The 57,671-nt window shown below is 35.1% G+C and carries 45 protein-coding genes and 1 tRNA gene (1 of these 46 running past the window's edge); 36 read left to right on the forward strand and 10 right to left on the reverse strand.

Annotation, left to right across the window (positions count from 1 at the left end; all coding sequences use genetic code 11):
* Window positions 1–83: IS3 family transposase (locus ACNQGD_RS03150; RefSeq protein ID WP_417965007.1), on the forward strand; the 83-nt coding region annotated here is incomplete at its 5' end.
* A gap of 77 nt (window positions 84–160) precedes the next feature.
* Here the strand turns inward: ACNQGD_RS03150 and ACNQGD_RS03155 are convergent.
* From ACNQGD_RS03155 to ACNQGD_RS03170, 4 genes are all read right to left on the reverse strand, one after another.
* Window positions 161–3,049 carry an alpha-amylase family glycosyl hydrolase gene (locus ACNQGD_RS03155; protein ID WP_417998271.1) on the reverse strand — a complete coding sequence of 963 codons (2,889 nt, stop codon included), beginning with the start codon at window positions 3,047–3,049 and terminating at the stop codon, window positions 161–163.
* Window positions 3,050–3,122: 73 nt separating this feature from the next.
* Window positions 3,123–4,214: a SusE domain-containing protein gene (locus ACNQGD_RS03160; protein WP_417996496.1), complete on the reverse strand. Its 1,092-nt coding sequence runs from the start codon at window positions 4,212–4,214 to the stop codon at window positions 3,123–3,125.
* 23 nt (window positions 4,215–4,237) lie between these two features.
* Window positions 4,238–5,836 (reverse strand): RagB/SusD family nutrient uptake outer membrane protein, encoded by a 1,599-nt coding sequence (locus tag ACNQGD_RS03165; protein WP_417998272.1) that lies wholly within the window; start codon window positions 5,834–5,836, stop codon window positions 4,238–4,240.
* A 17-nt stretch (window positions 5,837–5,853) separates the two neighbouring features.
* On the reverse strand, window positions 5,854–8,793 hold the full coding sequence (locus tag ACNQGD_RS03170; RefSeq protein ID WP_417998273.1) for a SusC/RagA family TonB-linked outer membrane protein: 2,940 nt from the start codon (window positions 8,791–8,793) through the stop codon (window positions 5,854–5,856).
* 235 nt (window positions 8,794–9,028) lie between these two features.
* Here ACNQGD_RS03170 and ACNQGD_RS03175 point away from each other — a divergent pair, with 235 nt between their 5' ends.
* The 9 genes from ACNQGD_RS03175 (at window position 9,029) to ACNQGD_RS03215 (ending at window position 21,233) form a co-directional block, all read left to right on the forward strand.
* On the forward strand, window positions 9,029–10,051 hold the full coding sequence (locus tag ACNQGD_RS03175) for a LacI family DNA-binding transcriptional regulator (protein ID WP_417998274.1): 1,023 nt from the start codon (window positions 9,029–9,031) through the stop codon (window positions 10,049–10,051).
* Window positions 10,052–10,231: 180 nt separating this feature from the next.
* Complete coding sequence (locus ACNQGD_RS03180) at window positions 10,232–11,752, forward strand: MFS transporter (protein ID WP_417998275.1); 1,521 nt, start codon at window positions 10,232–10,234, stop codon at window positions 11,750–11,752.
* On the forward strand, window positions 11,745–12,404 hold the full coding sequence (pgmB, locus tag ACNQGD_RS03185) for a beta-phosphoglucomutase (protein ID WP_417998276.1): 660 nt from the start codon (window positions 11,745–11,747) through the stop codon (window positions 12,402–12,404). The genes ACNQGD_RS03180 and pgmB overlap by 8 nt, the downstream gene beginning before the upstream one ends.
* Window positions 12,405–12,516: 112 nt before the next feature.
* Window positions 12,517–14,820, forward strand: coding sequence for a glycoside hydrolase family 65 protein (locus ACNQGD_RS03190; RefSeq protein ID WP_417998277.1), 2,304 nt, complete (start codon window positions 12,517–12,519; stop codon window positions 14,818–14,820).
* Window positions 14,821–15,097: 277 nt separating this feature from the next.
* The gene (locus tag ACNQGD_RS03195) at window positions 15,098–16,903 is read left to right on the forward strand and encodes a glycoside hydrolase family 13 protein (protein ID WP_417998278.1); all 1,806 of its coding nucleotides are present in this window, start codon (window positions 15,098–15,100) and stop codon (window positions 16,901–16,903) included.
* A 79-nt stretch (window positions 16,904–16,982) separates the two neighbouring features.
* A complete protein-coding gene (locus ACNQGD_RS03200) occupies window positions 16,983–18,641 on the forward strand; it encodes an alpha-amylase family glycosyl hydrolase (RefSeq protein ID WP_417998279.1) in 1,659 nt (552 codons plus the stop codon).
* A 158-nt stretch (window positions 18,642–18,799) separates the two neighbouring features.
* On the forward strand, window positions 18,800–19,477 hold the full coding sequence (locus tag ACNQGD_RS03205) for a glycerophosphodiester phosphodiesterase (protein ID WP_417998280.1): 678 nt from the start codon (window positions 18,800–18,802) through the stop codon (window positions 19,475–19,477).
* Between the two features lie 107 nt (window positions 19,478–19,584).
* Window positions 19,585–19,992 (forward strand): GxxExxY protein, encoded by a 408-nt coding sequence (locus ACNQGD_RS03210; RefSeq protein WP_417998281.1) that lies wholly within the window; start codon window positions 19,585–19,587, stop codon window positions 19,990–19,992.
* A gap of 32 nt (window positions 19,993–20,024) precedes the next feature.
* Window positions 20,025–21,233, forward strand: a complete 1,209-nt coding sequence (locus tag ACNQGD_RS03215; protein WP_417998282.1) for a BaiN/RdsA family NAD(P)/FAD-dependent oxidoreductase — start codon at window positions 20,025–20,027, stop codon at window positions 21,231–21,233.
* A 44-nt stretch (window positions 21,234–21,277) separates the two neighbouring features.
* On the opposite strand, the gene ACNQGD_RS03220 is transcribed toward ACNQGD_RS03215, so the two are convergent.
* The gene (locus ACNQGD_RS03220; protein ID WP_417998283.1) at window positions 21,278–21,754 is read right to left on the reverse strand and encodes a TspO/MBR family protein; all 477 of its coding nucleotides are present in this window, start codon (window positions 21,752–21,754) and stop codon (window positions 21,278–21,280) included.
* Window positions 21,755–21,866: 112 nt separating this feature from the next.
* On the opposite strand from ACNQGD_RS03220, the gene ACNQGD_RS03225 reads away from it, so the two are divergent.
* The 6 genes from ACNQGD_RS03225 (at window position 21,867) to ACNQGD_RS03250 (ending at window position 26,847) form a co-directional block, all read left to right on the forward strand.
* Window positions 21,867–22,970 (forward strand): diphosphomevalonate decarboxylase, encoded by a 1,104-nt coding sequence (locus ACNQGD_RS03225; protein WP_417998284.1) that lies wholly within the window; start codon window positions 21,867–21,869, stop codon window positions 22,968–22,970.
* A gap of 41 nt (window positions 22,971–23,011) precedes the next feature.
* Complete coding sequence (locus ACNQGD_RS03230; protein WP_282713198.1) at window positions 23,012–23,206, forward strand: hypothetical protein; 195 nt, start codon at window positions 23,012–23,014, stop codon at window positions 23,204–23,206.
* Between the two features lie 30 nt (window positions 23,207–23,236).
* On the forward strand, window positions 23,237–24,175 hold the full coding sequence (locus ACNQGD_RS03235) for a mevalonate kinase family protein (protein WP_417996483.1): 939 nt from the start codon (window positions 23,237–23,239) through the stop codon (window positions 24,173–24,175).
* A gap of 91 nt (window positions 24,176–24,266) precedes the next feature.
* A complete protein-coding gene (locus tag ACNQGD_RS03240) occupies window positions 24,267–25,220 on the forward strand; it encodes a geranylgeranylglycerol-phosphate geranylgeranyltransferase (protein ID WP_417998285.1) in 954 nt (317 codons plus the stop codon).
* Between the two features lie 271 nt (window positions 25,221–25,491).
* A complete protein-coding gene (locus ACNQGD_RS03245) occupies window positions 25,492–26,400 on the forward strand; it encodes a pseudouridine synthase (protein WP_417994298.1) in 909 nt (302 codons plus the stop codon).
* 84 nt (window positions 26,401–26,484) lie between these two features.
* Window positions 26,485–26,847 (forward strand): nuclear transport factor 2 family protein, encoded by a 363-nt coding sequence (locus tag ACNQGD_RS03250; RefSeq protein ID WP_417996481.1) that lies wholly within the window; start codon window positions 26,485–26,487, stop codon window positions 26,845–26,847.
* A gap of 78 nt (window positions 26,848–26,925) precedes the next feature.
* Here ACNQGD_RS03250 and ACNQGD_RS03255 read toward each other — a convergent pair whose 3' ends face one another.
* Window positions 26,926–29,073, reverse strand: coding sequence for a M3 family metallopeptidase (locus ACNQGD_RS03255; protein ID WP_417998286.1), 2,148 nt, complete (start codon window positions 29,071–29,073; stop codon window positions 26,926–26,928).
* Window positions 29,074–29,254: 181 nt separating this feature from the next.
* Between ACNQGD_RS03255 and ACNQGD_RS03260 the strand changes: the two genes are divergently transcribed.
* The 10 genes from ACNQGD_RS03260 (at window position 29,255) to ACNQGD_RS03305 (ending at window position 38,499) form a co-directional block, all read left to right on the forward strand.
* Window positions 29,255–31,018 carry a DUF885 domain-containing protein gene (locus tag ACNQGD_RS03260; RefSeq protein ID WP_417998287.1) on the forward strand — a complete coding sequence of 588 codons (1,764 nt, stop codon included), beginning with the start codon at window positions 29,255–29,257 and terminating at the stop codon, window positions 31,016–31,018.
* Window positions 31,019–31,338: 320 nt separating this feature from the next.
* Window positions 31,339–32,781 carry a phage integrase SAM-like domain-containing protein gene (locus ACNQGD_RS03265; RefSeq protein ID WP_417998288.1) on the forward strand — a complete coding sequence of 481 codons (1,443 nt, stop codon included), beginning with the start codon at window positions 31,339–31,341 and terminating at the stop codon, window positions 32,779–32,781.
* A 458-nt stretch (window positions 32,782–33,239) separates the two neighbouring features.
* On the forward strand, window positions 33,240–33,935 hold the full coding sequence (locus ACNQGD_RS03270; protein ID WP_417998289.1) for an RteC domain-containing protein: 696 nt from the start codon (window positions 33,240–33,242) through the stop codon (window positions 33,933–33,935).
* A gap of 83 nt (window positions 33,936–34,018) precedes the next feature.
* Window positions 34,019–34,297 (forward strand): helix-turn-helix domain-containing protein, encoded by a 279-nt coding sequence (locus ACNQGD_RS03275; protein WP_417998290.1) that lies wholly within the window; start codon window positions 34,019–34,021, stop codon window positions 34,295–34,297.
* Between the two features lie 4 nt (window positions 34,298–34,301).
* Entirely contained in the window at window positions 34,302–34,697 is a 396-nt protein-coding gene (locus ACNQGD_RS03280) for a hypothetical protein (RefSeq protein ID WP_417998291.1), read from the forward strand.
* A 337-nt stretch (window positions 34,698–35,034) separates the two neighbouring features.
* Window positions 35,035–35,934 (forward strand): hypothetical protein, encoded by a 900-nt coding sequence (locus tag ACNQGD_RS03285; protein ID WP_417998292.1) that lies wholly within the window; start codon window positions 35,035–35,037, stop codon window positions 35,932–35,934.
* Between the two features lie 143 nt (window positions 35,935–36,077).
* Window positions 36,078–36,275: a hypothetical protein gene (locus tag ACNQGD_RS03290; RefSeq protein WP_417998293.1), complete on the forward strand. Its 198-nt coding sequence runs from the start codon at window positions 36,078–36,080 to the stop codon at window positions 36,273–36,275.
* 318 nt (window positions 36,276–36,593) lie between these two features.
* Window positions 36,594–36,833, forward strand: coding sequence for a hypothetical protein (locus tag ACNQGD_RS03295; RefSeq protein WP_417998294.1), 240 nt, complete (start codon window positions 36,594–36,596; stop codon window positions 36,831–36,833).
* A gap of 6 nt (window positions 36,834–36,839) precedes the next feature.
* Window positions 36,840–37,421: a DUF2335 domain-containing protein gene (locus tag ACNQGD_RS03300; protein ID WP_417998295.1), complete on the forward strand. Its 582-nt coding sequence runs from the start codon at window positions 36,840–36,842 to the stop codon at window positions 37,419–37,421.
* A gap of 343 nt (window positions 37,422–37,764) precedes the next feature.
* Entirely contained in the window at window positions 37,765–38,499 is a 735-nt protein-coding gene (locus ACNQGD_RS03305) for a hypothetical protein (protein ID WP_417998296.1), read from the forward strand.
* Window positions 38,500–38,850: 351 nt separating this feature from the next.
* On the opposite strand, the gene ACNQGD_RS03310 is transcribed toward ACNQGD_RS03305, so the two are convergent.
* Window positions 38,851–38,932 (reverse strand) — tRNA-Leu (locus ACNQGD_RS03310).
* A 108-nt stretch (window positions 38,933–39,040) separates the two neighbouring features.
* Here ACNQGD_RS03310 and ACNQGD_RS03315 point away from each other — a divergent pair.
* On the forward strand, window positions 39,041–40,429 hold the full coding sequence (locus ACNQGD_RS03315; protein WP_417996478.1) for a dipeptidase: 1,389 nt from the start codon (window positions 39,041–39,043) through the stop codon (window positions 40,427–40,429).
* A gap of 154 nt (window positions 40,430–40,583) precedes the next feature.
* Entirely contained in the window at window positions 40,584–43,082 is a 2,499-nt protein-coding gene (locus ACNQGD_RS03320) for a DUF5686 family protein (RefSeq protein WP_417998297.1), read from the forward strand.
* On the opposite strand, the gene ACNQGD_RS03325 is transcribed toward ACNQGD_RS03320, so the two are convergent.
* Window positions 43,079–43,408 carry a DMT family transporter gene (locus ACNQGD_RS03325; RefSeq protein WP_417994304.1) on the reverse strand — a complete coding sequence of 110 codons (330 nt, stop codon included), beginning with the start codon at window positions 43,406–43,408 and terminating at the stop codon, window positions 43,079–43,081. The genes ACNQGD_RS03320 and ACNQGD_RS03325 overlap by 4 nt on opposite strands.
* 4 nt (window positions 43,409–43,412) lie before the next feature.
* Window positions 43,413–45,683 carry a cation:proton antiporter gene (locus ACNQGD_RS03330; RefSeq protein ID WP_417998298.1) on the reverse strand — a complete coding sequence of 757 codons (2,271 nt, stop codon included), beginning with the start codon at window positions 45,681–45,683 and terminating at the stop codon, window positions 43,413–43,415.
* Window positions 45,684–45,880: 197 nt separating this feature from the next.
* Here ACNQGD_RS03330 and ACNQGD_RS03335 point away from each other — a divergent pair, with 197 nt between their 5' ends.
* From ACNQGD_RS03335 to ACNQGD_RS03350, 4 genes are all read left to right on the forward strand, one after another.
* Window positions 45,881–48,295, forward strand: coding sequence for an efflux RND transporter permease subunit (locus ACNQGD_RS03335; RefSeq protein WP_417998299.1), 2,415 nt, complete (start codon window positions 45,881–45,883; stop codon window positions 48,293–48,295).
* A 435-nt stretch (window positions 48,296–48,730) separates the two neighbouring features.
* Window positions 48,731–50,167, forward strand: coding sequence for an asparagine--tRNA ligase (gene asnS, locus ACNQGD_RS03340; protein ID WP_417994307.1), 1,437 nt, complete (start codon window positions 48,731–48,733; stop codon window positions 50,165–50,167).
* 80 nt (window positions 50,168–50,247) lie between these two features.
* The gene (gene rpoN, locus ACNQGD_RS03345; RefSeq protein ID WP_417996473.1) at window positions 50,248–51,714 is read left to right on the forward strand and encodes an RNA polymerase factor sigma-54; all 1,467 of its coding nucleotides are present in this window, start codon (window positions 50,248–50,250) and stop codon (window positions 51,712–51,714) included.
* A gap of 210 nt (window positions 51,715–51,924) precedes the next feature.
* Complete coding sequence (locus ACNQGD_RS03350; RefSeq protein ID WP_417998300.1) at window positions 51,925–52,833, forward strand: hypothetical protein; 909 nt, start codon at window positions 51,925–51,927, stop codon at window positions 52,831–52,833.
* An 85-nt stretch (window positions 52,834–52,918) separates the two neighbouring features.
* On the opposite strand, the gene ACNQGD_RS03355 is transcribed toward ACNQGD_RS03350, so the two are convergent.
* On the reverse strand, window positions 52,919–53,509 hold the full coding sequence (locus tag ACNQGD_RS03355; protein ID WP_417998301.1) for a thymidine kinase: 591 nt from the start codon (window positions 53,507–53,509) through the stop codon (window positions 52,919–52,921).
* A 248-nt stretch (window positions 53,510–53,757) separates the two neighbouring features.
* Here ACNQGD_RS03355 and ACNQGD_RS03360 point away from each other — a divergent pair, with 248 nt between their 5' ends.
* The 4 genes from ACNQGD_RS03360 to recJ all read left to right on the forward strand — a co-directional run.
* Window positions 53,758–54,738, forward strand: coding sequence for a hypothetical protein (locus tag ACNQGD_RS03360; RefSeq protein ID WP_417998302.1), 981 nt, complete (start codon window positions 53,758–53,760; stop codon window positions 54,736–54,738).
* A 76-nt stretch (window positions 54,739–54,814) separates the two neighbouring features.
* Window positions 54,815–55,528 (forward strand): 16S rRNA (cytidine(1402)-2'-O)-methyltransferase, encoded by a 714-nt coding sequence (rsmI, locus tag ACNQGD_RS03365; protein WP_417998303.1) that lies wholly within the window; start codon window positions 54,815–54,817, stop codon window positions 55,526–55,528.
* Window positions 55,529–55,542: 14 nt separating this feature from the next.
* On the forward strand, window positions 55,543–55,887 hold the full coding sequence (locus ACNQGD_RS03370; RefSeq protein ID WP_417998304.1) for a HopJ type III effector protein: 345 nt from the start codon (window positions 55,543–55,545) through the stop codon (window positions 55,885–55,887).
* A 106-nt stretch (window positions 55,888–55,993) separates the two neighbouring features.
* Window positions 55,994–57,671, forward strand: partial view of a single-stranded-DNA-specific exonuclease RecJ gene (recJ, locus tag ACNQGD_RS03375; protein WP_417998305.1) — the 5' portion only. 14 nt of this gene lie beyond the right edge of the window; 1,678 of the gene's 1,692 nt are visible here — the first part of the coding sequence; the start codon lies at window positions 55,994–55,996; the stop codon falls past the right edge of the window.

Consider the following 57,671-nt stretch of genomic DNA (forward strand, 5'->3'; position numbering starts at 1 on the left):
AATATTACAATAATGAAAGAATAAAACTGAATTTAAACGGAATGAGCCCGACACAATATCGGGCTCATTATTATCAAAATTAATTATAAATTTGTCTAAACTTTTGGGTGCAGTCTAGGTAAAGACAGCCTTTTAAACATTTAAAACAAAACAAACTGTATTATTCCTTAATAAACTTCAATACCTCAACGCCATTATTCTCATCATACGCTTTTACAACATAAAGACCTTGATTCAAATCACTAACTATAAATTGATGCCCTTCAGATTGATTTGCATCAAACGATTTTACCAATTGTCCTGTTATAGAAAAAATCTGAACTTTAGAAGTCGCTGCATTTAAAGTAAAATAACTGGAAGCCGGATTTGGATACAACAAAACAGTTGGTATTTTCTCATAATCAACTATTGCCAAAGAGGCCGTTTTGTTTCCATAGATTCGATATTCACCAGCCGGAATTGTTATTAGATCATTTACATTAGCCACCATAATTGTTGTATTATCCATCAAATTGTACCATTCGCCGGTGTAAGGAAATCCAGTTGCTACATTTTGTGTGGTTACATTAAAATTAGCCAAGATTAAAACATCTTTAAGTTGGCTTGACGCCAAAGCACTATTGGTGATTTTGATATTTGGATATAACGAACTGGTATTCGACATGGTTGCAGTTCCTGAAAAAACAGGTTCTACCGTTTTCATCGTAATCATTTTAGACCAATCGTTATAAATTTTACTTCTATTGGTATCTCCAAGCCAATTATTAACCCATTGTGGTTGCTGTTTGGTATCTAATTTACAATCCCCAGATGTTGCATCTGAAGGAGAATTTACACTCCCATTATTGCAAGCAAAAATAGAAGATTCCCATCCTAATTCTCCAAATTGCCAAATCATCTTTGGTCCTGGAACCAATAAAGAAACGGCTCCAATTGCTGACATTCTGGACAAAGCTATATTTAATGTTTTTACATTATGGGCAGCATTTGTGCTATTCCCAAATTGTAGATTTTTATACATTAATCGTTCTTCATCATGACTTTCGGCATAACCCATCAATCTATTTGTGGCAAAACCATGGCTCGTACTGTTCATACGAGAAATATTTCCTGCATAGCCCATAGACAGTTCATTGTACTGACTGGTCATTATGCCCCACATCATAATACCTTTGTTAGGTGTTTCATTAATCCTATAATTTGCCCAAAGCTGTTCTTCATCATCATTACCCAAGTGCTCAAAAATAGTATAATGAGTTGGATCTAAACTCCAAGAATAATCAGCATATTTTCGCAATACATCTACTCGATCTTGTTGTTTAACACCGGTACAAGCTTCTTGACCACCAGCAACATTAGCAGGGCAGTTCTGAGTAAATCCTTTGGTTAAATCCCAACGGAAACCATCAATTTTATATTCTTCTACCCATTGTTTAATGACGCGCTGCACGTAGTTTTGTGTTCTGGGTTGTTGATGATTGAAATCCTCACCCACACTATAACTGTGCATTGCCGTTGTATTAAAATATGGGTTTTCAGTGGAGGGAGAACCCCAACCGTCGCCATCAGGGTCATTCATCCACATACGAAGCATTGGATTTCTTCCAAAAGCATGGTTCAATGCCACATCAAGAATAACGGCAATTCCGTTTTGATGGCATAAATCAATAAACTCTTTTAACTTATCAGAAGTACCGTAGAATTTATCCAAAGCCATGTGAAAAGAGGTATTGTATCCCCAACTTTCATTACCTTCAAACTCCATTACAGGCATCAATTCAATCGCATTAATTTTTAAATTTTTAAAATAATCGATTTTATTAATCAAGTCCTGATAACTTCTGTTAGCATCAAAATCACGCACGAGCAATTCATAAACTACCAGTTTTTCTTTAGCCGGTTTAATAAAATTTGTGGTGGCAGTACTCCAAGGAAAAGCAACTTTTCCTGTTTGTAATACCGTTACTTCACGTTCCTGACCTGCAGGATAAATTGGGAGATTTGGATAATTTAGAGGTGAAATTCCCGGATCATCAAAAGGAGACAAAACCAAAGTGGAATACGGATCGGCAGTTTTTACTAAAGAAGGCGTACCTGCAATAGGCGATGCATCAACTACCCAATACTGATACGTGTAATTAGTTCCCGAAACCAATCCATTTAATTCTAACCAAAACTTGCCCGAAGCAAGATCCTTTTTCATCGCAAAAGAACCTGTAGGTTGATAGTTGTTGAAACTCCCTGCTACATACACAAAATCTTTAAATGGCGCATCCAGCACTAGAGTCGCTTTTGTCGCATCAGCTGTATTGTAATTGATTCCGTCCAATAATCCAGTCGGCATGGTCTCACTAACTACGTTCGGATTAACTAGAGCACTGAATTTTTTAGTAATTACGGTTGTTCCTTGAGTGATCTGCAATTCATAATTTTGATTTCCTGTAATATTCGTATGATTGTAAGAATAACTGGAAGTCCCTGGATTTGTATTTAAAGTGGTACCATTTGCCTTTAATACATAACTGGCATTTCCACCGGTATTAGTCCCTGAAATACTCAAACTCCCACCTGAAGCAATAATGGTCGCACTATTTTCGGCCGGAGCAGTTAGTGTAACTTGGTAGGCGCCAACTTCAACAAAATTATCTTGCGATTTTTTATCTCCTGTCCCATCCTTAGCTTTAACGAGGAAACCTATTTTACCTATTCCGTTTCTATTGTAAAAGGTATTTGGAGTGACTGTTTTAGTATAGGTATCAGAAGCTGAATTGTAGGTAAACCTATTTGCTTCGTTAGACGCAGTCCAAGAACCATTAGTAGGACAATCAAGACTGTTCAAATCATTGATATCAAAAGACCAGGTCCACATGTATAATGCGTTTCCGGTAACTCCCCAAGTTGCTTCATTTACACTATTCCCATTTATAGTAATGGTAATAGCAGTTGTCTCCTCAAAAGTAGCTGGACTAACATTATAACTAATGGTTTGTTGTTGAGCTGAAGCGACAATTGAAAGGAAAAAAAATAAAAAAAGTATAGTTTTTTTCATGGTTTAGTGTTAATTAAATTAGAAAACAAAAAAAGGGCTATCCTAAAGACAGCCCTTTTTTTATAGGAATAAATTATTCTTGATTAGGAATCATTAAATAACTACCATCTAAATCGTTGAAATAGATTTTGTATTTTGATTTTGTTACAGGAATATTATCTCCTGTTCCTCCTCCTGAGAAAGCTGTTTTACCTCCCCAACTAACATCCCATTTATCATTTGCTCTGAATTTAGCTTCACCATCAACAAGTCCTAAAATATCTAAAGACCAAACATGTGCGTTAAATGTTGATTGAGTTAATGCAGTAGAAGCGTCCCAACTATTAGGAGTACTACTTCCAATAATACCAACAGTAGAAAATGTAGGCGCTGCAGCAGCATTATAAGCTACTAATGTGTAAGTCAGTGCAGTAGTGTCAAAAACAAATTTGTAATACCCAGCAGTGGCGATTATAAATTCACCTGCATTACCGTTAAGTTCAATGGCTGTTGCGCTTGCTCTCCCTAATTGAGAATCCCAGCTTCCTTTTTTAGAAATTAACTTGAAATTCCCTGCCCCGAAGTATCCTGTAAAAGAATATTTGCTAGCATCTGTACCGTTTCTAAACATTGGTTGGTGATTCGTATCTACTTTATTATCCCAGCCTCCTTGAACTGCTGCACCAATTAGGTACCAATCAGTAAACTCATAAGGAATCAATCCTGTGTACGCATTAATTAAAATAGTTAATGGAGTTTTAGACATCATTTTTTCAATTCCTGCTAAACTAGAAACTACTTTGATATCATAAGACCCTAATTGATCAGGTTTACCACCTAATTCAATTACTGCTTGATTTAATATTTTTACTGTAACTTCGATTTGAGTGGCACCAGAAGTACCTCCTAATTCGATTGCTTTAGTAAAATCGCCACCTTTAACATCCATTAAAAGTTTGTATCCTATTTCAACATCACCATTATACGTTGCTTTAGTCCATACGAAACGTTCTGCAACATCGTCAGCATTTTCTTCAAGTAACACGTATAATTTATCGTTTTCTGGTGCTACTAATTCCGGAGTATCAATTCCTTGAATTACTGGTCTGTCTTCAACATCTTCAACGCTACAAGACAAGGCAAGTACCGCAAATAAAGCAATTACTGATTTAGTTATATTTTTCATTTTTCTATTTATTTTTAATATTATTAATATCCAGGGTTTTGTTGTAATTTACTGTTTGATGCTAATGCTGTAGCAGGAATAGGAAATAAGTTTCTAAACGCTTGAGTTGGCGCTCCACCAGCTACATTTCCTTTCCAAGGCCATAAATAACCTCCGCCTGAAAATTTACCAAAACGAATTAAATCCGTTCTTCTGTGACCTTCCCAGTGTAGTTCTTTTGCTCTTTCGTCAAGAACTAAGTTTGCACCTATAGCATCAGCAGTAAGAGAAGCTATCGTTGAAGCATTTGCTCTGGTTCTCAAAGCATTTACATATCCTCTAGCAGTTCCAAGATCACCCACTTTACCAACTACCGCACATTCAGCATACATTAAATATGCATCCGCTAAACGGAAAATTGGAAAATCAGAATCCGAGAAATCTCCTGATTTATCAGAACCTTGGACTCCATTTACAGTTACATTCCTGAATTTTTGAATAGCGTATCCATCCGTAAATGAGCTAATGTCAACAATTTCTTTCGTTTGTCCATCCGTGTAGAATTTCCCTCTTGCATCAGTCGTAATCGCACTAAACTTATTTACAAATGCCGATGTTGTTCTGATACCAGCCCAACCACCATTGATTCCAAATTCGGAAGCTTTCATAGTACCACCTACTGGCGCATGCGTCAAGAAAGTAGTCCCTCCATACGTTTGAGTTCTAAGACCATCAAAAGCAATAGCAAAAATAAATTCGTTTTGAGCTCCATTTCTATCATTGTCAGCTAAAAATAATTGATTGTAGTTCGTATGTAAAGAATAACTTGTTCCAATTACTTTCGTAATCAATGGTAATGCACCCGCATAGTTATCAGTACCAATGTATACTTTGGCATTCATATACAATTTAGCGTGTAACATCCAAGCAGCAGCTTGGTCTGCACGATATGCTTCATTGGTTTTCGGTGCTTTCAATTCAGGAGTAATCGCAGTTAATTCGGCATCAACAAACTTGTATAGTTCTGCTCTTGTAGCATATTCTGGGTAAAAGAATGTACTTGGAGAATTTTCTGTAACTAAAGATCCACCACCAAACATATCGATTAAGTGCCAATACGTCAATGCTCTTAAGAAACGTGCTTCGGCTCTGTACGTTTTAATTTCGGCTATTAAAGCAGCATCAAGACCTCTGGAAGCTAATTTCTCATCTGTAGTTTGTCTTAAAAACTCATTACAGTTTACAATTTGAAAAGAGAAACGGGCAAATGTAGCTGTGATAAAACGGTCTAAAGAAGTCCATGTCTGATTGTGAAGATCTTTTATTGTTCCATCATTCCATCCAATAACCGCTTCGTCTGTAGTTAATTCCTGCAGCAACCAAAACCCTCTGACATACTGACTTTCTCCTTCATCAATTCCAGAGATATCAGGAGAACCAGCCGCAGTTTGACCTGAAGTAGCAAATCCTGCGTATAACTTAGCCAGATTTTGTTTGTACGACTCTGGCGTGCTAAAAAATTCATCCCCGGGAACAGCAACATTGCCTTCAGGAGATTGGTTTAAATCATCTGTACACGATGGGAATAATAGCACCAACAGTAACAAAGAAATACCCAATAATTTTATTTGTATCTTTTTCATTTTTCTTGTTATTTGTATTAGAAATTAACGTTTAAACCTAACGTGAAAGTAATTGGTCGTGGGTATAAATTTCCATCAATACCTCCAGAAATTTCCGGATCTAATCCTTCATATTTGGTAATTACCAAAACATTTTGAGCTGACAATGTCAATTTAACTAATGAATTAGAATTCTCTTTTTGATTGAAAGTATAGCCAACACTTACGTTGTCCAATCTAATAAAAGAAGCATCCTGAATGTAGTAATCGGATTCGAAACGTTTGGTGTCATTTGATCTGAAACCGGTTTCCAAAATATTTTCAACACCGTTTGATAAATCTGTATTTCTGATCAAAATATTATTGAAAGAACCTTTACTAGAATCTACGTTGTTGTAATTATAATTACCCCAAGATCCTCTCCAGTTCATTCCCATATCAAAGTTTTTGTAGGTTACGCTTGTATTGAAACCATAGAAAACATCAGCTGCCGGTTTATGAAAACGGTATTTGTCTTGTTGTGTAATCAATCCATCTTTATTTCTGTCGACATACACTCCATCTAATGGTTTTCCGTCCACACCATACGCTTGCTCATATACATAAAAGGAACTTGGCGCAAATCCCACTTGGTGATTTTGAATCGTATTTCCTGTAGCTCCTTCATACCCACCGATATTAATACCCGGAGTATTCGGTTGTGTAGTCGTCAATTTTGTGATTTTAGAATCTTGGAATGTTATGTTTCCGCCAATTCTCCATTCAAAATTATCATTGCGAACAGGAATAACTTCTGCAGCAATTTCAATTCCCTTATTTTCGATTGTTCCTACGTTGTAATTATCAAAATTTGAAAATCCAAAGAAAGAAGGGTTTTGTGTGTACAATAATAAATCTTCAGTAGTCCTTTTATATAAATCAACACTACCGGTGATTCTATTGTTCACAAATCCAAAATCTAAACCTGCATTAACAGTAGTGGTTTGTTCCCATTTCAAATTACTGTTGTACGGCTGTGGTCTGTAGGTCGTGTAAAAATCACTTCCAAACTGGTATTGAGCAGCTGTATTAGATGCTAAATACAATGGAATAGAAGGATAACTAACTCCAATATCCTGTTGTCCGGTAATACCCCAACCTCCACGGATTTTTAATGTAGAAATACTAGATACCTCTTTCAAAAAATTTTCTTCATTCAATTTCCAAGCTAATGCAACAGCAGGGAAATTTGCCCAACGATTCGTTTCTGTGAATCTTGAAGTTCCATCACGTCTGTAAGACAATGTCACTAAATATTTATCTGCAATACTTATGTTTGTTCGTGCAAAAAAAGATTGCAAGTTAATACGCGTAGGAAAATTAGGATCTACAGTAGTGTTATTACTTTGGAAATTAAAGTTTGAAGAATTATAAGACTCTCTAAAATCTTGATACGAATATCCTGCCGTTACATCAAAAACAGTATTAATAGACGCTACTTCTTTATTGTAATTTAAAAATAAATCCATCAACTTATTAAACCGTGATTGCGTTCTTTCATAACTGTTATTAAATCCAGAACCAGAAAGACCATTCAAAAAATTAGCTCCCGTATTACCAAATGAACGTCCTGTTAATTGATCGTAACCAAGGTTAGCCACTGCTTTCAGTTCCGGTAAAAAATGCATTTTATATTCTGTCTGGATGTTTCCAATACTTCTGTATGACGTTCCATAACTGTTTTGTTGTTCAATCATAGACAATGGATTTCTTCCAGCCAATTGGTTGATTTCAGTAGGAGACGTGTACCATTGAAAAAAGGTTCCGTCAGGATTTCGTACTGCTTGCGTTGGGTCAAAACGAATAGCGGAGCCAATAGCACCACGATTACTATAATTACTGTTTATAACCGAAGTATTATTATTCAATTCAATTTTTAAATGCTTATCTAAAAAGTTACCCGTTACACCAATACCTAATGTGGTTCTCTCCATGTTATCTCTTTTCAAAATACCATTTAGATTAGCATACCCCACAGAAGCTCTATAAACCACATCGTCAGAACCTCCACTTAAGGAAATATTATGGTCTGTTCCAATAGCTGTTCGGTATATCTCCTGTTGCCAATCTGTATCAGCAGCACCTACTAAAGCTTGTTGTGCCGCATTCCCATGAGCAGTTATAAAATCTCTGAATTGCGTACTTGATAAAGCATCCACTTTGTTCGTGATTTCAGATACCTGAAAATTTCCGTTGTAATTTACTTGTAAATCGCCTGCTTTTCCTTTTTTGGTGGTAATGATAATTACACCATTCGAGGCACGAGAACCATAAATAGCCGTTGCCGAAGCATCTTTCAATACTGAAATCGATTCGATGTTGTTTTGGTTGATTGTAGACAATGGATTTCTACTTCCTTCTACTCCACCAGCCGCAACTGGCACACCATCAATTACATATAAAGGATCGTTGTTAGCAGATAAAGAAGATCCACTTCTAATTCTAATGGTTGCGCCTTCTCCAGGAGAACCGCCACCGTTAATAATTTGCAAACCAGCAACTTTACCTTGAATCATCTGATCCGCAGAAGTTACAGGCCCTTTATTAAAATCTTTTGTAGTCAAAACCGTTACAGCTCCGGTCGCATCTTTCTTCTTAACAGTACCGTAACCCACTTGAATTACAACTTCTTTTAATTGATTCGCATCTTCTTCTAAAGAAACGTTCAATGCTTTTTGGGCAACATAATCCACAACCGTATTTTTATATCCGATGTAAGAAAACACGATTTTATCGCCTTTCTTAACGTTAGATAACTGATATTTACCATCAAAATCAGTAGAAGCACCATTAGCGGCACCTTGTACATTTACATTTACCCCCGGAATTGGCTGTCCTGACACCTTATCAAGAACAGTTCCGCCAACAGTATTCTGAGCCAGAATACTAAAAGGGAGTAGTAGTACTAAAATTAACAACTTTTTATAAATTGTTTTCATACTTTTTGTTTAAATTAATTTAATTTTTTGTTGAGTTTTTAACCTTAACTATTACTTCGAATGTTAAATTTATGTAAATTTTATCATGCCCGACGAGACCTCTTTTTATTTAACTTACGAAAACGTAATAGTGTTGAAAACTTTCTGATTTACATAAATTTTTATCAGTTTAATTACCATTTATAAAATTTAATTTTATCTTTATTAAGAAATAATTTTTTACCAGATCTTCACCATGAAAAGGAAAATTACGCTTAAACAAATTGCAAAAGAATTAGATGTATCCATTTCTACCGTTTCAAAATCCTTGAGAAACAGCCTCGAAATAGGTGAAGAAACCAGATTAAAAGTGCAGGCTTTCGCTAAATTCTACAACTACAAACCCAATAATATAGCCCTTAGCCTAAAAAATCGAAAAACTAAAACTATTGGAATCATTATCCCCGAAATTGTTCACCATTTCTTTTCAACAGTCATCAACGGAATCGAACAAGTAGCTAACGAAAATGGATATAGTGTTATCATATGCCTTTCAGACGATTCATTTGACAAAGAAGTCTTAAATATGGAGATGCTTGCTAATGGCAGCATTGATGGTTTCATCATGTCGCTTTCAAAAGAAACTCAATTTAGAGGTGATTTTCATCACATTACAGAAGTTATCAATCAAGGAATGCCTGTGGTCATGTTTGACAGAGTCACTAATGATATCCTTTGCGACAAAGTAATTATAGATGACAAATATGCCGCTTATGAAGCTGTTCAAAGCTTGATTGATAAAGGCCGAAAAAAAATAGCCTTAGTTACTACCGTTGATTATGTGAGCGTTGGAAAACTACGGACTGATGGTTATACCAAAGCACTTCTTGATAACGGAATACCTTTTAATGAAAACCTAATCATCAAAATCGAAGACATCGATACCTGCGAAATCACCATTGGAAAATTATTGGAAGACAAAGCCATTGATGCCGTTTTTGCAGTAAATGAACTTTTTGCAGTCACTATAATCAAAACAGCAAATAAAATAGGACTGAATGTCCCTAATGACCTAGCGGTTATTGCTTTTACAGATGGTATAATTTCCAAATATTCGACACCTACTATCACTACTGTAAGTCAGAATGGAATAAAAATGGGAAATAAAGCCGCAAAAATGCTGATTGAAAGACTCGAATCTGAAGAAGATGAAGAAGACGAAAATTATAAAACCGAAGTAATTGAAACCCATTTGATCGAAAGAGAGTCAACAATTTAGTTATTTAATTCAGTACTACAACCTTGTAGTTAAAAATCTTTCCTTTTATTTCTTTCTGCGAAACAAAAGTTTGAAATATATTTTTATATTTACCCGTTCAAAGCTTCAACTTTTACTTCGAAAATAAGATAAGTTTTGATAAGCATAGCGCTTATCGTATTAATTTTTTAAATTACGATAATGGAAAAGCGTAAATTAAGTTTCTGGCAAATTTGGAACATGAGTTTCGGTTTTCTAGGAATACAATTTGGTTTTGCACTGCAAAACGCAAACACTTCAAGAATTTTTGAAACATTAGGTGCAAAAGTTGATGAAATCCCTATTTTATGGATTGCAGCTCCTGTAACAGGTTTAGTTATTCAACCCATAATTGGTTATTTTAGCGATAGAACTTGGACCAGATTAGGCCGACGCAGACCTTATTTTCTGGTGGGTGCTATTTTATCATCGATAGCTTTGTTCATAATGCCCAATTCCCCTACGTTGTGGATTGCCGCTGGAACATTATGGATGATGGATGCCTCAATCAACATTTCGATGGAACCTTTCCGTGCCTTTGTAGGGGATAATCTACCAGAAAAACAACGTACCTTAGGTTTTGCCATGCAAAGTTTTTTCATTGGATTAGGTGCTGTTGTTGGTTCCTTACTCCCTTACATTTTTACCAATGTTTTTGGCGTAAGCAATACCGCAGCTGAAGGAATCATTCCAGATTCTGTAAAATGGTCCTTCTATATAGGAGGAGTTGTTTTTCTATTGGCTGTGCTGTGGACTATTTTTAAATCTACGGAGTATTCTCCAGCAGAGTTAGAAGCTTTTGAACAAAAAGATAAAGAAACTAAAGAAATCACTCCAATTGAAACTGAGTTTGAGGCTAAAGCGAATATCAAAAGACAATTCAATTTAGGACTTATAATGACTTTGTTAGGAAGCGTCATTTCCTTTATTATTTACGAAAACCAACTTACTAAAGAACTCTATATTTTATTTGTCGGCTTAATTGTGATTGGAATTTTATTCATGGTTACCGCCAGACTTAGAGTTATCCAAATAAAAAATGGTTTCACCATAATCATGACGGATTTATTGAACATGCCCACCACAATGAAAAAATTGGCTTGGGTTCAATTCTTTTCTTGGTTTGCACTTTTCTCCATGTGGATTTACACGACTCAAGCTGTTACACAACATATTTTTAGAACAACAGATACGACTTCAAAAGTGTATAATGATGCTGCCGACTGGGTCTCAGTACTTTTCACTGTTTACAATGGAGTAGCTGCTGCAGTTGCTTTTTTACTGCCTGTAATAGCAAAAAAAGTAGGGGTTCGATCCACACATTTACTGGCATTGTGCTCCGGTGGTGTAGGATTACTTTCTATTTATTTTATTGGAGACAAATATTTATTATTAATTCCAATGCTAGGAGTTGGTATTGCATGGGCAAGTATTTTATCAATGCCTTATGCGATGCTATCAGGTGCTTTACCAGCCGCAAAAATGGGCTATTACATGGGCGTTTTCAACTTTTTTGTAGTTATTCCTCAAATTGTTGCTGCAACGATCTTGGGTTTTATTGTCAAACAATTTTTTCAAAACGAACCTATTTACGCATTATTAATTGGCGGAGTATCAATGATATTTGCCGGTTTACTTACCCTTAGAGTAAACAACAGAACAAAAATTGAAATTCATGAATAATAGAAAAGCATTCATATTTGACCTCGACGGAGTAATTGTTGACACCGCAAAATATCATTATTTAGCGTGGCAAAAAATCGCCAATGAATTAAATATTGAATTTACACTGGAACACAATGAATTATTAAAAGGAGTCAGCCGCGTGCGCTCTTTGGATATTATATTGGAATTAGGAAAAGTGGAAGCTTCGCAAGAAGATAAAGACCGATGGTTATTTCAAAAAAATGAGGAGTATTTATCCTATTTAGTTGATATGGATGAAAGCGAAATTCTTCCGGGAGTCTTTCCTATTTTAAAATTTCTAAAAGAAAAAGGCCAACCAATCGCATTGGGTTCTGCTAGTAAAAATGCCAGACCCATTCTTGAAAAGACCGGATTACTCTCCTACTTTGATGCTATTGTCGATGGGAATGATGTGACCAACGCAAAACCTGATCCGGAAGTTTTCCTGATAGCTTCAAAATTATTACTTATCGAACCAGAGAACGCAATTGTTTTTGAAGATTCAGTGGCGGGAGTTCAAGCGGCTAATATTGGAAACATGACCAGTGTAGGAATCGGTGACTCTGGTATTTTACATGAAGCAAAATACATCTTCAACGATTTCACCGCAATTGACACCAACTTCATAGAAGATTTAATTAAAGAATAGAGTCAAAAAGAATTAAGAAACAAGATTCAAAAAAGTAAAAAAGAACAAGATTGGATCCGAATCACAACAATCTTTAAATTTTTAAATAATTGAATTTTTAAATTAGAAAAAAATGAATCAAGATTATATAAAACCAGATAATTGGTCCATCATAGAAGAAGGATTTGATGTAGAGAGTGTGAAATCATCTGAAAGCTTGTTCAGCATTGGGAACGGTGCCATGGGACAACGTGCTAATTTTGAAGAAAATTATACTGGAGAAACATTCCAAGGAAGTTACATCGCCGGAATATATTACCCAGACAAAACTAAAGTGGGCTGGTGGAAAAACGGGTATCCGGAATATTTTGCGAAAGTTTTAAATGCTCCAAACTGGATTGGAATAGATATCGAAATCAACGGAGAAAAACTGGATTTGAATGCCTGTACCGAAGTCAAAAACTTTCGTCGTGAGCTGAACATGAAAGAAGGTTGGTACAATCGTTCTTTTGAAGCGACTTTAAAAAACGGAACCGAGATCGCAGTTACTATTCGACGTTTTCTTTCTATCGTTTTGGATGAAGTTGGCGTTATTAATTACGAAATAACTCCTTTGAACAAAGATTCAAAAATAGTTTACAAGCCCTATATCGACGCTGGTGTAACCAATGAAGATGCCAACTGGGAAGAGAAATTCTGGGAACCACTGGACGTCAAAAAATCAGGAAATGAAGCTTTTGTAACGGCTCAAACGTTCAAAACACATTTCAAAGTAACTACTTTCATGCAGAATAGCATTTTGGCTAATGGCGAAAAAACAGCTATTTCTCCTTCCAATATTGATGCAACTTCCGATAAAATTCAATTTAGTTACGATGTAATTGTGGCGCAAGGCCAAAAATCATCTATTCAAAAAATTGGTGGTTACACGATTTCTTTAAACCACGAAAACACCGTTACTGCTGCGGAGAAAGTGATTCAATCCGCATTAGTATTAGGATACGAAAACATGTTACAGGACCAGATTGATGCTTGGGCAAAAATTTGGGAAATGTCAGATATTACAATTGATGGCGATGTAAAAGCCCAACAAGGAATTCGTTTCAATATTTTTCAGTTGAACCAAACTTATTTAGGAAAGGATTCTCGTTTGAATATTGGACCAAAAGGTTTCACTGGTGAGAAATACGGCGGATCAACTTACTGGGATACCGAAGCGTATTGCATTCCGTTTTACATGGCGACCAAAGATCAGGAAGTGGCTCGAAATTTATTGACCTACCGCTACAATCAATTGGACAAAGCCATTGAAAACGCTGCCAAATTAGGATTTACTAACGGAGCTGCTTTATATCCAATGGTAACGATGAACGGTGAAGAATGCCATAACGAATGGGAAATTACTTTTGAAGAAATTCATAGAAATGGAGCCATCGCATTTGCCATTTATAACTTTTACAGATACACTGGCGACTACAGTTATATCCCCGAAAAAGGACTGGAAGTATTAATAGGAATCGCTCGTTTTTGGCATCAAAGAGCCAACTTTTCCACTAAATTAAACCAGTACGTAATTCTTGGTGTTACCGGTCCAAACGAATATGAGAACAATGTAAACAATAATTTCTACACCAATTATATTGCAAAATGGTGTCTGGAATATACGTACGAGCAAATTCAAAAAGTGTCTCTGGAATACCCTTCGGATCACAAAAGAATTTCTGAGAAAGTAAAAATCTCGGATTCCGAATTGCAATCTTGGAAAAAAGTTTCGGATAATATGTATTTCCCATTTTCGGAAGAACATAATGTGTACTTGCAACAAGATGGCTTCTTGGACAAAGATTTAGTTCGCGTAGCTGATTTGGATAAAAGTCAAAGACCAATCAACCAGAAATGGTCTTGGGACCGAATTTTGCGTTCGCCATATATCAAACAAGCCGATGTTTTACAGTGTTTCTATTTCTTCGAAGATCATTTTTCGAAAGAAGAACTGAAAAATAATTTTGAATTTTACGAATCATTTACCGTTCATGAAAGTTCACTTTCGCCATGCGTACACTCGATTCAAGCCGCTTTATTAGACAAAATGGATATGGCGTATACGTTCTATTTGAGAACTTCACGTTTGGATTTAGACGATTACAATAAAGAAGTGGAAGAAGGCTGTCACATTACATCGATGGCAGGAACTTGGATGAGTATCGTGGAAGGTTTTGGCGGAATGAGAATTAAAGAAGATATGCTTCATTTTTCTCCAAAAATTCCAAAAGAATGGGAAGGGTATTCGTTTAAAATTAATTTCAGAAATCAAATTTTGAAAGTAGCGATCAATCATAAGGAGATAACTTTTTCAATTGATGGCGATAAAGAATTGAAAATCATAGTAAATGGTCAGCCAATAGTCGTTAAGTCTGAGAATTTAGTTACGGTATAATAAACAATTGCTAGAACTTGTAGTTAATTCTATCATTTGATCCCAAGCCTAGCTGGGCTTACTAACAATCCCAATAAACATTGGGATTGTTTACTTGGTTACACTACGTAGCAGTATTTTTGTATTGTTCCAAACAATAATTCCTTGAAAAGCACATCGTCTTTATTTTAATATTGTTTAAAAATTTAATAAAATGTATTTCACAATGAATAAAATTATTCCTTTACCGTTCCTAAATAAGAGCTTTCTAAAAAAAACAACCTTATTCCTTTTTTTTATGTCTTTCACTATAAACGCTCAAATAGATAAAATTGAACCGCCATTTTGGTATGCAGGAATGCAAAATCCAGAACTGCAAATTTTATTTTATGGCAAAGACATAGCGCAATATCAAGTGACTGTTTCCAATGGAATAAAAATAACCAACGTTAAAAGAACAGAAAATCCAAACTATATTTTTGTTACCATTGACACCAAAAAAGTGGCTGCATCCGATTTCGTTTTTACTTTTAAAAACAACAACAAAGAAACATTTACACAAAAATACAGCTTGCGCCAAAGAAGAGAAAACTCCGCGCAACGCAAAAGCTTTAACTCTTCGGATATGATGTATTTATTGATGCCGGATCGCTTTGCTAATGGAAACAGAAATAATGACAGTGGAGAGGCTACCAAAGAAAAATACAATAGAGAATTACCCGGCGGAAGACACGGTGGTGATATTGAAGGAATTATAAAAAATTTGGATTACATTTCTTCACTTGGCGCAACGACCATTTGGAGCACACCGCTTTGTGAGGACAACGACGCTGCTTTTTCGTATCACACCTACGGTCAATCTGATGTGTATAAAATAGATCCGCGTTATGGAACCAATGCTGATTATGTACGATTGGCTTCCGAAATGCACAAAAGAGACATGAAACTGGTGATGGATTATGTGACGAACCACTGGGGAATTGAACATTGGATGATGAAAGATTTACCTACAAAAGAATGGATCAATCAATTTGACACGTATACACAAACCAATCACAAAAGAACGGTTATTCATGACACTAATGCTTCAGAAATTGATAAAAAAATCGCTATAGACGGCTGGTTTGTTCCATCGATGCCCGATTTAAATTTAAAGAATCCTTTGACTTTAAAGTACCTGATTCAAAATGCGATCTGGTGGATTGAATACGCTGATTTGGATGGTTTTAGAGTAGATACCTATAATTATTCAGACCCAAAAGGAATTGCAAAATGGACCAAATCGGTAACAGATGAATACCCAAATTTTAATATTGTAGGAGAGGTATGGATGCAAAGTCAAGCGCAAATGGCCTATTGGCAAAAAGACAGTAAAATAGCTCAAATTCAAAATTACAACTCGTATTTACCAAGTGTAATGGATTTTTCATTATATGAGGCGACCACTAAAGTTTTCAATGAAGATGAAGGTACATGGGACAAAGGAATGGCGAAATTGTATGACAATTTTACGAACGATTTTCTGTATCCAAACATCAATAACATCTTGATTTTTGTCGAAAATCACGATACCAACAGGATCAATCAAACCTACGGAAACGACATTAGAAAATACAAAATGGCAATGACTTTGATGGCTACCCTCCGTGGCATTCCACAATTGTATTACGGAAGCGAAATAGGTATGGCCGGTGATAAAAACAAAGGCGACGCTGCTATTCGTCAAGATTTCCCTGGCGGTTGGGAAGGCGATCAAAATAATGCGTTTATCAAAGAAGGAAGAACTCCGGGACAAAATGAGTATTTTGATTTTACTTCTAAATTATTTAATTGGAGAAAAACTAAAGCGGCGATTCATTTTGGAAAAATGACACATTACATTCCAGAGAATAATACCTACGTTTATTTTAGATACAACACACATGAAACAATTATGGTTTTAATGAACAACAGCAACGAAACCAAAACTATAAACACGCACCGTTTCAAGGAAAACATCAAAGATTTTAAAACAGGAAAAGATGTTATTTCTGAACTTACATTTGACGTTACAAACGAAATTATAATAGAACCTAAGTCGGTTTTAATTTTAGAGTTACAGTAATTTGAACCTTGTAAGGCATTTAAGCGATTTGATAATTCCTTATATGTTTCAAAAAAAATAATGATTTAATGCTAAAAAAATGAAAAAATATTCAATCTCACTTTTACTATTAACCATGACAATAATAAGCAGTTGCTCCAGTACACAAACGGTTGCCGAGAGTACCAAAACGCCTTTCGTTTGGGAAGGAGCGAATGTTTATTTTCTAATGACGGACCGTTTTAATAATGGGGATACTTCCAATGATATAAACTTCAACAGGACCAAAACAACCGGAAAACTCCGTGGTTTTGAAGGTGGCGATATCAAAGGTATTTCTCAAAAAATTGACGAAGGCTATTTTGATAAATTAGGAATAAATGCCATTTGGTTTACACCAGTAGTGGAACAAATTCACGATGCCGTTGATGAAGGAACGGGTTTGAGTTATGCTTTTCATGGCTATTGGGCAAGAGATTGGACTAACTTAGATCCTAACTTTGGAACAAAAGAAGATTTGGCTGCATTAGTTCAAAAAGCACACGCGCATGGAATTCGAATCATTCTTGATGGCGTCATCAATCATACCGGTCCCGTAACTCCCGAAGATACCGTTTGGCCAAATGATTGGGTGCGAACAGGACCAAATTGCGATTACAAATCGTTTGAAAACACCATTGCTTGTACGCTAGTTTCTAATCTTCCGGATATAAAAACAGAAAGCAATCAAGCGGTAGCGTTACCACCTTTTTTAATCGAAAAATGGAAAAAAGAAGGGCGTTACGAACAAGAAATGAAAGAATTGGATGCGTTTTTTGCCCGTACTGGATACCCTAGAGCGCCAAAATATTACATCATCAAATGGCTGACAGATTATATTGTAGATTACGGAATTGACGGTTACCGGGGTGACACCGTAAAACACACGGATGAAACCGTTTGGGCTGATTTTAAAACCCAGTGTGATTATGCTTTTGAAACTTGGAAGAAAAACAATCCAACAAAAGTTTTAGACAATAATACTTTTTACACGATTGCCGAAGTGTACAATTATGGCATCAGCGGCGGACAAGATTTTGATTTTGGAGACAAAAAAATAAACTATTTTCAAAATGGCTTCAACAACATGATCAATTTCGAATTCAAATGGGATGCGCAAAAAGACTATGAATTTATATTTTCCAAATATTCTGATAAGCTAAACAATGACTTAAAAGGATATAGTGTTTTGAACTATTTGTCTTCACACGATGACGGCGGACCATTTGATGGGAATCGTACCAAAACTATAGAAAGCGGTACAAAATTATTACTGAGCCCCGGACTTTCTCAAGTATATTATGGTGATGAAAGTGCTCGTTCTTTAGTTATCGAAGGAACAAAAGGCGATGCTACATTACGTTCGTTTATGAATTGGGACGCTATCAAATCAAATCCTGAAACACAAAAAACACTGTTGCATTGGCAAAAATTAGGTCAGTTCAGAAGAAATCATCCTTCAATAGGTGCAGGAATTCACAAGCAAATTTCGGATCAACCGTATACTTTTTCCAGAACTTTCTCTAAAGGAGACTATTCGGATGCAGTTGTGGTTGGATTGGATTTAGCGATTGGCACCAAAGAGCTTTCTGTAGGTTCTATTTTCGCAGACGGAACATCATTAAAAGATACGTATTCTGGAAAAGAAGCAATAGTTTCCAATGGAAAAGTGACAATCGATACTGAATTTGATATTGTTTTATTAGAATTGAAAAAATAAAAGTCCTATCCCCTCCCGAAATTTCGGGACTCTCCAAAGGAAAGGGAAACCAAATCGAAAAAACAAAATTAAATATAAAAATTTACTATTTAAATCTGAACGTCTTTAGAAATGAAGGCGTTTTTTTATGTTTACCTTTACCCAAAAAACAAGAGGCAATGCTCAAAATTGGACATCGTGGCGCAAAAGGATATGAACCCGAAAATACCTTTGTTTCGTTCCAAAAAGCATTAGACATGCAAGTGGACGGCATTGAACTTGACGTGCATTTGAGTGTTGATGGCGAAATAATCGTTATCCATGACGAATCTATTGACAGAACAACCAATGGAAAAGGATTTGTAAATGCATTATCTTTGCGAGAATTGAAAGCTTTCCGAATAGATGGAAAGCATGAAATCCCAACGCTAAAGGAGGTTTTTGATTTGGTAAATCAAGATTGTTTTATCAATATTGAGCTCAAAACTTATGAAGCAACCGATAAAGTAGTTTCACTCATTGAAAAATACGTCACCAAAAAAGGATGGAAATACGACCGTTTTTTAGTTTCCAGTTTTGATTGGAATGCGCTACAACAAGTGGCGTTTTTAAATGATAAAATTCTTATTGGCGTGTTAACGGAAACCGATTTAGACTTGGCTTTGGCTTTCGCCAAATTCATTCAGGCAAAATCCATTCATCCGCATTTTCATTTATTGACAAAAGAAAACACGGCAAAAATACAGGAAAAAGGATTACAAGTTTTTCCTTGGACCATCAATGAAATAGAAGACATTCAAAAAATAAAAACCTTCAACGTAAACGGAATCATCACCGATTTCCCAAATAGAATATGAACCAGAATTTTGATATAATAATAGTAGGCGTTGTTCCAAATAAGATTATATTTTTAAACCATTAAGTGATTTAAGTCAATTAAGAAACTAGGTAAATAGTTCAGTTTATGACAAAAAAAGAAATAACGCAATTATCCTATGAAATTATTGGTTATGCCATAAAAGTTCACAAAAAACTAGGACCCGGTTTATTAGAAAAAATTTATGAAGAATGCTTAAAATATGAGCTAGAAAAAAATGGGTACAATGTTAAGCAACAATTTAATGTAGTAATCGATTACTATGATTTAGAACTAGCGCATCCATTACGATTGGATTTGTTAGTAAATGATTGTATTATTGTTGAGTTGAAAACAGTTGAAAAATTTCATCCGATTGATGAAGCAAAACTATTAACTTACATGAAACTACTTAGTATTCCTCAAGGATTGCTTATTAATTTTAACACTACCAACATAACAAAATCATGCAAACCTTTAATTAACGAATATTTTTCAAGGCTTGCTGATGACTAAACTTAAAAATCTTAACTTTCTTAATGGTTAAAATGAATCAGAATTTCGATATAATAATAGTAGGCGGTGGCGCAGCAGGTTTTTTTACAGCGATTAATATCGTAGAGAAAAATCCAAAACTGAAAGTTGCAATTTTGGAACGCGGTGCTGAAGTATTGCAAAAAGTCAGAATTTCCGGTGGCGGAAGATGCAACGTAACGCACGCTTGTTTTGAACCAAATGAATTGGTGAAATTTTATCCGCGTGGCGAAAAAGAATTACGCGGTCCTTTTCATCAGTTTTGTTCTGGTGATACGATTGAATGGTTTGAGAAACACGGCGTAGCATTAAAAATTGAAGCCGACGGACGCATGTTCCCCGTTTCGAATTCCTCACAAACGATTATTGATTGTTTCCTCAAAGCCACACAAAAACTGGGAATTGCGGTACTTACGGGACAAAGTGTACAATCTCTTTTCAAGAAAGAGAATGAATGGAAAATCGAAACCCAAACTGAAAATTATCTTGCCGAAAAGCTAATTTTAGCCACAGGCAGTAATCCTAAAGTATGGGAAATGCTGCATAATTTTGGACACGCGGTTATTAGCCCAGTTCCTTCCCTATTCACGTTCAACATTAAAGATGCAAGAATAAAAGAATTACCCGGAATTGCGGCACAAGTTACCGTAAAAGTAAAAGACACCAAACTTACTTCAACGGGACCATTATTGATCACCCATTGGGGAATGAGCGGACCTGCGATTTTGAAACTTTCCGCTTGGGGTGCCCGAATCTTGCATGACAAAAATTATCAGTTTACTATTTTTGTAAATTGGTTGAATGATACAGACATTGCCGATGTCGAGAAAAAGCTAAAAGACTTAAAACAAGAACACGCTAAAAAATCAGTTTCAAAGAAATCGCCTTTCGAATTAACCAATCGATTATGGGAAAGTTTGGTGCTCGCTTCCGGAATTGAAGTCGAGACGAAATGGGCTGATTTATCAAAAATACAATTACAAAATCTAGCCAATCAATTGACGAATGGGACTTTTCAAGTGAATGGAAAAAGCACGTTTAAAGAAGAATTTGTGACGGCAGGCGGAATTGATTTAAAACAAATTAACTTCAAAACAATGGAAAGTAAACTACACGAAAATCTTTATTTTGCTGGAGAAATCGTGAATATTGATGCCATTACGGGCGGATTCAATTTTCAGAATGCGTGGACAAGCGGATTTATTGTAGCAAATGCCGTTTAGCACACCGTTTTCAGTCTCAAATGGACTGAAACTATAAACAAAAACTATCGATTCAACCACCAAATACTTCCATTTAAAACGGCGGCAAAACTTACCCAAGCCAAATATGGAATAAACAAATAACCTGCAATTTTATTGATTTTGGCAAATTGAATGTACGTTTCAAAAATCATCAACCACAATACAATAATCTCTAGACCGGCTAACATTGGGTTGTGTAAACCAAAGAATAAATACGACCACAAAGCATTTAGTGCCAATTGTATGGCAAAGAAAACCAACGCTTTTTTTACGACTTCTTTTTCTGATTCTATTCGGTCCCAAACTAATCCAGCAGCCACCCCCATCATCACATACAGCATACTCCAAACTGGTGCAAAAATCCAATTAGGTGGATTAAAACTTGGTTTTATTAAGGTGGGATACCAAGTGGTAATGGCAGAACGGGTAACAATTCCAGAGAAATAACCAATCGCAAGACACGTGACAACAACAGCTAATATTCGGGTAATTTTATTCATTTTTATATTTTTCTAATGTGAGCAAATTTACTCAAATCTTTGTAACGATTAACCAACTAAACGAATAAACAAATAACCCAAAAAAAGTATCTTTGCGTAAATTTTTAAATCCATGGTTTCAGCAAACGATTTTATTCCATCAAAATATACGCATTCTGTTGAGGAAGGCAATTTTCAATGGAGCACGCCCAGCAATATTGCTCTTGTAAAATATTGGGGAAAAAAGGACAATCAAATTCCTGCGAATCCTTCGGTGAGTTTTACCTTGAATAATTGTAAAACGATTACTCAATTGGCTTTTGCCAAAAAAAACATTTCGACTGCGCTCAATGTGACGGGTAATAATTTTTCATTTGATTTACTTTTTGAAGGAAAACCAAAAGAAGATTTCAAGCCAAAAATTCAAAAATTTCTGGAGCGAATCGAAATCTATTTGCCGTTTTTGAAAGACTACCACTTTACGATTGACACCGAGAATACCTTTCCGCACAGTTCGGGAATTGCTTCATCCGCATCTGGAATGGCAGCTTTGGCGATGAACTTAATGAGTTTAGAAAAAGCGTTAAACCCTGAAATGACCGAAGAATATTTCTATCAAAAAGCGTCTTTATTAGCACGTTTAGGTTCCGGAAGCGCTTGCAGAAGTGTAAAAGGACAAGTTGTAGTTTGGGGAAATCATGCCAATATCTCCGGAAGTTCTGATTTATTTGGGGTAGAATTTCCAAATGCGATTCACGCTAATTTTAATAATTACCAAGATACTATTTTACTGGTTGACAAAGGTGAGAAACAAGTTTCAAGCACCATTGGTCATGAATTAATGCACAACCATCCTTTTGCCGAAAGGCGATTTGCGCAAGCACACGAAAACTTGGACCAACTGATTACCATTTTTGAAAGTGGAAATTTAGAGGAATTTATCAAAATTGTAGAAAGCGAAGCCTTGACTTTGCATGCCATGATGATGACCTCGATGCCTTATTTTATATTAATGAAACCGAACACTTTGGAAATCATAAATGCGATTTGGAAATTTAGAAATGAGACTAAAATTCCGGTTTGTTTCACATTGGATGCCGGTGCAAATGTGCATGTTTTATATCCTGAAAATGTTGCTGAATCAGTTTTACAATTTATTAAGAACGAATTAGTTGGCTATTGTCAAAATGGTCAGTACATTTGTGACGAAATTGGAAGTGGAGCTTCGTTGATTTAATTTATTTTTTTCCTATCTTTATTTTTTAAAGGGCTGCAATCATGGATATTCAATCAGAGAAATTAGAATTGATAAAAATGTTATTAGAAACTGATGACAAGACGATAATCGAGGCTATAAAAAATATTTTCAAAACACAAAAAAAAGATGTCTGGAAAGAACTATCTCCTGAACAACAAGAAGAAATTGATCTTGAAATTCTAGAGGCAAATCGCGGAGACCAAGTTGATTTATAAAAAATTATCTGCTACAATATACAATCTAATATGAAAGGACCTTTATTTTACTCAAAAATATTACTCTTTGGAGAATACGGAATCATTCGTGACTCAAAAGGGCTTTCAATCCCATATAATTTTTATAATGGCGCACTTAAGAGAGATGAGAATCCAACTGAAGAAGCCATCAAATCAAATAGTCACTTGAGACGTTTTGTAACGTATTTGGAAACTTTACAAAACGAACAATCTGGATTAGTTACTTTTGACCTAATTACGTTGAAAAACGATGTTGAAACGGGAATGTATTTTGATTCCAGTATTCCACAAGGATACGGCGTAGGCAGCAGTGGCGCACTTGTAGCCGCTATTTACGATAAATATGCACAAAATAAAATCACGGTTCTGGAGAATTTGACCCGTGAAAAATTATTGCAGTTAAAAAATATATTTTCTCAAATGGAGAGTTTTTTCCACGGGAAAAGTTCAGGTTTAGATCCGTTGAACAGTTATTTGAGCATCCCGATTCTGATTAATTCTAAAGATAATATTGAAGCAACCGGAATTCCAACTCAAAGTTTTGACGGAAAAGGCGCTGTGTTTTTATTAGATTCAGGAATTGTGGGCGAAACCGCTCCGATGGTAAATATTTTTATGGAAAACCTGAAAGACAAAGGCTTCCGTGCGATGTTAAAAAATCAATTTGTAAAATATACGGATGCTTGTGTAGAAAACTTCCTTGGCGGAGACATGAAATCATTGTTCATGAATACCAAGAAATTATCAAAAGTAGTTTTGAATAACTTCAAACCAATGATTCCGGAACAATTTCACGGAATTTGGCAGCAAGGAATTGACAGCAATGATTATTATTTAAAATTATGCGGTTCCGGTGGTGGCGGTTACATCTTAGGTTTCACTGAAGATCTAGAAAAAGCCAAAGCTTCCTTGAAAGATTATAAACTAGAAGTCGTTTATCAGTTTTAAACATCCTCTCTCCAACCCTCCTCCAAAGGAGAGAGAAGAAAATCCAAAATAGCATCCTTATTATTGGGAGCACATTCTTAAATAAATACAAATGTTAAGCAGGCATCACAAACTTCTCCTAATGAAAATTGCAAGTTTGTTCTCTGTGGTTAGAGGCTATAACATTCCTGTCATTATTTTGGCCCAATACCTTTCGGCTATATTTATTTTGGCTCCCGAAAAAAGAGCGCTTGATATTTTACTTGATTTCAATTTATTTATATTGGTTTTTGCTTCCTCGATTACAATCGCTTCCGGATATATCATTAATAATTTTTATGACAGTCGAAAAGATTTAATCAACCGTCCTAATAAGTCGATGCTGGATCGATTAGTAAGTCAAAAAACAAAACTGACCGTCTATTTTACACTCAATTTTATTGTGGCTTTAATGGCTTTGTTCGTTTCCTGGCGCGTGTTTTTATTCTTTTCAGGATACATATTTTTCATCTGGTTTTATTCCCACAAAATAAAAAAATACCCATTAATAGGAAATTTGACTGCATCACTACTGGCTGTTCTTCCCTTTTTTGCTATACTCTTGTATTTTTATACTCGGATTCCATATGAAGACATTGAAAATTACAAAAGACAGCTTGGTGTTATTTTTTCTCATGCTGCTTTTTTGTTTTTGCTGCTGTTGATTCGGGAGATGATTAAGGATTTAGAAAATCTAAAAGGTGATTTAGCTGATGATTATAAAACGATTCCTATTGTTTATGGTGAAGAGATATCAAAAAAAATCATTACTGTTTTAACAATTCTAACTATTTCTCCAGTGTACGCTTTAATCGACATTTACGATGTGGGTTACATGGATGTTTATTTTTATTCTTGTTTGATTATCCTGATTTTCTTCTTGGCTTACTTGTGGAAATCAAACACAAAAGCACAATTTTTATTACTTCACAACACTTTGAAATTCCTTATCGTAGCTGGTGTTTTTTGCATTGTATTGATTAATCCGAGTGTATTATGGCACGGAAAACGATTGTTGATGGTTTAATTTTGCCTTTTTTAAAATTATAAAAAAGAAAAAAATATTTCCCGAAATTCTCACAGATTCCCAGATTAGCTTAGCCCCGATAGTAGTGAAAATCCTTTTATTTTTTTCTTTAAAAAATAAAAGATTGAAACGATAGCGGGAAATAGCTCCAAAAAAACCAAACCATAAGACATTAATTAGCTTATTAACTAGACAGTTAGCGTATTTATAATTGACTGTTATTGATTGTCAAGTATATAAATAGTATCTTTGCACAAATTATTGGAATATTATGAATAACAAGGAAGGCAATAATAAGAAAAGTGGGCCAAGAGCAGTTAGCTCTAGACCAAGTTCAAATAAGCCAAAACCTGCCATGCAGAAGCGCGCTCAAGGGCCGAAAAAAGTTAAAGTAAATACTAAAGTTGCCGATATCGCTACTGATAAAGTAGAGAAAAAACCAAATCAAGCACCAAAGAGACCGAAAGTAAAAGACGAAATTCGTTTGAATAAATACATCTCTAATTCTGGTGCGTGCTCGCGTCGTGATGCTGATATTTATATTCAATCCGGAACGGTAAAAGTAAACGGAATTCCTGTTACCGAAATGGGATACATGGTAAAACCAGGCGATGTTGTGAATTTTGACGGTGCCACTTTGACTCCGGAGAAAAAAGTATACATCTTACTGAACAAACCTAAAAACTTTACGACTGCGATGGACGAAGGTCAGGAATATCGTAATGTATTGGAATTAGTAAAAGGTTCTACGACTGCAAAAATTGGTGCAGTTGGAAGAATGGACAAGAATACTACTGGTTTATTATTGTTCACGAATGACACGGATATGATTCGTAAATTTACGTTACCAAGTCAAAAATCATCTAAAATTTACCAAGTTTCATTAGATAAAAACTTGAAATTTGAAGATTTAGAAAAAATAAACAAAGGGTTAACTCTTGACGGACACCGCGTTTTTGTAGAAGATGTAAGTTACATTGACGGAGAAGCGAAAAGCGAAATCGGTTTGCAACTGCGATCTGCTAATGTGAAAGTGGTTCGTAATATTTTTGAACACTTCAGTTATGATGTATTGCGAATTGACAGGGTTGCTTTTGCTGGTTTGACTAAAAAGAATTTACCACGAGGAAACTGGAGATTGCTTACTGAACAAGAAATTATTAATTTGAAGAATGTTTAATATTTCATTGAAATTATAAAAATGAATCCCTTTCGCCGAGCGAAATGGGATTTTTTTAATTAAAAAATTCAATCCTAAATAAGTATGACACCCGAAAAATTACAATCAATTGCTTTTAAATGGTTTGAAACTTTCAATAATAAAGAATTAGAAAAACTATTGTCTTTGTATGACGAGGATGCAGTCCATTTTAGTCCAAAACTAAAAATATACAAGCCGGAAAGCAATGGTTTTGTTACTGGTAAAGAAGCATTACGAACATGGTGGCAAGATGCTTTTGAGCGTTTACCGAGTTTGAATTACAAAGTAAAATCGGTTACCGCAAATGGCGACCGCGTTTTTATGGAATACACAAGAACCGTTACTGGAGAAGAGGACTTGTTGGTGGCAGAAGTCTTGGACATCAGAGAAGACAAAATAATTTCTTCCCGAGTGTATCACGGATAAAACCTTTATGAAAAGCAACAAAAAACCCTACAACAAATTATTTGTGTTGTAGGGTTTTGTTTTAAAAGAAAAATAGGGTTATCCTTTTACTTTTTTAAGCGGTTCTGCTTTTTTGTCCAGACCACGTTTTCTTAACAGTGGCTCGATACTAGGTTCAGCGCCACGAAAACGTTTGTATAAAACCATTGGATCTTCAGTTCCTCCTTTTTCCAATACATTCTCCCGGAATAACCTGGCTTTTTCAGGATTAAATAAAGTAGTTGTCTTAAATGCTTCAAAAGCATCTGTGTCCAAAACTCCAGACCAGATGTAGCTGTAATAGCCAGAAGAGTATCCTCCAGAGAATATATGACTGAAATATGTACTGCGGTATCTTGGAATGATGGATTGAATTAACCCAATTTTTGTCATTGCTGCTTTTTCGAAAGCATTTGCATCAACAGTAATGTCTTTGGTTTGAGAATGGTATTCTAAATCCAATAAAGAAGCGGCAAGATATTCCGTTGTAGCAAAACCTTGGTCAAAAGTGCCCGCTTTTTTTAATTTATTCACTAGCATTTCTGGAATTACTGCTCCAGTTTTATAGTGCTTAGCATACATTTTTAACACCTCTGGTTCAGCCGCCCAATTCTCCATAATTTGAGAAGGAAGTTCCACGAAATCTCTTGGAACACTAGTTCCAGCTAAACTTTTATACGTCACATTCGACAATAATCCGTGTAAAGAATGTCCAAATTCATGAAAGAAAGTCGTCACTTCATCAAATGTCAATAGTGCCGGAGCATTTGCTGATGGTTTTGTAAAATTACAAACGATAGAAACTACCGGAGCAACACGTTTTCCATCAACCGTTTTCTGACTTCGGTACGAGGTCATCCAAGCACCGCCACGTTTTGATTCACGCGGATGAAAATCCATATACAAAACACCCAAATGTGTACCATCGTTTTCTAAAACTTCCCAAACGGTTGCATCTTCGTGGTATTTAGGAACATTAGTCAACGCTTTGAATTGTATTCCATATAATTTTTCGGTTACCTGAAAAACACCCTTTCTAACATTCTCTAAACTGAAATAGGGTTTCAACTCTTCTTCGTCTAAATCAAAACGTTCTTTTCTGATTTTCTCTGTGTAATATCTCCAGTCATACGGTTGCACAGCACCTTTTATGCCTTCTTTAACCATCATTTTCTGAATATCGGCGGCTTCCGTTTTGGCTATTTCCAAAGCTGGTTTCCACAAATCATTCAACAGCTTGTTCACATTTTCCGGTGTTTTAGCCATTGATTCTTCCAAAACGTAATTTGAATGCGATTTATAGCCTAATAATCGTGCTTTTTGTCCACGAAGATTTGCTAATTCAACTGCATTCTTCTTGTTATCAAATTCATCGTCATGATTGCCTCTAGTTTGGTACGCATTCCAAATTTGCTTGCGCAAATCTCGATTAGAACTGTATTGAAGAAATGGCATCACACTGGAATTAGAAAGCGTAAAAACCCATTTTCCTTCTTTTCCTTTTGCTTTAGCATCAACAGCAGCCGCATCAATTAATCCTTGTGACAATCCAGCTAAATCTTTTTTGGAATCAATAACTAACTCATATTTATTGGTCTCCGCCAAAATATTCTGTCCGTATTTTAAACTTGTAATCGAAAGATCTCCGTTTATTTTTCGTAATATTTCTTTATCTGCATTCGATAAATTGGCTCCACTTCTAACGAAATCTTTGTAGGTATTATCTAAAATCTTGGCTTGTTCCAGGTTCAGACCTAGCGTTTCTTTTTTGTCCCAAAGCATTTTTACTTTTGCGAATAATTTCTCGTTCAGGTAAATATTATCTCTGTGAGCAGAAAGATTTGGCGCCATTTCTTTGGCAATACTCTGAATCTCTTTATTGGTGTTTGCCGAATTCAAATTAGAAAAAACCGTATTCACATTCGACAATAATTCTCCTGCATTTTCCATGGCAAGAATCGTGTTTTCGAAAGTGGCAGGCTGCGTATTATTTGCAATAGCAATAATTTCAGCTTCATGCTTGCTGATTCCTTCTAAAATAGCGGGTTTAAAATGTTCATTTTTAATTTTGTCGAAAGGCGGCACATTAAACGGTGTGTCGTAAGCTTTAAAAAATGGATTCATAGTCGTACTTTCTTGTTTTTCTTGTGCTTCAATTGCTAGCATGTTTCCGATGACTAACAAAATAAAAAAGGATTTTTTTCTCATTTAGGTGTGATTAATTAGAAAAGTAAATTTAGCCGAAATCTATTTAAAATAAGAACCTCAGCAGCGCGTTAACTCAATTTTATGAAAAAGAGAAGACACTTTCTCAAACCAAAAACTATTCTTAGGTTAGAAATTGAAAAAAAAGCAATAAATTAGCTTAACCTATAACCAAAACTATATTATGAGAAAAACAACTATTCTTTTCCTTACTCTAACTACTTCATTATTGCTGATTAATTGTAAATCGGAAGATAAAAAAGAAAGCTTTAGCGGTTTAACAGAAAACTATTTTGACGATAAAAATGCGATGAGCCCTTTGGATGCAACGCAAAGTGGTCAAAATGAGTACAACGATCAGTTGCAATTTGAAATGACGGACAGCTACAGAAAGTCGCAAGAAGCATTTTTTGATAAATACCAAACTGCCCTAAAAACTATTGCTAAAGAAAACTTATCCGAAGAAGAAAAAAACAGTTACGAAATCATCAAATGGGAAGTTGAGATTGGCAAAGATTTACTAAAACAGCCTACGAATCTTTTGCCTGTTCATCAGTTTTGGGGAACGCATTTGACTATGGGACAATTTGCCGGAGGAACCAGCGCACAACCTTTTAAGACAGAAAAGGATTATACTAATTTTCTCAAAAGAATGGATAAATATGCTGTTTGGATAGATTCAGCAATGGTGTATATGAAAAAAGGAATGGCAAAGGGGATTGTTTTACCAAAATCGTTAACGGTAAAACTGATTCCACAATTTGCTGAAATGGCTACGCCAAATATAGAAGACAATCTATTTTACTCTTCTATAAAACTAATGCCAGCCTCTTTCCCTGATAGTATAAAAGAAGATTTAACCACAAAATACACGGCTACCATCAATGATAAATTGATTCCGCAATACAAGAAAATGGCTGATTTCTTGACCAATGAGTATCTTCCCGCTTCAAGAGCAACCAGCGGAATAGGAAGTTTGCCTTTTGGAAAAGATTTATACGCTACGTATGTAAAGCAATGGACTACTACTGATATGACTCCGGAGGCAATCCATGAATTAGGACTAAAAGAAGTAGCCCGATTGACTGCAGAAATGGAAAAGGTAAAAGCTCAAGTCGGCTTCAAGGGTACTTTATTGGAATTCTTTGAAGAGGTCAGAAATAAAAAGGAATTAAAACCTTTCACAAAACCGGAGGAAGTGATTGCTAATTTTCAAAGTATCTATACCCGAATCAAACCGAATGTAGATAAATTATTTGCGCTACAACCCAAGACGAAATTTGAAATTAGAAGAACAGAAGCCTTTCGAGAAAAAACAGCTAGTGCCGAGTACAATCAAGGAACAGCTGATGGTTCCCGTCCAGGTATTTTTTATGTACCAATACCAGATGTGGCCAATTATAATCTTTATGGAGATGAAGATTTGTTTTTACACGAAGCGATTCCAGGACATCACTTTCAAATTTCATTGCAACAAGAAAACGCCAATCTTCCTGATTTCAGAAAATTTAATTGGTTTGGTGCATACGGCGAAGGCTGGGCTTTGTATACTGAAAGTTTAGGTAAAGAACTTGGTTTGTATCAAGATCCGTATCAATATTTTGGAATGCTGGGCAATGAGATGCACCGAGCCGTTCGATTAGTAGTAGATACCGGATTACATTCCAAAGGATGGACCAGAGAGCAAGCCATCAAATATTCATTAGCAAACGAAGCCGAAAGTGAAGCCAGCATAATTCCCGAAATCGAACGCTATATGGCAATACCAGGACAAGCATTGTCGTATAAAATTGGTCAATTAAAAATCATGGAACTTCGCAAAAAAGCAGAAGCCAAGATGGGAACTAAATTTGATATTAAAAAGTTCCATGAAAAAGTATTGGAATCTGGAGTAATGCCTTTAGCATTATTGGAAAAGAAAATTAATGCGTGGATAGAAAACAAATAATTTTCAATTATTGGTATAAAAAAAGCTTCTCGATTGAGAAGCTTTTTTTGTGCGGATAATAGGACTCGAACCTACACTCCTTAACTTTAAATTTGGCATTTTCACTCAACATCTAAAAACAGTACAAAATTAGTAACAAACCTCAACAATTTCAATACTTAAAGAATTTTTTAATGACTGCCAAACAGTAGAATAAAAATGAATGAAATTGAATAAAATGTTGAAACGGTTGGGCAACGGTTGGGCAAGTTTAAAAATTGTATTATAAAAATCACTATATTTGAATTGTTCAAAATGTTCAACAGTTCAAAACTTCACAAATGGCAACCGTACAATTTAGATTAAGAAGTAAGGCAAACAAAAATGTTTCTATAAAAGTGCGCCTTTCGATCGACAGAGAAAATGTATTTGAATTAAATACGCCCTTCTCAATTAACCCCAAAGACTGGAGTAAAGTAAATCAAAGACCAATTCCGAGCAGTACTAAAAAACGCCCAACCGGAAACGATGAGTTAGCAAAGGAATTTGATAAACATCAAAAATTCAAGCAAACACTTCATGAAAATTTAGGTAAATTAGAATCTTATATTACCCGAGAACAAAACAAAGATTTAGCCAATAGTATTTTGATTGACTCTAATTGGTTAGAATCAAAAATTAATGATTGTTTCGACATCGTTGTGAAAACCGATACATGTATATTAATGAATCATACACAATCAATAATTGACAATGCAAACACCCGTAAAATAAGAACTAACGGAGGTTATAAGATTGGTTTGAGCAAGAGTACTATTAAAAACTATACTCTATTCCGGAACATCATAAAAGAATATCAAATCTTTATTAAAAAACAGATTAGGTTTACAGAAATAAGCAAACCCTTTACCGATAAATTCACTAATTGGCTGATAAATACCAAAGGTTATGGTAACAACTATGCCGGTAAACAATTAGAGATTTTAAAAACGGTTTGTATCGATGCTGAAAAACATGAGATTAAAATAAATCCTTATTCAAAAGTAATCCAACATTTTAGAGAAAGTGACAAAGACCGCTATATTCAAACTTTATCATTTGAGGAATTAGAGCAAATCAAGAACACCTATTTTACAGATATTGAACAACTTAAAGAATTTAAGGCAGTGAATCCACAATTAACAAAGAACCTTTTATTAACACCCGAAACACTAAACAACGCCCGAAATTGGATTTTAATAGGTTGTGAAATTGGGCAACGTGGCGGGGATTTAATAAAAATAAAAGATGAAAATATTAGGCGTACTGCAAAAGGTATTTACATTGATATAATACAACAGAAAACAAATAAAAGTGTAACCATTGGCGTAATTGCTCCGCACGTTATCGAAATAATAGAAAACAATTTACCCAAAGAAATACCACACCAAAAACTAAACGAATATTCAAAAGTAATTTGTAAAATGGCGGGAATTGTTGAGGTTGTTAAGGGAACAAAACTAAACACCGAAACCAACCGAAAAGAAATAGGAAAATATCCAAAGTATAAACTAATCGCCTCGCATTGTTTTAGGCGTTCCTTTTCCTCCAATTACTATAAAATAATACCAACTGCAATACTAATTGGAATTACAGGACATTCAAAAGAAAGTTTATTTTTAACCTACATAAACAAACGCGAAGACAAAGACGCGAACGCTGATTTATTCATGAAGTTTTATGAAGACTTACATAAAAACAAGAAACCCGAAATGAAAGTAATAAAAAGTGGAACTAACAATTAAAACGAATTGAAATAACAAAAACCTAAATCATACAAATCATAAACTATTCTCCGACGGTGGCGGATGCGAACAATGAATATAGACACCTTGACAGTATAAAGAATAAAGATAATATACTACAAGCAATAAACAAACGGTTTGTATTGTATAGTTAATTAATCAATTCAACAATGGCAGTTAGGCTAAATTGTGCCACTACAAAATAATTGTTATCTATATTTACAGAAATAACGGCAGTATAACACTATCTAACTAAAGCACATGAGAATTTAAAATAAATTTGAAAAGAAAAACCAAAAAAAAGACCCCCCACCCATAATAGAAAGACTTTCGTTTTAAAAAGTAACATCCGTAAAACAGTATATAACCTATACCCCCTATTTGTAAACACAAAAATTAGATTAAATAATGGCGGTGGCGGATATCAAAACTAAGTTCTAAATGCAATAAACAGGCAAATGAGAGAAAAATTAATCACAACTTTAAAAGAATACAAAGAAACATATTCTTCACGCTTAGAGAACCATAAATCAAAATATGTAGACTACGACGAATTACATTTCATAAATAATGAATTATATCTTTATCAAAACTGTTTTACTACCGCAAATATTAGTGAAAGAAGATTATTAGAATATAACGAGAATTACAACGGATATAGGAATTGTTATTTAAATGATTTTGAGTTTGACGAAATAAACAATGAAGAAACAACAGGGAAGGAAAATTATACCGTAAAAGATTTGATTAAAAACGAAAGTAAATTTCTAACAGATGGATATGATTTAGAAATTTGCAATCAACTAACCACTAGTTTTCTGAAAATAAAATCATTTTTAAAATCTAAACTGTTAGAACTTGAATCAAATGAAGGAAAGGAAATACAAAAAGATAAAACTTTGAATTGGATAGGAACACAAACAGAGTTAATAGAACTAACTAAAGCATTAATTGAAAACGGAAACATAAAAGTACAAAAGGGAGAACAAGGCAAAACAATTGAGGCGATTTCTATTTTTTTCAATTTCCCAATTAATAACCCAAACAAATTAATTGCAGACCTTAAAATCCGTAGTAATCAAAGTGAAACATTATTTCTGGATAAATTAAAAAAAACCTTGCTCGACTATATTACACGTGATAATAAAAAATAATACACGTTACTAACCCGTTACTAACCTTTTAACGGATTCAATTAGAATGAATTTTGCCATATCAATAATTAAAAACATCAGATATGGCACAAGTTCAATTTATCCAAACAACCCCTCAGGAACTACAACAACAAATTAACGAGGGCGTAAAAATTCAGTTACAGGATTTTTTAAAACACTTTACACCAACACAACCGAAAGAGTATTTATCACGTCAAGACGTTTCTAAAATGTTTGGCATTGATATTTCAACGGTTCACAATTGGTGCAAGTCTAAACGTCTAAACCCACTCGGGATTGGTTCACGCGTGTACTTTTTACGTTCCGAAGTTGAGGCAAGTCTTAAACCCCTAAACGTTTAAGATTATGAGTTCAACAGGCAACATCCCAAAACCGTCTACCCACATTTACCAAGAAATTAATGAGGGCAAATTTAAAACTACAAAACATTATCAACTTGTTGAGGTAGAAAACGGAACTCAAAAACTTACTGATTTAATTAATATCGTCGTCAATAGAGGTTTTGCAAGATCGGCCCCTCACTTTTGGTTAAAAATTAGATGTGGCAAACGATGGGAAAACTTTACAGGTCTTTTTAAAACTTCTACTCCTGGAATTTATTTTGCTGACAAAGGCCATAACAATCGAAAAGAAGATTTATTGATTGTTAAACTTTCTAATTACGAAAGAGACATGAAGGTTTACTACTTCAGGAACTATTATACAGCCAATTTAAGCGCGGTATTGAAATTAATAAACTAATACTGAAAACAAAGAAACGAGCCTTGTTCAAGGGCTCGTTTATAATTTGTTCAAAAGTTCAGTTTTCAACAGGCATTGTAAAAAACCATAACAAAGATAGTAAAAAATGGACTATGTAAATATTGAATTAAAAAATATAGATATTGAAAAATTATCGCAATCTAAAATACTAAATTTTAATTGTAGAACTTCAACAAGTACTGGCGAGGTAGATGAAAGTATTTCGACTGCAAAATATATGTTTTGCACTATCGAAATTAAAACGATAAAACCCAACGAAAAACACCCCAACGACCCCTTAAAACAATATGTTACATTTCAAGGAAGTATTCATAAAATGTGGAATGAATTAAACGGAATAAAAGCACCCAATTACAGTAAAAACAAACCTTATAAGGGATATAACGGAAATCAATTTAATATAAATAACATTCTTGATGTTAGAAGACATTTAGAAAAATTGTTTAACTGTAATTCAAAACAAATGGTATTTCATGGTGTAGAATTTGGAGTCAATACAACGCCTATATTCAATCCCAAATTATTTGTGAAAGGTTTACTTTATCATAGAAATTCAGAATTTCAATTTTCTTATTATAGAAACACCGCATTAGCGGAACACCAAAGATGGAGATTTAAAATTTATAGCAAATCATTTCAATATGAAATGGAGCAATACGTTTTGAGGATTGAACTCAAAATAGTTAAAATGGAAGATATAAATTGTCGCATTGACAATAAAGGCAAAGCAAATAAAAACTATGTAGGAATAAAAACTTTTGCAGATGTTAGAGAAAGTACCATCAAAAAAGCGAAAGAATTACTTTTAAAGAGGTTTGACGAAGTTATGTACTACGACTATACAATTAATAAAAAAACACTCTCAGGAACTAATTTAAAAAATATTGAAAATTATTCAAATCAAAATTACTGGATTAATGATTTAGAATCAAATCGCAGGGACAGACCTAAGAATAATTTAAAATCAATAATTATAAAAAATTCAGACAATTTGCACCAACAAATTAGGAATAATATTATAGAAAGGTGTGTAATAAATAACCGCCTTTCTGAAAGTAGTAAATGTGTAATAATTAACCCCTTGACTATACTGTTATCTACTACACAAAAAGGGACTAAAAAAAGGGATGTAATTTACCCTAAAAAAGAAGACACTAAAACGGCGGTTATCGGCGGATGCGGAAATACAAATCATTACCTTTTGGGAAGGAATTGACGTAAGCAATTTACCCAGTAAGGCAAATCTATTTACTAAAAATGGAGTGATAGAGGTTTGGGATGCTAAAGAGAAAACGAAAGTTGATTATTATGTCCATAAATTTGAGAAGGTAAAGACACATTTCAAATTCAACAAGGAATATGGTATTTACAGTTTTCGTCATACTGCAACAATTGACTTACTCTTTTATGAAACAAGGACCAACAAAACATGAAGCCATTTTAAAACTAATGCCTATTACTGGCCATGCAACGGAAACCGCTTTACGAAATTATTTGCGGGATGTTGATGTGATACTCCCAAAGGATTACGGTGCGGATTATACGCTAGAGTTTTAGAAAAAGATATTTATACCCAAATTGGATTTTTTAATAAGTGTCAAATTATATTTATATCCGCTATTGACTTTGTCAAAAAAAAAATATAACTTCGTCGAAGTCTAAAGCCTAACCTAGTTAAAGTATTGTGAATACTTTAACTAGGTTAGGCGCAAGAAGGCATAATATTTGAGCATTTTAAAAGAATTAAAAACAATTTTATTTCAGTGTAAAATTTAAAATTAAGGCGTAACTTTAAAAGTAATATAATTATGTTACTTTTGCACACGCTTAAAAAAAACTGTTTTTTATTTTCAGTAAACATTTAACATAATAGTTATGGAAGAAACAAAGGTAATATACGAAACGAATTATTTATTTTCAAAACCTAGTTTTTGGAGAGGCTTCGGTTCTGTGTTAAACTTACCGGGTAATTTTTATGAGTTCAACACCTCCGAAACAGAAGCAGAAGCAGACAAAAAAGCATTAACCTCAGATTGGCAAAACGTTGGTGAAGACATCCGTGACGCTCAAAAGAAATTTGTTAAGCAAAACTTTAAAAAGCTTTGCTTAAAATAATTCAATATGTCAAAAGATACCCCTAAAAAACCAATAAAAAATCCAATTGTAAAAGATAATCCAAGAAAGCAACAAAGAGCACACGAAGAGAATAGTATTACATCTGAAATTATAGAGATTGAAGAAGAACTAGAGCATTTAAATCCGGATGTGTTTAAGGGTATAAATAATCAAAAAAAAGGTGAAATTCTACAAACCATCAGAAAGGTTAGTATGATGAGTGTTACTCAAAATCATCATTCAGGACCGCTTCCATCATCTGAAACGATGGTCCAATACAACTCCGTTATTCCTAATGGAGCCGATAGAATCATGATAATGGCAGAAAAGCAGCAAGAACACCGAATGATTATTGAAAAAACGGCAATTAATTCACAATTAAGCCAAAGCAAGACTGGTCAAATATTTGGTTTTGTACTTTGTTTTTTAATAATAATTGCAAGTACTTATCTGGGAAGTACGGGACACGAGGCTATTGGTTCTATTTTAGGAAGTACTACAATTATTGCAATGGCAAGTATTTTTGTGCTTGGAAAACTAAATAAATCGAAAAAACCAAAAGAAGAAACGCCTCCTGAAGAAGAATAGACAAAAAAAATACTAGAAAGACCTATCAATTTTGATAGGTTTTTTTTGTTTAGACTCTAACTGTTGCTTCAAAATGGTTTTTCAATAACTGTATATTTTAAATCTAAAATGCTGATTCCAGCATCACTATTCATCATAAGGCAGGATTGAATAATATCATCAATTTTAAAATTTATCCAATTGAACAAGTTAATTTTCTAGGCATTTTTAATAATTATTAAAGCAAATATACCATAAGTGAGATTTCAAATATCACCAAAAGTGGGTATTGCAGTTCTTGTTTATTAATTGTTTATTTACTGATAAACAGAAAAGTACGCTTGATTAATCTAAATCTTAAAAAATGAAAAAAGGAATACTAACACTAGTTATGGTATTGTCAATACAAATAAGTTTCAGTCAGTATAGCACTTTAAATGTTAATGTGAGTAAGCCAAACCCAATGGGAGACGCATTAAATAGAATTTCACAAGATGCAGTCGCGAATAGAATGGCAAAAGCAAATGAATCTGAGGCGCAAGCCTATAGTGACGCCGTCAATAATGAGGTTCTAAAAAATAATTACTCTAAAATAACTACTGATCACCTTATTAATAATTCAAATAATTATAAATACATTGTTATTGAAAATGTTGGGGGATGGATGCCTCAAAGTAACAAAGCAACTTTGTTAGAAGCATTAATAGGTGCAAAGAAGTATATTATAGTTGATGTGGCTAAAGATTTTAATTCAAGGGGTAAAGAAATTAATAATGAAAAAAAAATACCGGAAGATTTAATAAATAATAAAGAAGTCCTTTTTCTTAATTGGATGAGAGAGGAACAAGGTGAATATAATAGAATTACATTACTATCAATTAAAAATGCCAAAGGCGAAACTGTTTATGAGTCTTTATCTAAAAATTTGGGTTTTGGCGAAATTTTAAAACCACTGATCTCAAATTATATTTACACTAAAGAACAAGCCTTATTAAAAATTGAAGATTTAAAAAAGTATTTAGAATTAGGTATAATAAATAAAGTAGAATATGATTTAAAAATTTCGGAGTTGAAACCTATTTTGTTAGGCAGTAACTAGAAATCAGAAAAAAGTAATATCCATTTAAGTAATTTCTTTTAATTTAGTTGGCAAAAGCATTGAGAGACTGTCAGAAGGTAAAAGAAAGAACGATGCAAGATAAAAATTATTAAAATGAAAAAAGAATCAAAGGACATTAAACCGCAACTCATAATCCTAGCAATAATAATAATAATCGCCATCTTATCAGCAGTATGAAACCGAAAAACGAAACCTTTCTAAAATGAGAGGTTTTTTTATCTGAATAAGTTTAAAAAAAGCCCGTTTTCCAAATGGTTGGGCAATGGTTGGGCAAGTTCTAAAAGCAAAAAAACGCAAACACCTATAAATAAAGGGTTTGCGTTTTTAAAGTGCGGATAATAGGACTCGAACCTACACGCCTTGCGGCACCAGATCCTAAGTCTGGCATGTCTACCAATTTCACCATATCCGCGAAATTCTGAGTGCAAAGATACACTTAACTTCCAATTTTCAAAGCAATTTTCACAAAAATTATTCATACTCTTTTTTGTACTTTTGAAATTATAAATAAATTCAAATAATGGAAAATATTAAAGCATACGTTCAAGAACACAAAGATCGCTTTATCAACGAGTTAATCGAATTATTAAAAATCCCTTCCGTAAGTGCCGACACCGCTTATTCTCACGATGTTTTTGAAACAGCTGATGCCGTAAAAGCCAGTTTAGAAAAAGCAGGCTGTGATTTCGTGGAAATTTGCGATACACCGGGATACCCAATTGTTTATGGTGAAAAAATCATAGATAAATCCCTGCCAACCATTTTGGTTTATGGTCATTATGATGTTCAACCACCAGATCCTATGGAGTTATGGACTTCTCCTCCATTTGAGCCTGTAATCAAGAAAACTGAAATCCATCCTGAAGGAGCCATTTTTGCCCGTGGCGCTTGCGATGACAAAGGCCAAATGTACATGCACGTGAAAGCATTGGAATACATGGTTCAATCGAATACTTTGCCTTGTAACGTGAAGTTTATGATTGAAGGCGAAGAGGAAATTGGCTCCAAAAGTCTGAGCTGGTTTGTAGAACGCAATCAGGAAAAACTAAAAAATGACGTGATTTTAATTTCAGACACCGGAATGATTTCTAATCAACAACCGTCAATTACAACAGGATTACGTGGATTGAGTTATGTAGAAGTCGAAGTTACGGGACCAAACCGTGATTTACATTCCGGGTTATATGGAGGAGCTGTTGCCAACCCAATCAATATTTTAGCCAAGATGATTGCTTCGCTTCATGATGAAAATAATCACATTACCATTCCTGGTTTTTACGATAATGTAGCAGAATTATCGCTGGAAGAAAGAGCTGAAATGGCCAAAGCACCTTTCAACTTAGACAATTACAAAAAAGCATTGGACTTAAATGACGTTTACGGCGAAAAAGGCTATGTAACGAACGAAAGAAATTCCATTCGCCCTACTTTGGACGTCAACGGAATCTGGGGCGGCTACACTGGAGAAGGCGCTAAAACAGTGATTGCAAGCAAAGCTTTCGCAAAAATCTCGATGCGTTTGGTTCCTAATCAGGATTGGGAACAAATCACGGAATTATTCACGAAACATTTCACAAGTCTAGCCCCTGCTGGCGTTACCGTAAAAGTAAAACCACATCATGGCGGACAAGGTTATGTGACCCCAACAGACAGTATTGGCTACAAAGCCGCGAATATGGCGTATACGGAAACCTTTGGCGTTCCCGCAATTCCCGTGCGCTCCGGTGGAAGCATTCCTATCGTGGCGTTATTCGAAAAAGAGCTGAAAAGCAAAACCATTTTGATGGGATTTGGTCTGGACAGCGATGCTATTCACTCACCAAACGAACACTTCGGAATCTTCAATTACCTGAAAGGAATTGAAACCATTCCGTTGTTTTACAAATATTTTGTGGAATTATCTAAATAAATTCCCTTCGTTAAATCCTATATCAGCTTCTTCTAGACTGCCCTCAAAGAGTTATACACTATTTGGGGGTAATCCATTAGGGGAAGGGATTTTTTTATTGTTACTTTTGCGATACCAAAATGAAATTATACCCGTTTTGCAGTAAACCCTATTTATGAAGCAATTGTGTTTGTTATTCTTTTTTTTAACGTTTACGCTGCAGGCGCAATTTCAGGCTAATGGAATTGTGAAAGAATCCACTACCAACAAACCCTTGCCGTTTGCTACAATTACCACAAACAATGGCTTAAACACCATATCGGATGTCGATGGGAAGTTTAGCATTGTAGCTACAATTCCCTTTACAGCTTTTGATATTTCTTATATTGGCTTCACCAAAGCTAGGATTGCCATCGAAAAAAACAAAAATTATTATGTGGTTGTTCTTTCCCAAAAAACGGATGATTTGAATGAAGTGAGGATTTCAAATGAAAACCCAGCTTTGGCAATTATCAGAAAGACAATCGAAAACAAAGCCAACAATAATCCACAAAAAAAGCTTCGCAGTTTTGAGTTTAAATCCTACAATAAACTCACCGTAACCGCAAATCCTGACTCGATTGACGGAAGAATCGATTCTGTTTTTGTAAAAAAATCGATTGGCAAACAATTCTCAAAAATTGACTCATCCGATTATAAATTTAAAGACGTCATTAGTAAACAACATCTTTTTCAAACCGAAAAAGTGTCACAATATCAATTTGCTAATACTACTTTAAAAGAAACAATACTAGGAACAAAAATGGCTGGTTTCAAGCAACCAGTTTATGAAATCATTGCTTTTAATTTGCAGTCCTTCTCTATTTACGACTCCAGTTACGAGCTTTTTGAAACCAAATACAACAGTCCTATTGCCAATGATGCGCTAAAAGATTACAACTACAAACTCTTGGATTCACTCCTCATTGACGGCAGAAGCACCTTCATGATTTACTTCAAAAACAAGAAAAAAAGGAAAGCATCAGGACTGGAAGGTGTGCTTTATATTGATCGGAATAATTTTGCTGTCGCCAAAGCGGTGATGCGCATAAAAGGCGTTCTGGACATTAGCGGAATTCATGATTTTAAGTACATTCCAAGTGAAAAATTATGGTTCCCAACAGACAAAACGTTTAAAATTGTAAAAGGCAAAAATGATGACGATATAAAAATCCTTGGAGGAACGATTCAATTTGCTGGAGATATAGAACACGATTTTAAAGAGAGACAAAAAGTCGCCTCCGATTTCACCTATTTACTTTCGCACACGAATAATTTTGAAATTCAGTATAACATTCCGGTACAAATTAAAAAATCAGCTGTTACCATCGAAATCAAAGACGATGCAATTAACAAACCGGAACATTTTTGGAACACCTACAGAAAAGACAGTTTAGACAGCCGAAGCCAAAAAACATATTTGGCACTGGACAGTATTTCAGTTAAAAAACGAATTGAAAGCCGCATCCGTTTTGGACGAAAAATCATCAACGGATATTTACCAATAGGAAAATTCGATTTAGACTTACGTAAATTGTTCCGCTATAATAATTACGAAGGATTCAGATTGGGAATTGGCGGAATGACCAATGAACAATTTTCGAAAAAATTCAGAATCGAAGGCTACACCGCTTATGGAACAAAGGATGGTGATTTCAAATATAATTTGGGAATGGCAACTCGAGTTGGCAAATTTTCAAATTCTTGGATTGGTGTTTCCTATACTGATGACATTCGGGAAATTGCAAGCACTGTATTTACAATTGATAAAAAACCATTCAAAATCTATGATCCACGACCTATAAACATCAGTACATTTTACAATTATGTGAGTTGGAAAACATTTATAGAAACAAAAATTATTCCTAAAACCGAAAGCTTCTGGGAATTTTCCCGAGCCGCAGTAGAACCAAAATTTAATTACATCTACAACTTAAACGAAAAATTATATTCGAGTTATGTTATGACAACCGCTATGGTTTCTTTGCGTTGGAATCCATTCAGCGATTATATGCAAACGCCTACGGGACGAATTGAAGTCGAGAAACGTTTTCCGAAATTCACTTTTCAATACACACAATCCTTGCCTAAGGTTTTGCAAAATGATTTTGAATTCAGCAAACTAGATTTCAAAACCGAGTATGAAAAAAAATATTTAAACGGTCAAAAAACAAGTTTACTTTTCGAAGCCGGTTATGCTCTTGGTGATGTACCGCTGACACATTTGTACAATACGTCTCCTAATAATATTACCAAGGAAACTATCCTACAGAGAATCACTTTTGCAGGAAAAAACAGTTTTGAAACCATGTTTTTCAATGAATTTTTCTCGAGTGAATATGCTTATTTTCAATTCAAACATGGCTTTAGCCGCGTAACATTATTCAAAAAAGTAAAGCCTTCCTTAGTTCTTGTATCCAGAATGGCTTGGGGAAATTTACAAAAACCGGAACAACATGTTGGATTGGATTACAAAACGCTGAACAAAGGTTATTTCGAATCTGGAATAGAGCTAAACCAAATTTATAATGGTTTGGGATTAGGCGGATTTTACCGTTATGGACCAAACCAACTGAGTAAATTTCAAGATAATATTGCGGTAAAAATAAGTTTTGTCCTTAATCTGGGCCTTTAATGACTCGAAACGAATTTCAAACCAATAATTGAACTGATTAAAGTGGTGATGAAAAATATTCGCCAAAAATCAGCCGGTTCTTTAAAGACGAAAATTCCAACTAAAACGGTTCCAACTGCTCCAATTCCTGTCCAAACTGCATAGGCTGTTCCAATAGGCAATGTTTGTGTAGCTTTGTAAAGCAACACCATACTTATTGCCAAGCAAATTAAGAATCCACCCAACCATAATGTTGCTGTCATTCCAGAACTTTCTTTGGCTTTGCCCAAACACGTGGCAAAACCCACTTCAAAAAAACCTCCAATTATTAATAAAATCCAGTTCATGTTTTTAATGTTTTAAAATTAATACCGAAGGAACGCCGCTTAGCCAAATGCTTCTGGAATCGACGAGGTCTTTCCAACTTTCAAGACTGATTAACATTAAATCCTGTTGGTCCAAAAATTCCTTTTTAATAGTTTCATCTGTTATTAAACTTATATTATTCGGATATTTTTGTTCCAAAGAATCAATAGCGCTCTTGATTACAAAATTAGTAATGACATGCCCATTGACATCCAAAATAACAATTTTAGAGTTGTTGTTGTAAATTAATTTTTGGATATAATCAATCACAAATGAATCTTCTGGGCTAAAAATTGGAATAAAAACATGGTTTACTTGCTGTAAATCTTTATCAATCAAAATCCCTATTGGCATCTTGGTTTTAGAAATAATCTGTCTGGTCCTTTCATCAAAAGGGGAATTTTCAAACAACCCTTCTTTCCCCGTAAACTTATCTATCAATCGATCCGGATTGATTATTCTAGTTGTAAAACCGATTACTTTACCAAGAATAGTACCTTCAAATATTGATTTTCCCAAACCTACCAGCAGTAAATCATAATCCCCCTGATTAGCAACATCGGCAATTTCTGTTTCAATATCCATCGTTGCTTTAAAAATAGTGGTGATGTCCTGATTTAACAATTGGGATTCTTCAACAATTGGATAAAAACTATTTTTCTCTTTGTCGTCCATATTAAAAGTATGCATCTCATCACTTAAAGACAAATGCATTACCGTAATACTGGCAGATTTTTTTTGTTTTTTTATCAAGCTATTCGCCAATCGCAACAAGGATTTCCCTTTTTCGTTGTTCCCAAACGAAATTAAAATTCGGTATTTATTATGGTTTGTTGGCTCTATAATTTCAACACCATCTTTTGTTTTGAAGATATAATTAATTAAATCCAAAGCCGGTCCCGTCATAAAAGTAGTGACCAAGGCCATGATGACCATCATGGTAAACACTTCCGGAGTCAAAACTTTCAGTTCTAAACCGATGTTTAAAACAATCAATTCCATCAGTCCTCTGGTGTTCATCAAGGCGCCAATAGTCAAACTGTCTCGCCAACTCTGCCCTACAAATTTAGCTGCCAAAGCACTTCCTAAAAATTTCCCCACTACGGCTACCAAAATAATAAAACCGGTCACTTTCCATAGATACGGATCATTAAGAAGACCAATTTCGGTTTTCAAACCCGTGAATACAAAGAACAACGGCAGTAAAAGTATCAACGCAACATCCTCAACTTTCTCTATAAATATCGTTCTGAACTTTGGAACATCCGGCATAATAGCTCCCGCCATAAATGCTCCAAATAAGGCATGAATCCCAATCACTTCAGTAGCATACGACGAAAGAATAAGTACGAGAAAAAAGATAGCGACAACCGGTTTGATTATAGTGTCTTTTGAACCATACAAATCACCAATTCTTTTCAAAAATGGTTTTACAATAAAAATCATAGCAGCAACATAAAGTACTGCCAACATAATAATGTATAAGGAACTGACGAAAGTTCCCGCTTTGACAATTGCAATTACCACGGCCAGAATACACCAAGCGGTAATATCATCAGCAGCAGCACACGTAATGACTATAGAACCTAATTTAGTTTTATGAATGCCTCGTTCCTGAACAATTCTTGCCAAAACCGGAAAAGCGGTAATGCTTAACGCAATTCCCATAAACAAACTAAAAGCAAGGAATTTAACGCCTTCCGGAGCAAATCGATTGTAAACAAAATAAGCCAGACCGATCCCAAGTGCAAAAGGGATTACAATACTGGCATGACTGATTACTACCGCTTCATTGGCTTTGTTTTTTAGCACTTTCAAATCGAGTTCCATTCCGATAACGAACATAAAAAGAATCAATCCAATCTGACTTAAAAATTTTAAATTCCCTAAGGATTCGACAGGAAATAATGCGCTGGAGAACTCCGGGAAATACAATCCTAGCAAAGAGGGTCCAAGGACAATCCCCGCAATAATCTCTCCGATTACGGATGGCTGTCCAATTTTCTTGAAAACCCATCCAAAAAAACGAGCAACAAGAATTATTGTAATAATTTGTGCCAAAAGTATCGCCAGCGGATCCTGAAAATTATGTTGCATAGAAGCTAAAAAATCATTCCAAGAACCGTTGCCACTCTCTGGTGAAACTATTGTTTCTGTTGCTTCTAAGTTCTCTCCTTTGGTTATAATCCAGTACATTAATGCAATAAAACCACCAGTAACACTTAAATAAAATATTGTGTTTTTATAATTCTTCATATTTTTTTTATATTGACTTCCCCTACTTTGAAGAAACAAAGATGAGAAATTCAAATGTATAATTTATATGCCACAAAATTATTTTTCTGTAAAATAAAAAATCGTCGAAATTGTCCCATTTACGTAACAAAAAGTTTAACTCAAAACAAATGATTCATAGCGGTTTTGACTACCTTTGCAGCTGTTAAATATGAAATATGATCAAGTGGTTCAGTTTGGGATTTTGGGAATTAATTGCTCGAATTGTCCTTAGAAATAGAATTTTAATGTTATCCATAATTGTTGCGATAACAGCTCTTTTAGCACTACAGTGGAAAAACATTCACTTCGCTTTTACCGAAGCCAATTTATTACCGGATGACAATATTGTAAATATTGAATACAACGCTTTTTTAAATAAATTTGGGGAAGAAGGAAATCTAGTCATCATCGGGGTAAAAGACAATACCATATTTACCCCGAAGGCTTATGCTTCCTGGAGTAAACTGATGAATACTCTCAAAGGAGACCAAGCGGTTGATTTAGTAATTTCATTAAATGACTTGAAAAAATTACAAAAAAATGATTCGTTAGCAACCTTTGAATTGGTGCCTTTTGTAGACCAAAGCAAAACGGTTGATCAAGCGTATCTTCAAAAAATCAAAAAAGAGCTTTTCAATGATTTGCCTTTTTACGAAGGATTACTTTTTAACAAAAGATCCGGAAGTATTCGCTCTGCCATTTACATGGATAAAAAAATTGTAAACACGGCAGCCCGAAAAGATTTTATCCTCGACAAATTAGTTCCTGCAGTCGAAACATTCGAAAAAGAAACCGGAATCGATCTGCGTGTTTCCGGAATGCCTTACATCCGAACGCTGAATGCAAAAACCGTCACTGATGAGATCAGCATTTTCATTGGTGCCTCTTTATTAATCACCTCATTGCTTTTCTTTTTCTTTTTTAGAAGTTTTAGGGCGACATTAATATCAATGATTATTGTCATTATCGGCGTGATGTGGTCTTTTGGGTTTTTAGGATTATTAAACTACGAAATCACGGTTTTAACGGCTTTAGTTCCTTCTTTAATCATCGTTATCGGAATTCCGAATTGTATTTTTCTGACCAATAAATACCATCAGGAATACAAAATTCACCACAATAAAGCCAAAGCATTACAGCGTGTCACCACCAAAGTAGGAATGGCAACCTTGATGACAAATCTTACCACAGCTATTGGTTTTGCTACATTTGTGGCTTCAAACAACCAATTATTATTAGAATTTGGGGTTGTGACTTCCATCAATATCATGGCACTTTTCTTTTTGTGCATTATTGTCATCCCCATTTTTCACAGTTATATTCCGGCACCAAAAGAGCGTCACATTGAACATTTAGACCGCAATTACGTCAAGGTTTTCATGGATTGGATTCTGAGAAACGTAAAATACAATCGCTTTTCAATTTATGTCGTTTCTATTGTTTTACTTGTCATTAGCATTGTAGGAATCTATGAAATGCGCATTTCCGGCAGTTTAATTGAAGACATGCCTAAAAAAGAAGCCTTTTTTGAAGACATTGTTTTCTTCGAAAAAGAATTTGACGGGGTGATGCCACTCGAAATCATGATTGACACCAAACGCAAAAAGGGAGTCATGAAATTATCCACACTAAGGCGAATGGATGAACTCGAGGAAACCATTGACGAAATCCCGGAATTGTCAAAACCCATTTCTATTGTTAATCTGGTTAAATATTCTAAGCAAGCGTATTATAACGGAAATCCGGAGTATTACGAATTGCCCACATCACAGGAGCAGTCCTTTATTTTGTCGTATGCAAAAAATGCAACAAAAAACTCAAAAGACAACCTAATGAAAAGCTATGTGGATTCGACCGGACAATTTGCTCGAATCACGACTTTTATGCGCGATGAAAACGGGGATAATATTGCCAAAATTGAAGCTGAAATTCGTAAAAAAGCCGATAAAATTTTCCCGCCCGATCAGTACAAAGTGATCATCACCGGAAAAGCACTCGTTTTCCAGAAAGGAACTGGCTACCTACTGGACAATTTGCTTTCGTCCCTGGCTTTCGCCTTTTTTCTGACTGCGCTTTTGATTGGTTTTATGTTCCGTTCGTTCAAAATGGTGTTGGTTTCTATCATTCCAAATTTACTACCTTTAATGCTAACTGCAGGAATCATGGGCTTTCTGGACATCCCACTGAAACCCTCAACGATATTAGTTTTTGGGATTGCATTTGGTCTTTCGGTTGATGATACCGTACGATTCCTGTCTCAATACCGTGAAGAATTAAAGAAAAATAACTGGAAAATTCGCAAATCGGTTTACGCCACATTTACGGATGCCGGCTTGAGCATGTTTTATACTTCTATCGTGTTGTTCTTTGGATTTTCGGTGTTTATGTTGTCCAGTTTTGGAGGAACAATCGCGCTGGGCGGATTGATTTCGTTGACATTATTGTTCGGAATGCTGTCTAATTTGATGCTATTGCCGGCTTTGGTACTGACCTTGAATAAAACACTGGCCAACGAACAGGATTTTATCGAACCCAAAATTGATATCATTGAACCAAGTGATGAAGAAATTGATGCTTTGAAGAAAGAGTAAATTAGATAATTAGGAGCTTTCTCCCGCTATTCGTTACAATCTTCCTATTTTTTAAAGAAAAAAACAGGAAGGATTTTCACTGCTATCAGGGCTAGGAATTGTGGAAACTAGAAAATCATTTAATTCATCTTGTTCTATCCTGCACCGTTTTTTTTAACCTTGTAGGTGTTAAAATTTATTATCATAACCTACAAGGTTAAAAAAAACGGTGCAGGAAATTCATCAGAATAATTCTGAAAAATTTCAAATAGCTCCATTGGTTTAGCCCCGATAGTAGCGGCATCCTTTTACTTTTTCCTTTAAAAAGTAAAAGATATAGCGGATAGCGGGAAATAGCTCCTGATTACACTATTTCGCACAAGGACTTTTAAAACAAATCCTTTATATTTGCAGCTCAGTTACAAGACACTATTTAATATCACTTATATACCTAAAATGAGACATACAAAAGTTAAAGACTTACTAAACAGCACAACAACGCTTCATGAAGTGAATGCAAAAGGATGGGTGAGAACTTTTAGAAACAATCAATTTATTGCCTTAAACGATGGCTCGACCATTGATAATATACAGTGTGTGGTCGATTTTGAGAACACGCCAGATGAAACCTTGAAGCGAATTACAACTGGAGCAGCCATATCTGTTACAGGAACTTTGGTGGAAAGTAAAGGTGCTGGACAAAAATTTGAAATTCAGGTAGCTCAACTGGAAATCCTTGGAGATTCAGATGCAGAGAAATTCCCGATACAACCTAAAAATAAACCGAGCTTGGATTTCTTGCGTGAAAATGCGCATTTAAGAGTGCGTACCAATATGTTTGGAGCGATTATGCGCGTACGTTCAGTATTGTCATTTGCCGTTCACAGTTATTTTCAGGAGAAAGGTTTTGTGTATGTGAATACACCAATCATCACCGGATCAGATGCCGAAGGTGCGGGTGAAATGTTTAAAGTGACCGCTTTGCCATTTGACGGAACGCCAAGAACCGAAGACGGAAAAGTGAATTATAAAGAAGATTTCTTTGGAAAAGAAACGAACCTTACGGTTTCGGGACAATTGGAAGGAGAAACCTTCGCCATGGCTTTGGGTCAGATTTATACTTTTGGACCCACCTTTAGAGCTGAAAACTCCAATACTTCACGACACCTTGCAGAATTTTGGATGATTGAGCCGGAAGTAGCGTTCAATGATTTGAATGACAATATGGATCTAGCTGAAGATTTTATTCAGTATGTAATCAAATACACTTTGGACAAATGTCCGGAGGATTTGAAATTCCTGGAAGGAAGATTATTGGATGAAGAGAAATCAAAACCAGTTGCAGAGAGAAGCGAAATGCCTCTTTTGGAAAAATTAAACTTTGTTTTGGAAAACAATTTCAAACGTGTTTCGTATACCGAAGCAATTGATATTTTAAGAGATTGTACGCCAAATAAAAAGAAAAAATTCAACTATATCATCAACGAATGGGGTGCTGATTTACAATCAGAACACGAGCGTTATTTAGTAGAAAAACACTTTAAATGCCCGGTAATCTTGTTTGATTATCCGGCTAATATCAAAGCATTTTACATGCGTTTGAACGAAGACGGAAAAACAGTTCGCGCGATGGATATCCTTTTCCCTGGAATTGGAGAAATTGTGGGAGGTTCACAAAGAGAAGAACGTTTTGATGTTTTGGTCGAAAAAATGAAAGCCTTAGGAATTGACGAAGAAGAATTGTGGTGGTATCTTGACACCCGAAGATTTGGATCTGCTGTTCACTCCGGTTTCGGTCTTGGATTTGAAAGATTGGTATTGTTTGTAACTGGTATGACAAACATTCGGGACGTAATTCCTTTTCCAAGAACCCCAATGAATGCGGAATTTTAATAAAAAGTTGATTTGTGGATTTGGTTATTTATGGATTCGATGCCAAATAACCAAATAAACGAATACCCAAATAAACTAACATGCTAAAGCAATTCTTAAATTTAAAATTATCACAGAAATTATCTCCTCAACAAATTCAGTTGATGAAGTTAATACAATTGCCTACGCAAGCTTTCGAACAACGTTTATTGGAAGAAATGAACGAAAATCCAGCTTTGGAGGCCGGAAAAGAAGAAGATGAATATGAAAAGGATGAGTTCGAAAACGAAGAATATGATGATTATGATGATGCTGAATCCGAGCGAATTGACGCCGAAGACATCAACATTGACGAATATTTAAGCAACGATGAAACTCCGGATTATAAAACACAGGCCAACAATTACAGTGACGACGATGATGATCGCGAAACGCCTTTTGCCGCGCCGGTGAGTTTTCATCAGGATTTAATCAATCAGCTAAATACGTTCATTTTGAATGATGAAGAACGCGATATTGCCGAATTCCTTGTGGGAAGCATCGATGACATGGGCTATATTCGTCGTAGCGTTCCTGATATGGTCGATGACATGGCATTTACACAAGGTCTTTACACCGATGAGAAAATGGTGGAGAAAATGTTGCAGGTGATTCATGAACTGGAACCATCAGGTGTGGGAGCACGTGATTTACAGGAATGTTTGTTGTTGCAGTTGAAACACAAAACACCAACAGAATCCGTTGAACTAGCTACTGATATTATCGAAAATCAGTTTGATGCGTTTACCAAAAAACATTACGATAAGCTGTTACAAAAATACAATGTTTCGAATGAGCAACTTAAAAAAGCCATTCACGAAATAGAAAAACTAAATCCTAAACCTGGTGGATCCTTTACTGGCAACAACAAGGTAACGGAAAATGTAGTTCCTGATTTTGCCATCCGAATTGTGGAAGGCGAACTGGAACTGACCTTAAACGGACGAAATGCTCCTTCGTTGCACGTTTCCAAAGATTATCAGGAAATGATGCAAACCTACAAGGATTCCCGAGATAAATCAGCACAGCAAAAAGATGCGGTGCAGTTTATCAAACAAAAACTAGACTCGGCGAAATGGTTTATCGATGCGATACGCCAACGTCAGGAAACGCTTTTTGTAACCATGAATGCAATTATGCATTATCAGGAAGAGTTTTTTTTGGATGGAGATGAAACCAAGTTGAAACCGATGATTCTGAAAGATATTGCCGACATGGTGGGTCTTGATATTTCGACGATTTCACGTGTGGCGAACAGCAAATATGTGGAAACGCCTTATGGCACGAAACTGATTAAAGAATTTTTCTCGGAAGCCATGAAAAATGACCAAGGGGAAGATGTTTCTACACTGGAAATCAAGAAAATCCTCCAGAATACCATTGAGGAAGAAGACAAGAAAAAACCACTGCCAGACGATCAATTAGCCGAAATCCTAAAAGATAAAGGCTATCCAATCGCGAGAAGAACGATTGCAAAATACAGAGAACAACTCGATATTCCAGTAGCAAGAATGAGAAAGAAGATGTAAACTGAGATTTAAAATACTAAAAAGGGGAAATTTGTTTAAAGACAAGTTTCCCCTTTTTTTTATGGAGTAAATTTACTGATTTATAATATGTTAAATATCACTAAATGTGGGTATTGCGTAGGGCATTGAATATATATATATATATATTTCGGATTACGGTTTAAGAAAAACTACAATACAAATAATTAATAGTGCTCAACAAAAAAAAGTATGAAAATAATAAAAAAGAGAGTTAGAAATGTCGAAAATTACTTATCAACAGTTAGAGATAACGAAGAATTCCATATTGCATTTTTAGATTTTGATAATAATATTAATAAATTAAATCAAATCGGATTCACTACCGATTTAAATATTGGAGAACAAGTTTTACCCATAATTTCAGGTCCAATTTCAAGGTTTAACTCTGATGGAAAACAAAATATTATGCGAGATTTACCTAAAGAGGGAATTTTTATTAAGAGATATTGGAATAGACGAGATTATCAAGGCAATGAACATCCTGAATATTACTATATTAGAAGAGAAAGATATCCAAGGGAATTAGTTCCACCACCTTGTGAAGAATTATTAATACATTCTTATAATGATAACAAAATAATTGTTTCAAAATCATTTATTAAAAATGAGGCGAATTTGTCAGACATAAAACATACTTTAAATCTTTTTCTTGAAATTTTTGGAGAATGCGACTTATTAAGAGAAAACTACGCACCTTTCTTATATGAAAATGTAACAAGATTAAACTGGAAAATTTTTCCAAGAGGAGAATATCCTTGGGAAACAGTGAGAGAAATTGCAACCGAAAGAATAGAAAGACAACCAAGAGGAAATAGACCCGTAATAAGTAATAGGTTAGAAAAAATAACATCTCACATTCCAAATTTTGTTGCAGTTGGTCAAGGTGGTTTCTATGATTATGTTGTATTCGGTTTCCCTGTAAAAAATATATTTATTTTAGAAAGCATCAAAAATGGTAATGCAACCTATGTTTTCGACAAAAATTGGGAACAATTATCACAAATGACAAAAGCAGATATTTTAAACAATCAATTACAAATCGAAAGAATATTTCATAGACCTGGATGGGAAACAAGAGTAAATGAAATTTTGAATTAAAAATTATCTTTTAATCTATAGTAAATTAGTCAAAAGGCCCGAGAAATTCCAAAAAATCTGTCGAGCTTTTATATTATATAGAATATTACTTTTCCTGATCTTTCCGCATCGCGTGATAATACGCGGCACGACTCAACGGTTCGTATTCTTCGGTTTCGCCTAATAGGACGAGTTTGTCATTATCGGTTTTACGGAAACTGTAATTCGCCAGATTTCCTGTGCGGGTACACACGGCATGCACTTTGGTCACATATTCGGCAGTCGCCATTAATGCGGGCATAGGACCAAAAGGATTCCCCTTGAAATCCATATCCAATCCTGCAACAATTACTCGGATTCCCTGGTTTGCCAAATCGTTACAAATTTTAACGATTTCGTCATCAAAAAACTGCGCTTCGTCAATGCCTACCACATCACAACCTTGTGCCAAAATAGCAATATTTGCGGCAGCAGGAACGGGCGTAGAACGAATTTCATTGGCATCATGAGACACCACCATATTGTCATGATAGCGCGTATCAATTTCCGGTTTGAAAATTTCAACTTTTTGCTTGGCAAACTGCGCTCTTTTTAAACGACGGATCAATTCCTCGGTTTTACCCGAAAACATGGAGCCACAAATGACTTCGATCCAACCAAATTGCTCTTTATGATTTACTGTATTTTCGAGAAACATTTTGTATTTTTCTGACTTAAAAAATGAATAGTTTTTATTACTTTGTAATAGACAAACCGACTTAAAAATTGTATACTTTTACGCCGTTTCAAAAGTATAAAATTTATATCAAATTGGAGATTTGCGAGCACTTATTTAAAAAAATAAAAATCGCAGTCACAAAGATTCCCTTTTTCGGGGGCAAGACAAAACGGAAGACAAAAAAGCATCAAAAAAGACCCGCCTAACACACTATAATTTCAAGAGTTATGAAAAAAAAATTGGAAGCCGATTTAATCAGCATTGCACACAGAATATTACAGCTAAAAAATAAATCTGATATCAATCAATTATATCTGGAAACACAGAAATTATACGAAAAACTTTCTGTCTTACGGTTTGTAGAGGAGCACTTTAGTGAGGCAAAACCAACAATTAGTATTCAGGAAATTAACAGAGAAATTGAATCTGTTTTTGACAAAACTGAACCAATTCAACTCGAAACTGAAACAGTAATCGAAGAAACTGTTGTTGAAGAAATGGCTGAAACGCCTTTGGAACAACCAACAGCAACTGCTGATGCAACTGAATCTGAAAGAAGTATTGTGGAAGAAGAAACCGTTGACGTTCCTATGGAAGAAACCACTTCTAATGACGAAATAACTACGAAAGAAGAAAAAGAAGAACCCATTATTGAGGAAGAAATAGTTGTGGAGGAAAAAGAAACTTCAGAGCCTGAAACAGCAGCGTTCACTCCCGCTTTTGAATTATCTCAAGAGGAGGACGTAAAACCGGAACTGGTAGCTCCAAAGAAAATGGAACCGGTGCAAATTTCTTTCGAAGATTTATTGGGCGGAAATTACCATGACACTCAGTTTATAAAAGTGCAACAAATTGAAAATATCCCCACTGCAGTAGTAATCGAAACTCCAAAAGAAAGTGTTGCGGAGGAGGAAAAAACAGTACCTGCCAAAGAAGAAACAGTTGAACCAAAAACAGTTTCGCTAAACGAAAAATTAGCCAAAGGAATTAATATCGATTTGAATGATCGCATTGCTTTTATAAAACATCTTTTCGGAAACAGCAGCGAAGATTACAACCGTGTTTTAAATCAATTAATCACATTTGATACCTTCTACGAAACCAGAGATTTTATTCAGGAAATGGTAAAACCGGACTACAACAACTGGGAAGGAAAACAAGAATATGAGGAACGATTTATGGATATTGTAGAGAAAAAATTCTTATAAACTTCCTTAAATTTTCTGAATATACATTTGAACAAATACAGATTTTCAATACAATTTGTATTTAATTTTTTTATCTATGTCAAAATTATACATCGTTCCTACGCCTATTGGCAATCTCGAAGACATGACTTTTCGAGCGATTCGGATTCTTAAAGAAGTCGATTTGATTCTCGCCGAAGACACCCGTACGAGCGGAAAATTGTTGAAGCATTTCGAAATTGGGACACACATGTATAGCCATCACATGCACAACGAACACAAAACCATCGAGAATTTAATTTCGAGATTGAAAGCCGGAGAAAATATCGCTTTGATATCAGATGCGGGAACGCCTGCCATTTCTGATCCCGGTTTTTTATTGACCCGCGCTTGTGTTGAAAACGGAATTGACGTGGAATGTTTACCTGGTGCAACAGCCTTTGTTCCGGCATTAGTCAACAGCGGTTTACCCAATGACAAATTTGTTTTCGAAGGATTTTTGCCTGACAAAAAAGGACGTCAAACCCGATATTTAGCATTGGCGGAAGAAACAAGAACCATGATTTTATATGTTTCTCCACATAAATTAGTAAAAACTTTAGCAGAATTCATCACCTTTTTTGGCGAAGACCGCCAAATATCGGTTTCTAGAGAATTATCCAAACTACACGAAGAAAATATTCGCGGAACCGTAAAAGAAGTCGTTGCTCATTTTGATAAAATAGCGCCAAGAGGAGAAATTGTAGTCGTGGTCAGCGGAAAAACGATCACCAAAGAACCTAAAAAAAGTAAATTTTCGGAAGAAGAATAACCTATACATACACCATGAATTTAGAATCCTTTTTAGAAAAATTAAAGCAGACACCCGAATCTATCGCTTTTGCAGAAACCATTGCAACAATTGAAGAAAACTACGACTTTACTCCAACGGCATTTGAGAACGGTTTGCAACACAATGCAGCTGGAGAAAATTCAGGATCCTGTAAATTATTGGCTTTCGCCGAAATTCAAAACCTATCAGAAGCAGCTACATTAGCTTGTTTTGGAGCGTATTACTACGAAGATGTTTTGAAAAATCCAAGCGGAACAGATCATCAAAACATTCGCAATTTCATGAAAACCGGTTGGGATGGAATTGCCTTTTACGGAAGTGCTTTGGTTTCAAAATAAAATTACAATCCGATGTCAGGTCGAGCGCAGTCGAGACACATCAATTGGTCTCGACTGCGCTCGACCTGACAAAATTCCTAACACAATTTTATAATCCCAAATCACAATGCGTTGGACACTAAAACCAAAACCTTCCGAAGATACCGTTCAACATTTGGCGAAAGCATTGAATGTAGAAGATTTTGTAGCCACTTTATTAGTACAACGCGGTATCGAAACTTTTGAGGATGCCAAACGTTTTTTTCGCCCGAGTTTAGATGATTTACATGATCCATACTTGATGAAAGATATGGAAAAAGCAGTCGCTCGAATCGAAAAAGCGATAGAAAACGAGGAAAATATTCTTGTTTTTGGCGATTATGATGTCGATGGAACTACTGCTGTTTCACTCGTTTCTTCCTATTTAAAAACATACTATCCGAACGTGGCGACCTACATTCCGGATCGTTATGATGAAGGTTATGGAATTTCATTTAAGGGAATTGACTTTGCTGATGACAATGGATTTTCGCTTATCATCGCTTTGGATTGCGGTATAAAATCCATCGATCATGTGGGGTATGCCAAAGTACGAAACATCGATTTTATAATATGCGATCATCACAGACCCGGAGATTTTTTACCCGAAGCCGTTGCCGTTCTCGACCCAAAACGTGACGATTGCAACTATCCTTATGATGAATTGTGTGGTTGCGGCATAGGCTTCAAATTGATTCAAGCTTTGGGCCAAAACCGAAATGAAACTATCGATGATTTGATTCCGTACTTGGATTTAGTTGCTGCTGCAATTGCTGCTGATATTGTCCCGATGACCGGAGAAAATCGGGTGCTGGCTTATTTTGGATTGCAAGTCATCAACACAGACCCAAGACCGGGAATCAAAGCCATCATTCACCAAATAAAAAAACAAACCTTAGATATTACCGATGTTGTTTTCATAATCGCACCCCGAATAAACGCTGCCGGACGCATCAAACACGGCAACCATGCGGTGGAATTATTAACCGAATTTGATTTTGAGCAAGCACAACAATTTGCTTCCGAAATTGAAGCGTATAATTCAGAGCGAAAGGATTTAGACAAATTAATCACCAAAGAAGCCTTACAACAAATTGAAACCAATCAAGAAAAAAAACGGTTTACATCGGTAGTTTTTCAAGAAGATTGGAACAAAGGCGTGATTGGAATTGTTGCTTCCCGATTGATAGAAACCTATTATCGTCCGACGGTTGTTTTTACCAAAAGTGGTGATAAATATGCGGCTTCGGCTCGTTCCGTAAAAGGATTTGATGTCTATAATGCACTCGAAGCGTGTACCGAACATTTGGAACAATTTGGTGGTCACATGTATGCTGCAGGAATGACTTTAGCAGCAGAAAAATACGAAATTTTCAAAGATGCTTTCGAAAAAGAAGTCGAAAAAACCATTCATCCGGACATGTTGACACCCGAAATTGCGGTTGATGCCGAAATTGATTTTGCTGATATTACCCCGAAATTAATTCGAATCCTGAAACAATTTGAACCGTACGGACCGCAAAATATGACTCCAATTTTCCTGACCAAAAGTATCAAAGATACCGGTTATGGAAAACCTCTTGGACAAGAAGACGAACATTTAAAACTTTTTGTCAAACAAAACAACTCCGAAGGCATCGCTGCAATTGGCTTTAATTTGGGCAGTAAAATCGAACTGACAACGCATCAAAAACCTTTTCAAGCCGTGTATTGCATTGATGAAAACGAATGGAAAGGTAAATTAAGTTTGCAATTGCGATTGCGAG

The sequence above is a fragment of the Flavobacterium glucosi genome (assembly GCF_048286535.1).
GTDB lineage: Bacteria > Bacteroidota > Bacteroidia > Flavobacteriales > Flavobacteriaceae > Flavobacterium.

What these genes read in the sequence shown, in the direction of transcription:
- ACNQGD_RS03155 (WP_417998271.1), bottom strand. Translation starts at nt 3,049, where the DNA reads ATGAAAAAAACTATACTTTTTTTATTTTTTTTCCTTTCAATTGTCGCT.
- ACNQGD_RS03160 (WP_417996496.1), bottom strand. Translation starts at nt 4,214, where the DNA reads ATGAAAAATATAACTAAATCAGTAATTGCTTTATTTGCGGTACTTGCC.
- ACNQGD_RS03165 (WP_417998272.1), bottom strand. Translation starts at nt 5,836, where the DNA reads ATGAAAAAGATACAAATAAAATTATTGGGTATTTCTTTGTTACTGTTG.
- ACNQGD_RS03170 (WP_417998273.1), bottom strand. Translation starts at nt 8,793, where the DNA reads ATGAAAACAATTTATAAAAAGTTGTTAATTTTAGTACTACTACTCCCT.
- ACNQGD_RS03175 (WP_417998274.1), top strand. Translation starts at nt 9,029, where the DNA reads ATGAAAAGGAAAATTACGCTTAAACAAATTGCAAAAGAATTAGATGTA.
- ACNQGD_RS03180 (WP_417998275.1), top strand. Translation starts at nt 10,232, where the DNA reads ATGGAAAAGCGTAAATTAAGTTTCTGGCAAATTTGGAACATGAGTTTC.
- pgmB (WP_417998276.1), top strand. Translation starts at nt 11,745, where the DNA reads ATGAATAATAGAAAAGCATTCATATTTGACCTCGACGGAGTAATTGTT.
- ACNQGD_RS03190 (WP_417998277.1), top strand. Translation starts at nt 12,517, where the DNA reads ATGAATCAAGATTATATAAAACCAGATAATTGGTCCATCATAGAAGAA.
- ACNQGD_RS03195 (WP_417998278.1), top strand. Translation starts at nt 15,098, where the DNA reads ATGTCTTTCACTATAAACGCTCAAATAGATAAAATTGAACCGCCATTT.
- ACNQGD_RS03200 (WP_417998279.1), top strand. Translation starts at nt 16,983, where the DNA reads ATGAAAAAATATTCAATCTCACTTTTACTATTAACCATGACAATAATA.
- ACNQGD_RS03205 (WP_417998280.1), top strand. Translation starts at nt 18,800, where the DNA reads ATGCTCAAAATTGGACATCGTGGCGCAAAAGGATATGAACCCGAAAAT.
- ACNQGD_RS03210 (WP_417998281.1), top strand. Translation starts at nt 19,585, where the DNA reads ATGACAAAAAAAGAAATAACGCAATTATCCTATGAAATTATTGGTTAT.
- ACNQGD_RS03215 (WP_417998282.1), top strand. Translation starts at nt 20,025, where the DNA reads ATGAATCAGAATTTCGATATAATAATAGTAGGCGGTGGCGCAGCAGGT.
- ACNQGD_RS03220 (WP_417998283.1), bottom strand. Translation starts at nt 21,754, where the DNA reads ATGAATAAAATTACCCGAATATTAGCTGTTGTTGTCACGTGTCTTGCG.
- ACNQGD_RS03225 (WP_417998284.1), top strand. Translation starts at nt 21,867, where the DNA reads ATGGTTTCAGCAAACGATTTTATTCCATCAAAATATACGCATTCTGTT.
- ACNQGD_RS03230 (WP_282713198.1), top strand. Translation starts at nt 23,012, where the DNA reads ATGGATATTCAATCAGAGAAATTAGAATTGATAAAAATGTTATTAGAA.
- ACNQGD_RS03235 (WP_417996483.1), top strand. Translation starts at nt 23,237, where the DNA reads ATGAAAGGACCTTTATTTTACTCAAAAATATTACTCTTTGGAGAATAC.
- ACNQGD_RS03240 (WP_417998285.1), top strand. Translation starts at nt 24,267, where the DNA reads ATGTTAAGCAGGCATCACAAACTTCTCCTAATGAAAATTGCAAGTTTG.
- ACNQGD_RS03245 (WP_417994298.1), top strand. Translation starts at nt 25,492, where the DNA reads ATGAATAACAAGGAAGGCAATAATAAGAAAAGTGGGCCAAGAGCAGTT.
- ACNQGD_RS03250 (WP_417996481.1), top strand. Translation starts at nt 26,485, where the DNA reads ATGACACCCGAAAAATTACAATCAATTGCTTTTAAATGGTTTGAAACT.
- ACNQGD_RS03255 (WP_417998286.1), bottom strand. Translation starts at nt 29,073, where the DNA reads ATGAGAAAAAAATCCTTTTTTATTTTGTTAGTCATCGGAAACATGCTA.
- ACNQGD_RS03260 (WP_417998287.1), top strand. Translation starts at nt 29,255, where the DNA reads ATGAGAAAAACAACTATTCTTTTCCTTACTCTAACTACTTCATTATTG.
- ACNQGD_RS03265 (WP_417998288.1), top strand. Translation starts at nt 31,339, where the DNA reads ATGGCAACCGTACAATTTAGATTAAGAAGTAAGGCAAACAAAAATGTT.
- ACNQGD_RS03270 (WP_417998289.1), top strand. Translation starts at nt 33,240, where the DNA reads ATGAGAGAAAAATTAATCACAACTTTAAAAGAATACAAAGAAACATAT.
- ACNQGD_RS03275 (WP_417998290.1), top strand. Translation starts at nt 34,019, where the DNA reads ATGGCACAAGTTCAATTTATCCAAACAACCCCTCAGGAACTACAACAA.
- ACNQGD_RS03280 (WP_417998291.1), top strand. Translation starts at nt 34,302, where the DNA reads ATGAGTTCAACAGGCAACATCCCAAAACCGTCTACCCACATTTACCAA.
- ACNQGD_RS03285 (WP_417998292.1), top strand. Translation starts at nt 35,035, where the DNA reads ATGTGGAATGAATTAAACGGAATAAAAGCACCCAATTACAGTAAAAAC.
- ACNQGD_RS03290 (WP_417998293.1), top strand. Translation starts at nt 36,078, where the DNA reads ATGGTATTTACAGTTTTCGTCATACTGCAACAATTGACTTACTCTTTT.
- ACNQGD_RS03295 (WP_417998294.1), top strand. Translation starts at nt 36,594, where the DNA reads ATGGAAGAAACAAAGGTAATATACGAAACGAATTATTTATTTTCAAAA.
- ACNQGD_RS03300 (WP_417998295.1), top strand. Translation starts at nt 36,840, where the DNA reads ATGTCAAAAGATACCCCTAAAAAACCAATAAAAAATCCAATTGTAAAA.
- ACNQGD_RS03305 (WP_417998296.1), top strand. Translation starts at nt 37,765, where the DNA reads ATGAAAAAAGGAATACTAACACTAGTTATGGTATTGTCAATACAAATA.
- ACNQGD_RS03315 (WP_417996478.1), top strand. Translation starts at nt 39,041, where the DNA reads ATGGAAAATATTAAAGCATACGTTCAAGAACACAAAGATCGCTTTATC.
- ACNQGD_RS03320 (WP_417998297.1), top strand. Translation starts at nt 40,584, where the DNA reads ATGAAGCAATTGTGTTTGTTATTCTTTTTTTTAACGTTTACGCTGCAG.
- ACNQGD_RS03325 (WP_417994304.1), bottom strand. Translation starts at nt 43,408, where the DNA reads ATGAACTGGATTTTATTAATAATTGGAGGTTTTTTTGAAGTGGGTTTT.
- ACNQGD_RS03330 (WP_417998298.1), bottom strand. Translation starts at nt 45,683, where the DNA reads ATGAAGAATTATAAAAACACAATATTTTATTTAAGTGTTACTGGTGGT.
- ACNQGD_RS03335 (WP_417998299.1), top strand. Translation starts at nt 45,881, where the DNA reads ATGATCAAGTGGTTCAGTTTGGGATTTTGGGAATTAATTGCTCGAATT.
- asnS (WP_417994307.1), top strand. Translation starts at nt 48,731, where the DNA reads ATGAGACATACAAAAGTTAAAGACTTACTAAACAGCACAACAACGCTT.
- rpoN (WP_417996473.1), top strand. Translation starts at nt 50,248, where the DNA reads ATGCTAAAGCAATTCTTAAATTTAAAATTATCACAGAAATTATCTCCT.
- ACNQGD_RS03350 (WP_417998300.1), top strand. Translation starts at nt 51,925, where the DNA reads ATGAAAATAATAAAAAAGAGAGTTAGAAATGTCGAAAATTACTTATCA.
- ACNQGD_RS03355 (WP_417998301.1), bottom strand. Translation starts at nt 53,509, where the DNA reads ATGTTTCTCGAAAATACAGTAAATCATAAAGAGCAATTTGGTTGGATC.
- ACNQGD_RS03360 (WP_417998302.1), top strand. Translation starts at nt 53,758, where the DNA reads ATGAAAAAAAAATTGGAAGCCGATTTAATCAGCATTGCACACAGAATA.
- rsmI (WP_417998303.1), top strand. Translation starts at nt 54,815, where the DNA reads ATGTCAAAATTATACATCGTTCCTACGCCTATTGGCAATCTCGAAGAC.
- ACNQGD_RS03370 (WP_417998304.1), top strand. Translation starts at nt 55,543, where the DNA reads ATGAATTTAGAATCCTTTTTAGAAAAATTAAAGCAGACACCCGAATCT.